This window comes from Nitratireductor sp. StC3, assembly GCF_003015025.1.
Classification (GTDB): Bacteria; Pseudomonadota; Alphaproteobacteria; order Rhizobiales; family Rhizobiaceae; genus Mangrovimarina; species Mangrovimarina alexandrii.
In genome coordinates this window covers 1-42394 of sequence record NZ_PYBP01000019.1, presented here as the reverse complement: position 1 = coordinate 42394, position 42394 = coordinate 1, and the positions used below count along the sequence as shown (strand labels likewise).

Annotated in this window: 35 protein-coding genes and 1 tRNA gene; 22 read left to right on the top strand and 14 right to left on the bottom strand. The window is 67.4% G+C overall.

The window, feature by feature from the left end; translation table 11 throughout:
• Positions 1 to 569: 569 nt before the first annotated feature.
• Positions 570 to 809 carry a hypothetical protein gene (locus C7T96_RS23970; protein WP_127599097.1) on the bottom strand — a complete coding sequence of 80 codons (240 nt, stop codon included), beginning with the start codon at positions 807 to 809 and terminating at the stop codon, positions 570 to 572.
• Between the two features lie 294 nt (positions 810 to 1103).
• Entirely contained in the window at positions 1104 to 4598 is a 3495-nt protein-coding gene (carB, locus tag C7T96_RS22845; RefSeq protein WP_106573565.1) for a carbamoyl-phosphate synthase large subunit, read from the bottom strand.
• A 644-nt stretch (positions 4599 to 5242) separates the two neighbouring features.
• Between carB and C7T96_RS22840 the strand changes: the two genes are divergently transcribed.
• A complete protein-coding gene (locus C7T96_RS22840) occupies positions 5243 to 5650 on the top strand; it encodes a GFA family protein (RefSeq protein WP_106573564.1) in 408 nt (135 codons plus the stop codon).
• A 22-nt stretch (positions 5651 to 5672) separates the two neighbouring features.
• On the opposite strand, the gene C7T96_RS22835 is transcribed toward C7T96_RS22840, so the two are convergent.
• Entirely contained in the window at positions 5673 to 8843 is a 3171-nt protein-coding gene (locus tag C7T96_RS22835) for a caspase family protein (RefSeq protein ID WP_106573563.1), read from the bottom strand.
• Between the two features lie 140 nt (positions 8844 to 8983).
• Positions 8984 to 9544: a cytochrome b/b6 domain-containing protein gene (locus tag C7T96_RS22830; protein ID WP_106573562.1), complete on the bottom strand. Its 561-nt coding sequence runs from the start codon at positions 9542 to 9544 to the stop codon at positions 8984 to 8986.
• Between the two features lie 110 nt (positions 9545 to 9654).
• On the opposite strand from C7T96_RS22830, the gene C7T96_RS22825 reads away from it, so the two are divergent.
• The 5 genes from C7T96_RS22825 to C7T96_RS22805 all read left to right on the top strand — a co-directional run bounded on the left by C7T96_RS22825 (position 9655) and on the right by C7T96_RS22805 (position 14269).
• Positions 9655 to 10053, top strand: coding sequence for a MarR family transcriptional regulator (locus tag C7T96_RS22825; RefSeq protein WP_238719868.1), 399 nt, complete (start codon positions 9655 to 9657; stop codon positions 10051 to 10053).
• A gap of 145 nt (positions 10054 to 10198) precedes the next feature.
• Complete coding sequence (locus C7T96_RS22820) at positions 10199 to 10588, top strand: hypothetical protein (RefSeq protein ID WP_106573560.1); 390 nt, start codon at positions 10199 to 10201, stop codon at positions 10586 to 10588.
• A 31-nt stretch (positions 10589 to 10619) separates the two neighbouring features.
• A complete protein-coding gene (locus C7T96_RS22815; protein WP_146149227.1) occupies positions 10620 to 11540 on the top strand; it encodes a hypothetical protein in 921 nt (306 codons plus the stop codon).
• A 111-nt stretch (positions 11541 to 11651) separates the two neighbouring features.
• Positions 11652 to 12542, top strand: a complete 891-nt coding sequence (locus C7T96_RS22810) for a neutral zinc metallopeptidase (protein ID WP_106573558.1) — start codon at positions 11652 to 11654, stop codon at positions 12540 to 12542.
• A gap of 155 nt (positions 12543 to 12697) precedes the next feature.
• Positions 12698 to 14269, top strand: a complete 1572-nt coding sequence (locus C7T96_RS22805) for a pilus assembly protein (RefSeq protein ID WP_245414228.1) — start codon at positions 12698 to 12700, stop codon at positions 14267 to 14269.
• 63 nt (positions 14270 to 14332) lie between these two features.
• Here the strand turns inward: C7T96_RS22805 and C7T96_RS22800 are convergent, their stop codons facing one another.
• Together C7T96_RS22800 and carA are read right to left on the bottom strand one after the other, a co-directional pair.
• Entirely contained in the window at positions 14333 to 14740 is a 408-nt protein-coding gene (locus C7T96_RS22800) for a RidA family protein (RefSeq protein ID WP_106573557.1), read from the bottom strand.
• A gap of 69 nt (positions 14741 to 14809) precedes the next feature.
• On the bottom strand, positions 14810 to 16012 hold the full coding sequence (gene carA, locus C7T96_RS22795) for a glutamine-hydrolyzing carbamoyl-phosphate synthase small subunit (RefSeq protein WP_106573556.1): 1203 nt from the start codon (positions 16010 to 16012) through the stop codon (positions 14810 to 14812).
• 289 nt (positions 16013 to 16301) lie between these two features.
• Between carA and C7T96_RS22790 the strand changes: the two genes are divergently transcribed.
• Entirely contained in the window at positions 16302 to 16751 is a 450-nt protein-coding gene (locus C7T96_RS22790; protein WP_106573570.1) for a GatB/YqeY domain-containing protein, read from the top strand.
• 16 nt (positions 16752 to 16767) lie between these two features.
• Here C7T96_RS22790 and C7T96_RS22785 read toward each other — a convergent pair whose 3' ends face one another.
• Positions 16768 to 18429 (bottom strand): Na/Pi cotransporter family protein, encoded by a 1662-nt coding sequence (locus tag C7T96_RS22785; protein ID WP_106573555.1) that lies wholly within the window; start codon positions 18427 to 18429, stop codon positions 16768 to 16770.
• Between the two features lie 193 nt (positions 18430 to 18622).
• Entirely contained in the window at positions 18623 to 21007 is a 2385-nt protein-coding gene (locus tag C7T96_RS22780; RefSeq protein ID WP_106573554.1) for an EAL domain-containing protein, read from the bottom strand.
• Between the two features lie 197 nt (positions 21008 to 21204).
• Between C7T96_RS22780 and dnaG the strand changes: the two genes are divergently transcribed.
• Both dnaG and rpoD read left to right on the top strand, forming a co-directional pair.
• Positions 21205 to 23127, top strand: a complete 1923-nt coding sequence (gene dnaG / locus C7T96_RS22775) for a DNA primase (RefSeq protein ID WP_106573569.1) — start codon at positions 21205 to 21207, stop codon at positions 23125 to 23127.
• 250 nt (positions 23128 to 23377) lie between these two features.
• Positions 23378 to 25402 carry an RNA polymerase sigma factor RpoD gene (gene rpoD / locus C7T96_RS22770; RefSeq protein ID WP_106573553.1) on the top strand — a complete coding sequence of 675 codons (2025 nt, stop codon included), beginning with the start codon at positions 23378 to 23380 and terminating at the stop codon, positions 25400 to 25402.
• 128 nt (positions 25403 to 25530) lie between these two features.
• Here rpoD and C7T96_RS22765 read toward each other — a convergent pair whose 3' ends face one another.
• Complete coding sequence (locus C7T96_RS22765) at positions 25531 to 25854, bottom strand: TraR/DksA family transcriptional regulator (RefSeq protein ID WP_106573568.1); 324 nt, start codon at positions 25852 to 25854, stop codon at positions 25531 to 25533.
• Between the two features lie 173 nt (positions 25855 to 26027).
• Here C7T96_RS22765 and C7T96_RS22760 point away from each other — a divergent pair, with 173 nt between their 5' ends.
• The 4 genes from C7T96_RS22760 (at position 26028) to C7T96_RS22745 (ending at position 30149) form a co-directional block, all read left to right on the top strand.
• Positions 26028 to 26453: a secondary thiamine-phosphate synthase enzyme YjbQ gene (locus C7T96_RS22760; RefSeq protein WP_106573552.1), complete on the top strand. Its 426-nt coding sequence runs from the start codon at positions 26028 to 26030 to the stop codon at positions 26451 to 26453.
• Positions 26454 to 26512: 59 nt separating this feature from the next.
• Positions 26513 to 26806: an HlyU family transcriptional regulator gene (locus C7T96_RS22755; RefSeq protein WP_106573551.1), complete on the top strand. Its 294-nt coding sequence runs from the start codon at positions 26513 to 26515 to the stop codon at positions 26804 to 26806.
• Positions 26807 to 26911: 105 nt separating this feature from the next.
• Positions 26912 to 29707 (top strand): ABC transporter transmembrane domain-containing protein, encoded by a 2796-nt coding sequence (locus C7T96_RS22750; protein WP_106573550.1) that lies wholly within the window; start codon positions 26912 to 26914, stop codon positions 29705 to 29707.
• Positions 29691 to 30149 (top strand): cyclic nucleotide-binding domain-containing protein, encoded by a 459-nt coding sequence (locus C7T96_RS22745; RefSeq protein WP_106573549.1) that lies wholly within the window; start codon positions 29691 to 29693, stop codon positions 30147 to 30149. The genes C7T96_RS22750 and C7T96_RS22745 overlap by 17 nt, the downstream gene beginning before the upstream one ends.
• Positions 30150 to 30156: 7 nt before the next feature.
• On the opposite strand, the gene C7T96_RS22740 is transcribed toward C7T96_RS22745, so the two are convergent.
• Positions 30157 to 30771, bottom strand: coding sequence for a TetR/AcrR family transcriptional regulator (locus C7T96_RS22740; protein ID WP_106573548.1), 615 nt, complete (start codon positions 30769 to 30771; stop codon positions 30157 to 30159).
• A 71-nt stretch (positions 30772 to 30842) separates the two neighbouring features.
• Here C7T96_RS22740 and C7T96_RS22735 point away from each other — a divergent pair, with 71 nt between their 5' ends.
• Positions 30843 to 31268 (top strand): VOC family protein, encoded by a 426-nt coding sequence (locus C7T96_RS22735; RefSeq protein ID WP_106573547.1) that lies wholly within the window; start codon positions 30843 to 30845, stop codon positions 31266 to 31268.
• A 97-nt stretch (positions 31269 to 31365) separates the two neighbouring features.
• A complete protein-coding gene (locus C7T96_RS22730) occupies positions 31366 to 31773 on the top strand; it encodes a hypothetical protein (RefSeq protein ID WP_106573546.1) in 408 nt (135 codons plus the stop codon).
• A gap of 10 nt (positions 31774 to 31783) precedes the next feature.
• Here the strand turns inward: C7T96_RS22730 and C7T96_RS22725 are convergent, their stop codons facing one another.
• Positions 31784 to 32218 (bottom strand): peptidylprolyl isomerase, encoded by a 435-nt coding sequence (locus C7T96_RS22725; RefSeq protein ID WP_106573545.1) that lies wholly within the window; start codon positions 32216 to 32218, stop codon positions 31784 to 31786.
• Between the two features lie 217 nt (positions 32219 to 32435).
• On the opposite strand from C7T96_RS22725, the gene C7T96_RS22720 reads away from it, so the two are divergent.
• Positions 32436 to 33302 carry an NAD(P)-dependent oxidoreductase gene (locus tag C7T96_RS22720; protein WP_106573567.1) on the top strand — a complete coding sequence of 289 codons (867 nt, stop codon included), beginning with the start codon at positions 32436 to 32438 and terminating at the stop codon, positions 33300 to 33302.
• Positions 33303 to 33460: 158 nt separating this feature from the next.
• Here C7T96_RS22720 and C7T96_RS22715 read toward each other — a convergent pair whose 3' ends face one another.
• Together C7T96_RS22715 and C7T96_RS22710 are read right to left on the bottom strand one after the other, a co-directional pair.
• The gene (locus C7T96_RS22715) at positions 33461 to 35587 is read right to left on the bottom strand and encodes a DUF294 nucleotidyltransferase-like domain-containing protein (protein WP_106573544.1); all 2127 of its coding nucleotides are present in this window, start codon (positions 35585 to 35587) and stop codon (positions 33461 to 33463) included.
• Positions 35588 to 35728: 141 nt separating this feature from the next.
• Positions 35729 to 37678 carry an OmpA family protein gene (locus tag C7T96_RS22710; protein ID WP_106573543.1) on the bottom strand — a complete coding sequence of 650 codons (1950 nt, stop codon included), beginning with the start codon at positions 37676 to 37678 and terminating at the stop codon, positions 35729 to 35731.
• 121 nt (positions 37679 to 37799) lie between these two features.
• On the opposite strand from C7T96_RS22710, the gene C7T96_RS22705 reads away from it, so the two are divergent.
• The 4 genes from C7T96_RS22705 (at position 37800) to C7T96_RS22690 (ending at position 40077) form a co-directional block, all read left to right on the top strand.
• Complete coding sequence (locus tag C7T96_RS22705) at positions 37800 to 38246, top strand: YcgN family cysteine cluster protein (protein WP_106573542.1); 447 nt, start codon at positions 37800 to 37802, stop codon at positions 38244 to 38246.
• Between the two features lie 70 nt (positions 38247 to 38316).
• On the top strand, positions 38317 to 38730 hold the full coding sequence (locus tag C7T96_RS22700) for a ketosteroid isomerase-related protein (RefSeq protein ID WP_106573541.1): 414 nt from the start codon (positions 38317 to 38319) through the stop codon (positions 38728 to 38730).
• Positions 38727 to 39314, top strand: coding sequence for a GNAT family N-acetyltransferase (locus tag C7T96_RS22695; protein ID WP_106573540.1), 588 nt, complete (start codon positions 38727 to 38729; stop codon positions 39312 to 39314). Before C7T96_RS22700 ends, C7T96_RS22695 begins: the two co-directional genes overlap by 4 nt.
• 388 nt (positions 39315 to 39702) lie before the next feature.
• Positions 39703 to 40077 (top strand): hypothetical protein, encoded by a 375-nt coding sequence (locus tag C7T96_RS22690; RefSeq protein WP_106573539.1) that lies wholly within the window; start codon positions 39703 to 39705, stop codon positions 40075 to 40077.
• A gap of 78 nt (positions 40078 to 40155) precedes the next feature.
• On the opposite strand, the gene C7T96_RS22685 is transcribed toward C7T96_RS22690, so the two are convergent.
• The gene (locus C7T96_RS22685; protein WP_106573538.1) at positions 40156 to 40866 is read right to left on the bottom strand and encodes an SIMPL domain-containing protein; all 711 of its coding nucleotides are present in this window, start codon (positions 40864 to 40866) and stop codon (positions 40156 to 40158) included.
• 111 nt (positions 40867 to 40977) lie between these two features.
• Here C7T96_RS22685 and C7T96_RS22680 point away from each other — a divergent pair.
• Both C7T96_RS22680 and C7T96_RS22675 read left to right on the top strand, forming a co-directional pair.
• Positions 40978 to 41053: transfer RNA gene (locus C7T96_RS22680), tRNA-Ile, on the top strand.
• A gap of 298 nt (positions 41054 to 41351) precedes the next feature.
• The gene (locus C7T96_RS22675; RefSeq protein WP_106573537.1) at positions 41352 to 42248 is read left to right on the top strand and encodes a hypothetical protein; all 897 of its coding nucleotides are present in this window, start codon (positions 41352 to 41354) and stop codon (positions 42246 to 42248) included.
• The last annotated feature ends 146 nt before the right edge of the window (positions 42249 to 42394 follow it).

Genomic DNA, 42394 nt, shown 5'->3' with positions numbered 1-42394 from the left:
CTGCATCGACCGCACACGAGCCTTGAGGGCCTCACACCGAACGAATTTGCAACCCGGTCACGAATGGACCACAACGTGAACAGCGCTAGCCTATGAATGGGTACATTCAGGGGAGCACGTCATAGGGTATGAAATTTTCTTCCTAACAAGAGGAGAAAGCATTTTTATTGGCTGAATATTTTCTCTGCTAAGGTATGTAATTCCTTGTTGATGCCATGTATGCATCATCGTTTCTCGAGAAAACGCCTTTTTTATATGCCTAATATGAATCAGAGCGTCCTTTTTGTAATCTTCGTCAATTTCTAGGTTATTTATAATTTCTCCTAATTGATCTGCTCGCTCGGAAAGGCAGAAGATAATCTGGAAAAATTCGGTAGACCATGTTGGTACAGAAAAGTGCTCTGCTAGATGGTCGTCACCACGTTTGTTGGAAGGTTTTGAGAGGCGTTCGCATGCGTCCGCAAGCTCACGCGCAGGGTCAGTCACTGATAGCATCAAAGCACCAATTTAGCATGTGTCATGTGTCGGTATCTTTGGCGAATTAACTTAGCGTGGATTACAGCACAAATTCAGCAGTTGGATAAGTACTTTGCGCTCTGCAGATTTGAAATAGCAGAGGAAAATTCTTCCGAAGTGGGAGTACCGGTCTTCGCCGCCGCTTGCCGCGAGCGGAACTCATTGGTGACCTGCCAAAATTTGGGGATGCTAAGCCTCGGCGAGCCTAGGAAGGCGTCGGCCTTAAACACGGCGATCACCTCGGCGGCGGCTCTCGTGGTGGCCAAGGTGATGGAAGAGGGCGCTTTCTGCACCAGCCTCGCCGCTGCCCATAGCGCCGTCGTCCTGCGGCCCTTCGACAGGCTCAAGGCTCGGGAGGCGGGCTCCGGCGTCGCTGGCCATGTTGCTGGCGGGTGCGACGGCGGCACCCCTTCGCACCCCTCTCTTGCGTTTTCCAGGCACGTGCTCGGGGGCAAGCCCCTCGCACATGCGGGAAAACGCTTTCTCTCCCGCAAGGGGAGAGATAGGGCGCCGGCGCGCGACCTTTTGGCAGCCCGCTTGGCCGGTCGACGCCGGCGGTTGGTTATCCTGCCCGCAAGGGGAGAGGCCTAAAAATAATCCTGCAGCTTGCGGACCTCGAGCGAGCCGGCCTTCAAGGCGGCGATGGCTTCGGCGACGGCTTCGGCGCCGGCCATGGTGGTGTAATAGGGCACTTTCTGCATCAGCGTGGCGCGGCGCAGCGACTTGGAATCCGACACCGCCTTCTGGCCGTCGGTGGTGTTGAAGACCAGCTGCACCTGGCGGTTGCGGATGGCGTCCTCGATATGGGGGCGGCCTTCCAGCACCTTGTTGATCTTTTCGGCCTCGATGCCGTTTTCGCGCAGGAAGCGGGCGGTGCCGCCGGTGGCCAGCACCTTGAAGCCGATATCGGCAAGCCGCCTGACGGCCGGCAGCACGCCGGGCTTGTCGGCGTCGCGCACCGACACGAACACGGTGCCCGAGCGCGGCAGGTCGACGCCGGCGCCGAGCTGGGCCTTGGCGAAGGCGAGCGCGAATTCGCGGTCGAGGCCCATCACCTCGCCGGTCGACTTCATTTCCGGGCCCAAGAGGATGTCGACGCCGGGGAAGCGGGCGAACGGGAACACGGCCTCCTTGACGGCGATGTGGGCGAGCTTTTCGGGATCGGGCCTTCCGCCATAGGCGGCGAAGGTGGCCTCCAGGCTCTCGCCGGCCATGACGCGGGCGGCGATCTTGGCGATCGGCCGGCCGATGGTCTTGGCCACGAACGGCACGGTGCGCGAGGCGCGCGGATTGACCTCGAGCACAAAAATCTCGCCGTCCTTGACGGCGTATTGCACGTTCATCAGCCCGCCGACCCCGAGCGCGCCGGCCAGGGCCGCCGTCTGGCGCTCGAGCTCGGCGACGGTGTCTGGACCCAGCGTGTGGACCGGCAGCGAGCAGGCCGAATCGCCGGAATGGATGCCGGCCTCCTCGATATGCTCCATGATGCCGGCGACATAGGTCGCGGCGCCGTCGGACAGGCAGTCGACGTCGACCTCGATCGCGCCGGCCAGATAGGTGTCGAACAAAAGCGGGTTCTTGCCGAGCAGGGTGTTGATCTGGCCGGTCTTGTCGTTGGGATATTTCTGCTTGATGTCCTCCGGCACCAGGCCGGGTACGGTGTCGAGCAGATAGGTCTGGAGCTGGCCTTCCTCGTGGATGATCTGCATGGCGCGGCCGCCGAGCACGTAGGAGGGGCGCACGACCAGCGGAAAGCCGAGCTCGCCGGCAACGAGGCGGGCCTGCTCGACGGAAAAGGCGATGCCGTTCTTCGGTTGCTTGAGGCCGAGCCGGGTCAGAAGCTTCTGGAAGCGGTCGCGGTCCTCGGCCAGGTCGATCATGTCGGGCGCGGTGCCCAGGATCGGGATGCCGGCCCGTTCCAGCGCCTCGGCGAGTTTCAGGGGCGTCTGGCCGCCGAACTGGACGATGACGCCGACCAGCCGGCCGGCGGCCTGTTCGGCGCGCAGGATTTCCAGCACGTCCTCGTCGGTCAGCGGCTCGAAATAGAGCCGGTCGGAGGTGTCGTAATCGGTCGACACCGTCTCGGGATTGCAGTTGACCATGATCGATTCGTAGCCGGCGTCGGCGAGCGCGAAGGCGGCGTGACAGCAGCAATAGTCGAACTCGATGCCCTGGCCGATGCGGTTCGGGCCGCCGCCGAGAATGACGACCTTGTCGCGGTCCGACACCTTGGCCTCGTCGGCGGGCGCGCCGGCGAACGGCACCTCGTAGGTGGAATACATATAGGCCGTCGGCGAGGCGAACTCGGCCGCGCAGGTGTCGATGCGCTTGTAGACGGGGTGGACGGCGAGCGCGTGGCGCGCCTTCCTGACCGCCTCGGCGTCGAGGCCGGCGAGCGAGGCGAGGCGGGCGTCGGAAAAGCCCATCGCCTTCAACATGCGCAGGTTCTGCGCGTCGGCCGGCAGGCCGTGCTCGCGCACGCGCTGCTCCATCGCCACGATCGCGGCGATCTGTTCCAGAAACCAGGGGTCGATGGCGCACATGGCGTGGATGTCGGCGAGCGAGGTGCCCATGCGCATGGCCTGGGCGACTTGGCGCAGCCGGTCGGGCGTCGGCGTGCCGAGGGCGGCGCGGATGGCGTTGCGGTCGTCGTCGCTGTCGCTGCCGGGGCCGACGCCCGGAATCTCGATCTCGTCGAGACCGGTCAGGCCGTTTTCGAGCCCGCGCAGCGCCTTTTGCAGGCTTTCGGCAAAGGTGCGGCCGATCGCCATCACCTCGCCGACCGACTTCATCGCCGTCGACAGGACCGGCTCGGCGCCGGGGAATTTTTCGAAGGTGAAGCGCGGGATCTTGGTGACCACATAGTCGATCGACGGCTCGAAGGAGGCCGGGGTGGCGCCGCCGGTGATGTCGTTTTCCAGTTCGTCGAGCGTGTAGCCGACCGCCAGCTTGGCGGCGACCTTGGCGATCGGGAAGCCGGTCGCCTTGGAGGCGAGCGCGGAGGAGCGCGACACGCGCGGGTTCATCTCGATGACGACCATGCGCCCGCTCGCCGGGTCGATGGCGAACTGGACGTTGGAGCCGCCGGTCTCCACCCCGATCTCGCGCAGCACCGCGATCGAGGCGTTGCGCATCACCTGGTATTCCTTGTCGGTGAGGGTGAGCGCCGGCGCCACCGTGATCGAATCGCCGGTGTGAACGCCCATCGGGTCGATGTTCTCGATCGAGCAGATGATGATGCAGTTGTCGGCGCGGTCGCGCACGACCTCCATCTCGTATTCCTTCCAGCCGAGCACCGATTCCTCGATCAGCACCTCGGTCGTCGGCGAGGCGTCGAGGCCGCGCTCGACGATCTCGAAGAACTCGGAGCGGTTGAAGGCGATGCCGCCGCCGGTGCCGCCGAGCGTGAAGGAGGGGCGGATGATCGCCGGCAGGCCGACATGGTCGAGCGCGGTCGCGGCGACGGCCATGGCGTGGGCCATGTAACGCTGCTTGCGGTCGCCCTCGCCGAGATTCCAGCGATTCTCGAGCTCGTCGAGCGCGGCGTCGAGCGCGTCGCCCGACAGCGTGTCGCGCAGGCCGGCGCGCTCGGCCTCGTGGGTCTTGCGGTCGGCGTCCTTGACCTCGGTGGCGTTGGCGAGCACCGATTTCGGCGTTTCCAGCCCGATCCTGGCCATCGCCTCGCGAAACAGCGCCCGGTCCTCGGCCATGTCGATCGCCGCGGCGTCGGCGCCGATCATCTCCACGCCGTAGCGTTCCAGCACGCCCATGCGCCGCAGCGACAGGGCGGTGTTGAGCGCGGTCTGGCCGCCCATGGTCGGCAACAGCGCGTCGGGACGCTCCTTGGCGATGATCTTGGCCACCACCTCCGGCGTGATCGGCTCGATATAGGTGGCGTCGGCCAGCTCCGGGTCGGTCATGATGGTGGCCGGATTGGAGTTGACCAGCACGACGCGGTAGCCCTCGTCCTTCAGCGCCTTGACCGCCTGGGTGCCGGAATAGTCGAACTCGCAGGCCTGGCCGATGACGATCGGCCCCGCTCCGATGATGAGAATGGAGGCGATGTCGGTGCGTTTGGGCATGGCGGTCTGTCCGTTCGAACGTTCTTGCGCGAGGACCCGGCGCGGGGCGTCTCCGGGGTGCGCGTGTGGCGCATCGCGGAGCCCGGTCGGTGCGCAAGAGAAAATCTTGTCAGGCTAGGCGGGCCTTATAGGGGAGAGAAAACCGCGAGGGAAGAGCCGAAAGCGGCCGCAACGACGCAATCCAACACACAAACCGGCCGCGCGGCCATGCACGCCTAGTCGGTTTCGCCGGCGCTGCGCCGCGTGGCCGCGTTTTCGTGGACGCGGAAGCGGGGAGTTGGCGTGTTTCTTGGCGCCGCGCACGGAGCGCGCCATGCCGCGGCGGCCATTGGAAAGGTCGAATTCGGCGGCCGCATGGATGCGCCTGTCGGCGAGCACGCCGTGTTTGGAAAAACCCCGTGCCGCCCTTTTTAACGATGCGTGCCGGCGCTGACGCCGCATCGATGATTGGTTCTTATGAAAAAACCATGGCACGACAAGATGGCGATTGCCGGGCAGGCTGCGCCATGGCAGCGGTCGTGCGGGGGCAGCCGGCGCGGTTCGTCGACCCGGCAATCGGACGGGTCGCGAATCGGGGGCGCGGTCTTTAGGACAAGGCTGTCGGCCGGCGTACCCGGCCCTTTCAGACGAGAGCGAGGTGGGTCGTGACCCAAAAAACCGCAGGCGCGTGTTTGTGCGGCGCCGTCGCATTCGAGATCAGCGGCGCGTTCGAGGCGTTTTTCCTGTGCCATTGCCGGCGGTGCCGCAAGGATACCGGCTCCGCGCACGCGGCCAATCTGTTTTCCTCCACCGCGACGATCGCCTGGCTGTCGGGGCAAGACAAGATCAGGACCTACCGGGTGCCCGGGACCCGGCACGAAAAGAGTTTTTGCACCGAATGCGGCTCGGCCGTTCCAACGCTACAGGCAGACGGCGCCCTGCTGGCGGTGCCGGCCGGAAGCCTCGACAGCCCGGTGGAGATACGGCCGACCGCGCATATTTGCTGCGCGAGCCGGGCGGACTGGGATACGGAGCTCGGGGCGGTTCCGACACTTGACGGGCTGCCGGGATAGGGCTTTCGAGCCGGCCGGACGCCTATTGCGCGGCGAGCGTTGCGACCAGCGCCTTGGCCCGGGCGACGGCTTTTTGCGCGGTCGCGGCCGCTTCCGCGTCGTCCAGAGATCGCAGCTTCGCCAGACCGCTTTCGCACAGCGCCAGGGCCTGGCGCGCGGCCGCCAGGTCGGCGTGGTGGCGGGCCTTTTCGGTGCGCACCTCGCAGGCGGTGTTTTCGAAATAGCCGGCGAAGGCGGGCAAAGCGGGCGCCCGCGCCAGGGCGGTGGCGGCCATCTCCTCGGCCAGCGCCAGGCGGCCTGCGTCGAAATCGGCGCGCAGGCCCTGGACGATGACGAAGGCCAGCGTGTTGGCGGTGAGCGCGATGCCCTGCTGGTTGTCGACATCTTGCATATGGCGGTTGATCCGGATTCCGGCCGCGACCGCGCGGTCGATGTCGCCGGGGCTGCCGGTCGCGAGCGCCAGCCTCGCGGCCGCGTCGGCGTAGTGCGCGAAAAGCTCGACGAACGGGACCGGGTTGGTCGCCGGCGCCTGCCACGCCTCGTAGTGCCCGATCGCGGTTTGCAGCAGGTCGACGCCCTGGCGCAATCCCTCGGCATCGTCATTAAGGGCGGCCAGCGCCTGCACCGCCTTGCCGAGCTCGGCCTGCGCGAAGGTCGCCAGTTGCGGCTCGGCGGCCGGGTCGAAGCCCTCATGGGCGGCCCTGAGCCCGGCGACGGCCTCGCGCAGCATGGCGGCATCGCCGCGGCGCTGGCCGATGCCGGCGCGGACCCGCGCCTTTTGCAGGCGGACCAGCCGGAGCTGTCGCGGATTGGAGCCGGCGAGGGGGGCGCTTTCGACGGCGTCGAGCGCGTCCAGCGCCGCGGCGAGGTGCCGCGTGCCGTCCTCGCGCAGGCCGATCGCCACCAGGGTCAGCGCGCGTTGCCACGCTGCGTCGAGGGCGGCGGCCCGCGCGCCGGCCTGGCGGAAAATCGCCAACGCGGCCTCGTGCGCCTCCAGCGCGGCGGAAAGCCCGGAGAGGTCGCCGAAACGGTCGGCCCATTCCAGGCCGATCCGCCCGCCGGTGGTGGCGATCTCGGCCCAGAGCAGGGGAAAACGCTCGCGGTCGAACAGGCCGGCGGTCATGGCGTTCATCTCGGTTGCCGTCGACAGGGCCTCGGTCGTGTTCAGGCGCATGGCGAGATCGAGCGCGATCTGCGGCGCGCGCACCGCGTAGCGCGCCGACACCGGATCGATGTCGCCGTCGGTGTCGAGCATGGCGACAAGCGTGCCGAGCTCGCCCTGCAAGGCGGCGAAAAGCATCGAAGAGGGCGCGGCCGCCCAGCGATAATAAAGCGCCTGCACGTGCCGGAAACGCGCCTCGGCCTCCGTCGCCCGATCCCCGGCCTGGCGGGCGAGGGCGGCGGCCGCGGCGAATTTCGTCCCGACGTCGGCCAAGGCGGCGGCGTCGCCGGCCGTCAACGCGATTTGCCCGCCGGCGCGCCCCGTATCGAGCAAAAGCCTGGCGCGCTCGCCGGCCGGCAGCGCCTCGGCGTCGGCGCCGGCCGTTTCGAGCACGTCCAGCGCTTCGTGTATGGCGGCGTCGTCGCCGGTTTTGGCGCCGCGCAGCATCAGGGCGCGGGCCAGGCCATGCGCGAAACGGGCCCGCTCGCCGGCGGGCAGGCCATCGCCATCGAGCAGCGTCTCGCGCGCCAGGCGTTCGGCGGCGGCGAGCGAGGATCGCGATCCCTTCAACTCGGCATCGGTCAGGCGCGCGGCGATTTCCGCGCGGCGGTAGTCCAGCGCTTTCTTGTCGTCCCAATCGGCGAGGATGGCGCGGGCCTCGGCATAGTCGTCGGCGGCCTCGGCGTGGCGGAAGAGCAGTTTTTTGGTCTCCGCGCTGCGGGCAAAGACCGCCGCATCCTCGGCAATGCGGTCGCGCAGGGCGGCGATCTGCCGGTCGCGGGTCGAGCGCAGCGCCGCGACGCGCTGCTTGGCGCCGTCGCGCAGCCGATCGGCGGTTTCGAGCGCGCCTTCCAGTTCGGCCTCGTCGGCCAGGCGCGACAGGCGCTCGATCTCCGGATCGGGATTGGCGAGGGTCGCGTTTGCCCGGCGGTTTTCGGCGAAGCGGCCGATTTCGGCGCGCAGCCGCGCCTCGACGGCGGCGGGGTCGCCGGTCGCCTCGACGCCGAGCGCCTGCATCATGGCGAAGACGACGCTCATCGGCACCTCGCCGCCGCGGGCGAGGTTCTCGGCCTGGGTGCGCCGGACCGCCGGCAGGTCGGCGATGGTCAGGAGCAGGCGCCGGCGCTCGGCGAGGATCTCGCCCGGCGGCCCCTCGACCGGCGCGGGCGCCTCGCCGAAATAAAGCAGGCGGCGCAGGCTGGCATTCGTCCACGGAAGCTGTCGGCCGTCGGTCTTCAGATAGACCTCCTCGGCCACCATGCGCATGACGGTGCCGAATTCGGTGCCCGCCATGGCGGAGACGTGGCGCAGCAGCGCGGCCGCGTAGGGGCTGTTGTCGCCGGCGCCGTCGAGCGCCGGGCGGCCCGGCTCGGCGGCGAAGCCGATCACCATGCCGAGCGGGCCCGTGCTCGTCCCGGCCGGCGTGTCGGCAAGGGCGCGGGCGCCGCGCGTCTCGGCCAGGCCGCCGGCCGAGACCGGCACCGGCTGGGCGCCGGCGGTGCGTTTCAGCGTCGCGCCGGGCGGGAACGGATTGTCGCGGCAGGCGTCGAGCAGCAGGATGGTGACGGCCACGCTCTCGCGCAGCCGGGCGAGAATGTCGTTGAGCGGCACGAGGCGCTCGGACGCCGCGCCAAGGGCCGACAGGTCGGCGTCGACGGGGATCAGGAAATTCTCGCCGCCGGCCTCGATGCCGTGGCCGGCATAATAAAACACCGCCACATCGGCCTCGGCGGCGTCTTCCACGAAGCGGTCGAGATCGCGGGCGAGGTCTTTTGCGTCGCGGTCGGTGCGGCGCACGGACTCAAAACCGAGATCGGCGAGCAGCTCCTCGATCGCGTCGGCATCGTTTTCGGGATTGGCGAGCCTTGGCAGATGGGCATAGTCGCCATTGCCGATCACCAGCGCCACGCCGCGCAGGGCGCGCGCGTCGTTCTGGGCGGCGGCGACCGCCGGCAGGGTGAAAAGGGCACACACCAGCGCCAGGCCCGCACAAAGGAGCCGCAGCCGCATGCCCGAGACAGAACCGCCCATCAAGGACCCCGGTTTGCGTTCACAGGCACTGTGCCGGGCGGCTGCGGCAAGAGCAAGGCGGCGGGCGGGACCGGCGCGGGCGGGCGCACCCACACGCGCCCCGCGCCGGTCGTCGTCGGCCCGCCGCCGGTCGCGCCCGCTCAGGGGGCAGGCTGGCGCGCGCGGCCGAGGGCCGGCAGGATGCGGGCGAGGATGCGGTCGCGCTTGACCAGCTGGTGATAGAGCGCCGCGGCGACATGAAGGCCGGTGAGGACGATCAGCGCCCAGGCCAGAAATCCGTGCGCGCGGCGCGGGGCCAGGCCGGAAAAATCGGGCAGGGGAGCCGGGTCGCCGAAGAACAGCGGGCCGACCGCGCCCGACACGGCGATGGTGGCGATGCCGCTGGCGGCGGCGAGCAGGATCACCGGATAAAACAGCCAGTGGACGAGGCGCGCGGCCCTGGCCTGCCAGGCGGCGCCGCCGCCGACGGGCTCGGGATGGCGGTCGGCGAAGACCCACCACAGGATGCGCGCCAGGGTGAGCGCGAAGACGATCACCCCAAGGCTAAGATGAAGGCGCAAGAGAGCGGCCGTGCCGGAGGCGCCGGCCATCGCCTCGAGCCGCAGGCCGCTCGCCACGAGGGCGAAAAGCACGAACGCGGACAGCCAGTGCAGGCTGGCCGCGACGCTGCCGCAACGATGTTTGGTGCTGGTGAGAGCCATTGCGATCGTCTCCTTGATCGACGCGGGAACTGCATGTTATATAGCATACGATGTAATTAAATAGCAAGCTATGTAATATGGATTTTGTCCGCAACCGATCGGCCGGCTACATGACCAACTGGGCCGCGCGGCTTTTTGCCCGCGCCATCGACCGGCGGCTGAAGCCGCTCGGGCTCGCGTCCGGCCATTTGCCGGTGTTTTTTGCGCTCGGCCAAGGCGCGACCATGACCCAGAAGGCGCTGGCCGCGGCCGCCGGCATCGAGCAGCCGACCATGGCGGCCACGCTGGCGCGCATGCAGCGCGACGGGCTGATCCGCCGCGACCCCGACCCCGCCGACGGGCGCAGCGCGCTGGTGTCGCTGACGCCGGCCGCGCTCGACAAGGCGCCGGCGGTGCGCGCGGCGGTGGCCGCGGTCAACGGCGCGGCGCTGGCTGCGCTCGACGAGGCCGAGCAGGCGGCCTATCTGGCCGCGCTCGCCAAGATCGTGGCCGCGCTGGAGCGGGCATGACAATATGGGCCGCCTGTTGCCGTTGCGGCTTTCTTGCCGCCGCACGGCGTCGTAGGATCGGCGCGCGCTTCGACGGATTGACCCGGATCAAGGGCGAGCGGGCGCAAAGGGGGCATGAAACGGGCGCACGCACGGAGGGTTTGCGATGTTCTTGACACGACGTGTTCTTATGGCCGCGATCGGCGCGGTGTTGGTCGCGGCTTCGGCCTCGACGGCGTCGGCCGATACTTATCTCGGCTCCTACGTGGCGCGGCTTTCGCCCCATGATCACGAGGCGAGCGACGGCTATCCGCTCGACAACGCCGCGCAGGTCGTGCGCCAGGATCGGGCCAACTACCACAAATTCGGCTGGATCGATGCGGAGGACACCGGCGATTCGTGGTTCGCCTCCGCCAAGGCGCGGGAGCGTCTGCAAGCCATGCTCGAGCGGCGCGGGGCGATGGATGCGCGCACCCGCCGGGCGATCATGAACGGCACGCCGCTGATCGAGGTCGAGGTCTACCGGCGCAGCGTCAAGGTGTTCCTGCTGCGGTGATGCCGGCCCGTCCTGCCGCCGGAGGGGAGGCGTGACCAGCCGTCGACCGCTTGACCGGACGCGCTTGCGCCTCACGGCCCTGCTCGCCGTCGCCGCGCTGTTGGCGGCCTGCGCCCATGCGCCCCAAAACGCGCCCGGCGATGCCGGGACCGGGCCGGACAACCCGCTGGCCGGGTGCTGCGAGACGCCCGAGCGCTCGCCCGCCTGGCTGGTGGCGCTCGCCGAGCCGGCGGCGCCCTTGATCGGAAACGTGATCGGCCGGATTGCCTGGCGCGGCGGCTACCTGGCCGGCGACGACAAGGCGCTGCGCCTACTCGGCGAGCGGATGCGGCCGCTCGACGTCGTCGTTGTCAGTTCCAAGGGCCGGCTGTCCGGCAACACCCTGCCGGGCCTGTTCGTGCACGCGGTCACCTATCTGGGCACCGAGGCGGAGCTGCGCCGGCTCGGCGTGTGGGGCCACCCGGCGGTGCGGCCGCACCAGGCCGCGATCCGCGCCGGCGCGGTATTCGTCGAGGCCGACTATCGCGGCGTGCACCTGTCGCGGCCCGAGGCGGTGCTCAACACCGACCGGCTGGTGCTGCTGCGGCCGAACCGCACCGGCAAGGGCGGGCGCGCGGGCGCGGCGGCGCGGCTTGCCGGCCATGTCGGCGGGCCGTTCGATTTCAATTTCGACGGCGACGATCCCGACCGGCTGTTCTGCACCGAGCTCGTCGGCCACGTCATGCCGCAACTCGCGCTGGCGTCGCGCCACGCCTATGGGCGGCGCATCATCCTGGCCGACGAGATGATCGCCGACGCGCTGGCCGGGCGCAACGGCTTGCGGGTGGTGCTTTATCTGAAGGGCGATCGGCAAGGCGTGCTCAAGCCGGGCCGGGCCGCTTTGGCGCGCGATATCGGCGCGGCCTGGAGCGGGCAGCGCCCGACCGGGAGACGATGCGCCTTCGGGCGTTGAGCAGCGGACGGCACGCGAGGCGAGACGAACACGACTTGATGGGTTAAAACCGTCGCGAAAGCATGCGTTCCCCCTGGCGGCGGGCGCGGCGGACTGGCTGGGAGGGTCGACATGCGTTGGCGCGGCAGACGACAAAGTTCCAATGTGGAAGACCGGCGCGGCCGCTCCGGTGGCGGCGGGTTCGGACGCGGCGGCGGCGGCGTGCGCATCCCGGTCGGCCGGATCGGCGGCGGCGGCGGGATTTCGGGCATCATCGTCTTGGTGGTGCTGTTCTTCGCGCTCAGGGCCTGCGGCATCGACCCGCTGGAAATATTGTCGCAAGACACCGGCGGCGCGCCGACCGGCCAGCAGCAGACGCGGGCCAGCGACGAGGCGGCGCAGTTCGCCGGCGTGGTGCTGGCGGAGACGGAAGACGTGTGGAAAGGCATTTTCCAGGCCGAGGGCGCGACCTATGCCGAGCCGAAAATGGTGTTGTTTTCGGGCCAGGTGCGCTCGGCCTGCGGCTTCGCCTCGGCCGCGTCGGGACCGTTTTATTGTCCGGGCGACAAGAAACTCTATCTCGACCTGAATTTTTTCGACGAACTCGCCCGCCGTTTCGGCGCCTCCGGCGATTTCGCCCAGGCCTATGTGATCGCGCACGAGGTCGGCCACCATGTGCAGAACCTGATCGGCGTGCTGCCGAAATTCAACGCGATGCGCCAGACAATGAGCCAGGCCGAAGCCAACCAGATGTCGATCCGCGTCGAGCTGCAGGCCGACTGCTTCGCCGGCATGTGGGCTCACTACACCGCGCAGAAGGGGCTGCTGGAGGCCGGCGATATCGACGAGGCGCTCAACGCCGCCAACCAGATCGGCGACGACACGCTGCAACGGCGCACGCAAGGGTATGTCGTGCCCGAAAGCTTCAACCACGGCACGTCGGCGCAACGGCGCGCATGGTTCTCGCGCGGCCTGGAGAGCGGCCGGCTCGACGCCTGCGACACGTTTAACGGTCCGGTCTGAGGCCGAAGCCGGACGCCGCGCCCAAGGCCGGGAAACCACCCCGGTCCGGGGCCGTTCGCCAAAATTCGTTATGAAGCCGTTAAGCCTGCCGGTTATCCGCGCATTAATGCGGCTGTCCTACACTTGCCCCTTGCAAATTGCCGAGGGGGTTTGGCATGGCACGGTCTCTGCTTCAGCTTTTTTGCCGTGACGAAAGCGGCCATTACGGCATGATGATGGCGCTGGCGATGCTGCCTTTGCTGCTCGCCGGCGGCACGGCGCTCGACTTTGCCTCGATCAGCGCCAGACAGGCGCAGCTGCAGCAGGCGATGGATTCGGCCGCGCTGGCGATCGCGCGCGAGGGCGAATCGCTCTCCGACGCGGAAGCCAACACCATCGCCAATCAGTTCCTGACGACGAATTTCGACCCGCGCTTCGCGGAACTGGATATCAATCGCAGCGGCACCAAGGTCGACATCAAGGCGACGGCGCGCGCCAACCTGACCTTCGGCTCGCTGCTGGGCTACGAGAACTGGAAAGTGTCGGCGCGATCGGCGGCTGACCTTGCCTATACCAACTACGAAATCGCGCTGGTGCTCGACACCACCGGCTCCATGGCCGGCGGCAAGCTGACCGCGATGAAGGATGCGGTGCTGGGATTGGTCAACACCATGTCGGCCCAGGTCAAGGGCAAGGACAAGCTGAAATTCGCGGTGGTCCCGTTCGCCAATTTCGTCAATGTCGGCCCGCATTACGGCCCGCAATTCAAAAAGAACGGCAAGGTCAAGAACAAGACCGGCGCGAAGTGGCTCGATCTCAAGGGGGACGCGGAGCTTCCGCAGGTCGAGCTGCAGAACGGGCTGAGCCGGTTCGAGCTGTTCAACCATCTCGGCGAAACATGGGCAGGCTGCGTGGAGACGCGCTACGGCGGCGGCAAGGTGGCGCATGACGTCGAGGACAGCGCGCCGAACAAGAAGGACGCGGCAAGCCTGTTCGTGCCGGCCTTCTCGATCGACGAGCCCGACGAGAAGGGTTATTCCAACAGCTATATCAACTCGGATGCGGACCCGCTCGACAAGAGCGCTGCCGGCAAGGCCAAGAAGCTGTTGAAATACGGCGTGACCGCGCTCGCGCCGCTCGATCCCGGGCTCGAATGGCTGCCGGCGGATGCCGAGATGTCGGGCGGACGCGGGCCGAACCGCGATTGCGTCACCCAGCCGATCATGCCGCTGAACACCGATTTCAGGGCGATCGTCGACAAGGTCGAATCGCTGACGGCCAACGGCAACACCAATATCATGGAAGGGGTAGCCTGGGGCATGCGGGTGCTGTCGCCGCACGAACCGTTCACCGAAGGGCGCGATTCCAAGCAGATCGGCGTCGAGAAGATCATGATCGTCCTGACCGACGGCTCGAACGTGTTCGGCAACACAAGAAACGCGCTCGGGTCGCGCTATTCCAGCCAGGGCTATCTGGTCGACGGGCGGCTGGGCATCACCGCCGGTTCGTCCTCCGACACCAACCGGCTGATGAACGAAAAGACGCTGGCGGCGTGCGATAACGCCAAGGCGCAGAACATCATCGTCTACACGATCAGGCTCGAGGAGCCGGATGTGAAGACCGGCATGATGCTCAAGGATTGCGCCTCGAGCTCGGCGCATTTCTTCGACGCGCCGTCGCGCTCGCAGCTCGACGAGGTGTTCGAGGAAATCCGCGACCGAGTGGTGCGGCTGCGGTTGACATCGTAGCGCGAGGAGGCACGAACGGAGCGGGGCAGGGCGGCTTTCGGGCCGCCCTTTTCTTGTTTGCGGTTAAATTTCGCCCCAGCCCGCAATCACCGCATCGGCCTCGAATTCAACAAGCCATTCCGGGTTCACGAAACGGTCTATCGCCATGATCGTGTCGACGGGCCGCACATCCTTGAAATATTCCTTGCGGACGTCGATGGCCGCTTTCCAGTTGTCGATATCGGTGAGGATGACGCGCGTGCGCACGACGTCGTGCAGCCCCGATCCGGCGCGCTCGAGCGCGTCCTTGATGATTTCGATACACTGGCGGGTTTGCGCGGCAACATCTGCGATGCCGACGGTCTTGCCGTCGGCGCCGACGGGCGCGGTACCGCCGATCGAAATGAACGGGCCGACGCGCACCGCGCGCGAAAACCCGACGATCGCCTCCATCGGGTTGCCGTTGGAAATCAGTTCCCTGTCGAATTGCATGGCTCGGTCCTCCAACACCTGCCGAAACAGAATGCGGAGCCGGAGGCCGCGTTGCAATCGTCTTTGGCGTTAGCGCTCGGCCAGCGCCGGCTCGTTCTTGCGCGCGCGGATCAAATTGACGAAGCGGCGGAAGAGGTAATGCGAATCCTGCGGGCCGGGCGAGGCCTCGGGATGCTGCTGGACCGAAAATACCGGCCGGCCCTTGACGGCGATGCCGCAATTGGAGCCGTCGAACAGCGAGACATGGGTCTCTTCCACCGTGTCGGGCAGCGAGGCCGAATCGACGGCGAAGCCGTGATTCATCGACACGATCTCGACCTTGCCGGTGGTGTGGTCCTTGACCGGGTGATTGGCGCCGTGATGGCCCTGGTGCATCTTGACCGTGCGCGCGCCGAGCGCCAGCGCCAGCATCTGGTGGCCCAGGCAGATGCCGAACACCGGGATGTCGCTTTTCAGAAGTTCGCGAATGACGGGCACGGCATAGTCGCCGGTGGCGGCCGGATCGCCGGGGCCGTTCGACAGGAAAATGCCGTCGGGATGCATGGCCAGCACGTCCTCGGCGGTGGTCGTGGCCGGCACCACGGTCACCTCGGCGCCGAGACCGGCCAGAAGCCGCAATATGTTGCGTTTGACGCCATAGTCGATCGCCACGATATGCATGGTCGGCGCGTCCTGGCGGCCGTAGCCGTCGCCGAGCCGCCACGGCGTCTCGGTCCAGGTCGAGCTCTGGCCGGAGGTGACCTCCCTGGCCAGATCGAGCCCGACCAGGCCCGGCCACTCGGCCGCCCGCCGCTTCAACTCGGCGCGGTCGAACACACCGTCGCGCGCATGGGCGATCACGGCGTTGGGCATGCCCTTTTCGCGGATCAGCGCGGTCAGCGCGCGGGTGTCGATGCCGCACATGGCGACCATGCCGCGGCGTTTGAGCCAGGCGTCGAGATGCTCGCCGGCGCGATGGTTGGACGGGTCGGTGAGATCGGATTTGAACACGGCCCCGACGGCCCCGGCGCGCGCGGCCGGCGTCAGATCCTCGATATCCTCGTCATTGGCGCCGACATTGCCGATATGCGGAAAGGTGAAGGTGACGATCTGGCCGGCATAGGAGGGGTCGGTGAGGATTTCCTGATAGCCGGTCAAGGCGGTGTTGAAGCAGACCTCGCCGACCGCGATTCCCTCGGCGCCGAGGCCGGTCCCCTCGATCTCCGTCCCGTCGGCCAGAACGAGCAGGGCCGTGGCGGGCGTCACGGTCCAGGCCGCGGTCGATTGCGTCATCTCTACTCTCCGTCAGGTCGGCCGCCCGGGCTTGAAAGACGAGCGGCCAAAGGCCATATGGCGCGAAGAAACGCACGCGACCCACGGCAAGCCGTCGATCCGTGCGAACAGGTATACGTCCATGCAAGGCGCGGACAATAGGCGAAGCGCGGGCGCCGGTCAATCGGTGAAGATTGACGCAAGGGTAAAAGTTTTATCCAATAAAACCAATAACTTAAACTTTCACAAACGGTTTGCCTCAGCCGAGTCGGGGCGCTATGGTGCATGGCCGCGAATGGAGATGGATCCGATGCGCGAAAAACTCGCGTGCGCACTCAGGGACGCGCAAAAGACCCAAGACAAACGCCGGCTGTCGACGATCCGGCTGATCCAGGCGGCCGTGAAGGATCGCGACGTCGCGAACCGCGCGGCCGGCAAGGATCCGGTCAGCGACGAGGACATCACGGCGATCCTGGCCAAGATGCTCAAGCAGCGCGTGGAATCGGCGCGCACTTTCGAAGAGGCCGGCCAGCTCGAACTGGCCGAGCAGGAGCGCCAGGAGATCGCGGTGATTCGCGGCTTCCTGCCGCGGCCGCTGGAGGACGAGGCGGTCAAGCAGGCCTGCAAGCAGGTCATCAACGAGGTCGGCGCCGGCGGCCTGCGCGACATGGGCAAATGCATGAACGCGCTGAAGCAGAAATTTCCCGACCGGATGGATTTCGGCAAGGCGAGCGGCATCGTCAAGGGCATGCTGCGCTGAGTTCTCGGCGCGGGGCCTATCCCGCCTTCAGGCGCGTGTCGCTGAGCATGCCGTGTTCTTCCAGAACCGGGTAGGCGATCGAGGCGAGCAGCGAATTGATCTGCTTCAGGTCGCGCAGCGTGTCGAGATGGATCGAACTCGTTTCGAGGCTTTTCACCGTGCCTTCGCGCAGCCGGTCGAAATGGCTCTGGTTGGACGCTTTTTCCTCGTCGCGCAGCCGGTCCTTCTCGGCGACGAGCTGGCGCGCGGTCTCGCTGTCGCGCGACACCAGCACGTTGAAGGCCAGCCTGGCATTGGCGGCGACGGCGGCGTGGAAGCCGGTCAGTTCGCGCCAGCCCTCATCGGTGAATTCCAGGCCGCGCTCCATCTTCTTGCGCACGTGGACGAGCATGTTGCGCACGATGATGTCGCCGACCTGCTCGAGTTTCACGCAGGCGCCGATGAGTTCCTGGCAGCGTAGCGCCTCGTCCTCGGTCAGCGGGTGGACGGTGGTCTTGGCCAGATAGAGCTTGATGGCGGCGTGGCGTCTGTCGACCCGGTCGTCGAGGGCGGCGAGCGCGTCGATGCCGTCCTTGTCGGCATGGGCGTAGAGCTCGATGATGCGCTGGAGCATGATCTCGACGATCTCGCATACGCGCACCACTTCGCGCGTGGCGTTGGCGAGCGCCTGGGCCGGTTTGTCGAGCGCGCTCTCGTTGAGCGCGCTGAGTTCGGTGGCGGCCATGAGGTCCGCGGCGGGGGCGGCGCGCGCCGACATCAGCGCCGTCGCGGCACGCACGACCAGGCCCGCGACCGGAACGCCGAGCACGGCCAAAAGCCCGTTGAACAGCAGATGGGCGTGGATGAGCTGCTCGGGCGCCGTCGCGCCCAGCCGCTGCAGCGGCGCGCCGAGGAGCGTGACCGCGACCAGGGCCAGGATCGCGCCGGTGGCGCGCACGACGAGATTGCCGACAGGCACGATGCGCGACAGCGGCGGCATGGTGCGCGCCAGCATGGCCGCGATGACGCCGCCGCCGAGATTGGCGCCGAGCACGAAGACCAGCCCGAGCTCGGCCGGAACCAGGCCGCGGCCCGCCAGCGCCACCACGAGCAGGATCGCGGCGACGGAGGAGTGAAACAGCCAGGTGGTGAGGGCGGCGACGATGAAGGCGGTGACGGGGTCGCCGGCGAGATAGTCGACGACGACCGGCAGCAGGCGGCTGTCGCGCAACGGTTCCGACGCCTCGCCGATCATGCGCAGCGACAGGATCAGCAGGCCGATCCCGATCAGGATGCGGCCGAACTGGCGCCAGCTGCGCGCCTGGGTGGCCAGAAACATGGTCGTGCCGGCGACCAGGCACACCGGCACCAGAAGCGCGAGATCGAAGGACAACAGCTTGACGACCAGCGCCGAGCCGATATCGGCGCCCAGAACGGCGATCAGTCCGGCGGTCGGCGACACGATGCCGGCGCCGGCGAACGAGCCGACCAGAAGGCTGACCGCCGTCGCGCTCTGCAGCGCCACGGCCAGGCCGGCGCCGGCCAGAACCGCCAGGAGCGGATTGCGCAGGGTGGCGCGCAGCCGGTGGCGCAGAATGTTGCCGTAGGCGCGCTCGACGCCGGTGCGCACCATGCGGGTTGCCCACAACAGCAGCGCCACGGCGCCGGCCAGATGCAGCAGCACCAGCGAGCCGCTCATCGCGCCGCGTCAGAAGATGCGCTGTCGCTCGGGACCGGGAAAAACGGCGAGCTCATGGATTTCCACTCCGTGCCGGCGCGCCGCCCGGGGGCCGATCGTTTAGCCGGAGAACGGACGGGCGGGCGCACGATACGCCGCGCGGCGGCGTCGCGCAACGCTGCCGCGAGGGGCGTTTTTCGGCGGTTTTGCGCGCTCAGGCGGCGTCGGATTCGCGCCGGTCTTCGACATCGGGCCTGTCGTCGAGCGCGGCGACGGCGTCGGGACGACCGAGCAGGTAACCCTGGCCGATCTGGCAGAACTCGCCGGCCAGGAACTGCAGCTCCTCCGACGTCTCCACGCCTTCGGCCAGCACCGGCAGGCCGAGGCCGCGGCCGATGCCGAGCACCGCCTTGACGATGGTGGCGGCCTGTTCGTTGGTGTCGACCTGCTTGATGAAGGAACCGTCGATCTTGATCTTGTCGAACGGGAAGGCGCGCAGGTTGGACAGCGAGGAATAGCCGGTGCCGAAATCGTCCATGGCGATGTGGACGCCGAGCGCCTTGAGCTGGCGCAGCGTCGTCAGGGCGCGGGTCATGTCGCGCACGAGCGCGGTCTCGGTGATCTCGATCTCGAGCCGGCTCGGCGCGAGACCCGTCTGCAGCAGGATCTCGTGCACGGTCTGCACGAAGCTCGGGCTGTGAAGCTGGATCGGCGACACGTTGACGGCGATCGTCACCGGCTTCTGCCAGGTGACGGCCTCCTTGCAGGCGGTGCGCAGAACCCATTCGCCAATCGGCACGATGATGCCGCTTTCCTCGGCGATCGGGACGAAAAGCGCCGGCGAGACGTTGCCGCGGGCCGGATTGGACCAGCGTAGCAGCGCCTCGAAACCGATCGTCTCGCCGGTGTCGAGCCGTTTTTGCGGCTGGTAGACCAGGCGGAATTCGTTGCGGGCGACGGCATGGCGCAGCTCGTGCTCCATCAGCCGGCGGGCGCGCGCCTCCATGCCCATCGCCTCCTCGTAGAAGCGCCAGGTGTCGCGGCCTTCCGACTTGGCCCGGTAGAGCGCGGCGTCGGCGTTGCTCAACAGCGTCTCGCGGTCGCCGGCATCGTCGGGAAACAGCGCGATGCCGATGCTGGTCGACATCAGACCCTCATTGCTGGCGTCCTCGTTTTCCTCGCGGAACGCGCCCAAGACCGCCTCGGCGATGCGCGCGGCGTCCTCGGGGCGCGCCAGGCGCGGGGCGATGACGGCGAATTCGTCGCCGCCGAGGCGGGCCAGCATCTGTCCCTCGCCGAGCGCGCCCGACACGCAGCGCGCGACCTTCTTCAGCATCACGTCGCCGGCGGCGTGGCCGAACAGATCGTTGACCTCCTTGAAGCGGTCGAGGTCCAGGCACAGCAGCGCCAGATGGCCGCCCGTGTCGCCGATGGCGAGGATTTCCTCGTCGAGCCGGGCGGAAAAGGCGCGCCGGTTGGGCAGGCCCGTCAGCGCGTCGTGCAAAGCGAGCCGGCGAATGTCGGCCTCGGCCGCCTTGCGCTCGCGGATGTCGCGCACGGCGACCACGAGATGCGGCTTGCCGCCATAGTCGACGAAGCGCGACAACAATTCGACGGGCACGCTGTTGCCCTCGTTGATGACCAGCTCGGTCTCGAAGATTTCCTGCGAGCCGTCGAGCAGGGAACTGCACACGTCTTCGTCGGGAAACAGATCGGTGAGATGGCGGCCGGCCAGACTGTCCGGCGTCCAGTCCGTCAGCGCCATGAAGCTGGCATTGGCCGTGACCAGACGGGTGCCGCGGCACAGCAAAAGCCCCTCGATCGCCGCGTCGGCGAGATTGTGCATGCGCGCGGCTTCGCGCTCGGCATAACGATAGTCGCGCACGTCGATCCACAGCGCGGTGCAGACCAGAAGCAGGATGATGAAGCTTGCGGCCGCGATCGCACCGGCAAGCAGCGGCGCGGGGATGGCGCTTGCCGGCACGGCGACCGCGGCGTCGGGCAGGATCGACACCGCGCCCATGCCGGTGAAATGCATGCCGCAGATGGCCAGCGTGAGCACCAGCGCGCCGGCGACACGGGCAAGAATGGTCCGCGAGCGCAGCGCCACGAACACCGCGAGCGCGCCAAGACCGACGCCGGCCACGAGCGAGGCGGCGACGAAAAGCTGGTTCCAGGCGACCACGCCCTGGACCTGGAAGGCGGCCATGCCGACATAGTGCATGGCGGCGATGCCCGCGCCGATGATCGCGCCGCCGACCAGGCGGTTGTCGATGCCGGGGCGCGCGACGGCAACCGCGATGCCGGCGCCGGTGACCAGGATGGCGACCAGCAGCGACACCAGGGTCAGGCCGAGATGATAGCCGTTGGGCACGCCGGGCTGGAAGGCGAGCATGCCGATGAAATGGGTGGCCCAGACGCCCGAGCCGGTGGCGGTCGCCGCCACGGCCGTCCACACGTGGCGCATGACGCCGCGGGCCCGGCCGACATGGTGAAGAAGATTGACCGCGGTGAGCGACGCGATCAGGCAGGTCACGGCGGCAAGCAGCACAAGCCGCAGATCGTGCTCGGTGAGGATGCAGTTATAGACCGTCAACATATCGTGCCCCCGCGTCGATATCGGCGCATGGTCTAGCAGGTCGGGCTTGAAAAAGGATGAATCGCGCCGTTTTCGCCGCGATCAAGGCCTGGCGGCCGAACCCGCGACCGGGCCGAAGCTGTGAAAACCGGGTATGGCGGGCGATTGCGCTCGCGCGCGTCGCGGGGCGCGCCTATATGGGGGACGGAGACAGGTTTATGCGCTTTTCACCCTCCTTCCTCGACGAGATACGCGACCGGGTGTCGATTTCGGCCGTCATCGGCCAGCGCGTGACGTGGGACCGCAAGAAGACCAACGCCTCGCGCGGCGACTACTGGGCGTGCTGCCCGTTCCACGGCGAAAACACGCCGAGCTTTCACTGCGAGGACCGCAAGGGCCGCTACCATTGCTTCGGCTGCGGGGTGTCGGGCGACCATTTCCGGTTTCTGACCGAGCTCGACGGCCTGTCCTTCCCCGAAGCGGTCGAGCGGGTCGCCGACATGGCCGGCGTGCCGATGCCGGCGCGCGACCCCGAGGCCGAGCGCCGCGAGAAGAAGCGCGCCAGCCTGAGCGAGGTGATGGACCTGGCGGCGGTGTTTTTCCAGGAACAACTGCAGTCGGCCGCCGGGGCGGCCGCGCGCGCCTATCTGCGCGAGCGCGGCGTCAGTTCGGCCACCCAGCAGAATTTCCGGCTGGGCTATGCGCCCGACAGCCGCAATGCGCTGAAGAGCTATCTCGCGGCCAAGGGCGTGGGCAAGGATCAGATCGAGGCCTGCGGCCTGGTCGTGCACGGCGACGACATCGCGGTCTCCTACGACCGGTTCCGCGACCGCATCATGTTTCCGATCGAGGATGCCCGCGAACGGGTGATCGCCTTCGGCGGCCGGGCCATGTCGCCGGCGATCGCTGCCAAATATCTCAATTCCAACGACACCGAGCTCTTCCACAAGGGCAACGTGCTCTACAATCTCGCCCGCGCCCGCAAGGGGCAGGGGCGCGAGGGCACCGTGATCGCGGTCGAAGGCTATATGGACGTGATCGCGCTCGCCCAGGCCGGTTTCGCCAATGTGGTGGCGCCGCTGGGCACGGCGCTGACGGAAAACCAGCTCGCCTTGTTGTGGCGGATGTCGCCGGAGCCGATCCTGTGTTTCGACGGCGACCAGGCCGGTCTGAAGGCGGCGTGGCGGGCGGCGGACCTGACGCTGCCGGAAATCGGGCCCGGCCGCAGCCTGCGTTTCGCCCTGCTTCCCGAAGGCCAGGACCCCGACGACCTGGTCAAGGCGGGCGGTAAGGAGGCGTTTTCGGCGGTTCTCGCCGATGCGCGTCCGCTCGCCGACATGCTGTGGCAGCGCGAAACGGCCGGCGGCGTGTTCGACACGCCCGAACGGCGCGCCGAGCTGGAAAAGCGCCTGCGCGACCTCGTCGGGCGCATTCGCGACGAAAGCGTGCGCCGACATTACGGCCAGGAGATGCGCGAGCGCGTGCAGGGCTTTTTCGGCACGCCCGAGCGCGGTCGCCACCGTGGCGACGCGCCGGGCGGGTCCGGCCAGGCCGGGCGCGGCCGGGGGGGGCAGGCGGCCGGCCGTCTCGCCGTCTCGCAAAGCCTGGCACGCTCGGCGCTGGTGCGCCAGTCGGCCGGCATCATGTCGCTGCGCGAAACCGTTCTGGTCGTGTCGCTGATCAATCACCCGGCGCTGTTCGACGGCCATTTCGATGTCGCCGAACGGCTGGACCTGACCCATCCGGACCTGAAACACCTGCACGCGGCGCTTCTCGACGCCGTCGCCCACGGCGTGGCGGCCGATCGCGACGCGGTGGTCGGCTGGCTGGAAAAGGCCGGTCTGGGCGAAGCCTGGAAGCGGGCCGAGACGCTGGTGCGGCGGGCGCGGCAATGGCCGGCGCTCGCCGACGCAGCGCTCGACGACGCGCGCGACGCCTTCGAGCAGGCGCTGCACTTGCACCTTTCGGCGGGCACCCTACATAAGGAACTCAAGGTGGCCGAGGCGGCGCTCGCCTCCGACCCGACCGACGAGAATTACCGGCAACTGCTCGAAATCCAGGCCCAGTTGCGCAATGCTCAGGCGACGGAAGCGCTCATTGAAGGATTTGGTCTCTTGTCCGGCAAAACAGCCCGAAGCTGACGCTTGCGGGCTTTTTTCGCGCGAAGTTGCGCCGCACGGCTTGACCTCGCCGGGAAATGACGGAATCAGGGCGGGTTGAATTCGTTAACGATGGCCCCGCCCTCCCGGCCGGGGACCCCGACAGGGCGATGTCAGGGTTAAGCGGGCTTTAACGCGAGACGGTTACTCGCTGACGGGATAACGGACGGGCGCATCCGATCCCCCGAACGGAAGGCGGCAGACGACCTTCCGTGCAGTTGGAGACACACGCATGGCGACAAAAGAAAAGGAAGAGGCCGAGACCGAGCGCGAAGGCGGTCCGGACGGCCCGCTGCTCGATCTCTCCGACGACGCGGTCAAGAAGATGATCAAGGTCGCCAAGAAGCGCGGCTACGTGACCATGGACGAACTCAACGCCGTCCTGCCGTCGGAAGAGGTGACGTCCGAGCAGATCGAGGACACGATGGCGATGCTGTCCGACATGGGCATCAACGTCGTCGAGGACGACGAGTCGAGCGAGGACGGCGAGGGCGAGCGCGCCAATGCCGGCGGCGAGGAGGAATCGACCGAACTCACCGAACAGGCCGGCACCGCGGTCGCGGCCACCACGACCAAGAAGGAACCGACCGACCGTACCGACGATCCGGTGCGCATGTATCTGCGCGAGATGGGCTCGGTCGAGCTTCTGTCGCGCGAGGGCGAGATCGCGATCGCCAAGCGCATCGAGGCCGGCCGCGAAACGATGATCGCGGGGCTGTGCGAAAGCCCGCTGACCTTCCAGGCGATCATCATCTGGCGCGACGAGCTCAACGAAGCCAAGATCCTGCTGCGCGAGATCATCGATCTGGAAACCACCTATGCCGGCCCGGAAGCCAAGCAGGCTCCGGCGATCGAGCGCAAGGACGAGGACGACGCGGCCAAGAAGGAAGACCCGAAGGCCGCGCGCCGGGGCCGCGACGACGACATCACCAATGTCGGCGGCGAGGGCCAGCCCGAGGAAGAGGACGACGAGGAAGACGAGGCCAATCTGTCGCTGGCCGCGATGGAGGCGGAACTGCGTCCCCAGGTGATGGAAACGCTCGATTTCATCGCCGACACCTACAAGAAACTCAGGAAGCTGCAGGACCAGCAGGTCGAAAACCGGCTGGCGGCGTCCGGCTCGCTGTCGCCGAGCCAGGAGCGCTCCTACAAGAAGCTCAAGGAAGAGCTGATCAAGGCGGTCAAGTCGCTGTCGCTCAACCAGAACCGCATCGAGGCGCTGGTCGAGCAGCTTTACGACATCAACAAGCGGCTGGTGCAGAACGAGGGCCGCCTCCTGCGTCTGGCCGAGAGCTACGGCGTGCGCCGCGAGGAGTTCATCAAGGAATATCAGGGCTCGGAGCTCGATCCGAACTGGATGAAGCGGATCGCCAATCTGTCCAGCCGCGGCTGGAAGGAATTCACCAAAGGCGAGGGCCAGGGCATTCGCGCCCTGCGCACCGAGATCCAGAATCTGGCCCAGGAAACCGCGATCTCGATCTCCGAGTTTCGCCGCATCGTCAACCAGGTGCAAAAGGGCGAGCGCGAGGCGGCGATCGCCAAGAAGGAGATGGTTGAGGCCAATCTGCGGCTGGTGATCTCGATCGCGAAGAAATACACCAATCGCGGCCTGCAGTTCCTGGACCTGATCCAGGAGGGCAATATCGGGCTGATGAAGGCGGTCGACAAATTCGAATATCGGCGCGGCTACAAGTTCTCCACCTATGCGACGTGGTGGATCCGGCAGGCGATCACCCGCTCGATCGCCGACCAGGCGCGCACCATCCGCATTCCGGTCCACATGATCGAGACGATCAACAAGATCGTGCGCACCTCGCGCCAGATGCTGCACGAGATCGGTCGCGAGCCGACGCCGGAGGAACTGGCCGAAAAGCTCGCCATGCCGCTGGAGAAGGTGCGCAAGGTGCTGAAGATCGCCAAGGAGCCGATCTCGCTCGAAACGCCGGTCGGCGACGAGGAGGATTCGCATCTCGGCGATTTCATCGAGGACAAGAACGCGGTTCTGCCGATCGACGCGGCGATCCAGGCCAATCTGCGCGAGACGACGACGCGCGTGCTCGCCTCGCTGACGCCGCGCGAGGAGCGCGTGCTCAGGATGCGCTTCGGCATCGGCATGAACACCGACCACACGCTGGAAGAGGTCGGCCAGCAGTTCTCGGTGACGCGCGAGCGTATCCGCCAGATCGAGGCCAAGGCGCTCAGGAAACTGAAGCACCCGTCGAGAAGCCGCAAGCTGCGCAGCTTCCTCGACAGCTGACGTCCGACCCTGCGTCGAAAAAAGCCCGGCCACGCAAGGCCGGGTTTTTTGTTGGGAAAAGGGGAAAACCGCGCAGCCGGGTTTTCAAACCCGGCCGGCGATAAGGGCTGGCAGTTGCAAAGGTTCCGCTACATCGCCCGCGCGCATTCGCGGCAGAACGGCGTGTGCGGCAGGGCGTCGAGCCTTTCCTCGGAAATCTCAGCGCCGCATTTGACGCATTCGCCATAGGTGCCGGCCTCGATGCGCTTGAGCGCGGCCTCGATGGCGCGCTGCTCGTCCTGGCCGCTGGTGCCGAGCTGTTCGAGCACCTCGTCGCCCTCGCTCTCCACGGCGCTGTCTTCCCAGTCGGGATTGGGGGCGTCGTCGAGTTCGTCCTCGATGCGGGTGAGGCGGTCGTCGAGCTCGGCCAGCCGGCTGAGGAGCTGTTTCTTGCGCGTGTCGATATCGGTCATGGTCGCGTCCTTTTGCAGGTTCCAGGCACTGTACCGGCCAGATTGCGGCAACAGCTTGATTTCGGTCAAGAAACGGTCGAAGACGGTCGCGATTTCCGTCGCTCGGCGCCTGTCCACCATATCCGGCCTGCCCGCCCCTTGACAGGGCGTATCGCCGCCGCGCACGAAAACGCATGGCGCTGACTTTGATCACCATCGAGACCGCCGGGTCCGGCCTTTACGAATTCACCGACCGCGCGGCCGCGTTCGTCGGCAAGACCGGCGTCGGCGAAGGGCTTTTGACCGTATTCGTGCGGCATACGTCGTGCTCGCTGGTCGTCCAGGAAAACGCCGATCCGGACGTGCGGCGCGACCTCGACGGGTTTTTCCGCCGGCTGGTGCCGCCGGCGGACGACCCCGCCATGGACTGGATCGCGCACACGGCCGAGGGAGCCGACGACATGCCCGCCCATATCAAGGCGGCGCTCACCCAGACCTCGCTCGGCATTCCGGTGGCCGAGGGGCGGATGCTGCTGGGGACCTGGCAGGGGCTCTACCTGTTCGAACACCGGGCGCGGGCGCACCGGCGCGAAATCGTGCTACATGTGGCCTCAGGCTGACTTTCGAACCATGCCGCGCCGGCCCCGCGCCGCGCGGCTTTCACAAGGCGGAGACGACGATGTCCTTTTTCAAACGGCTTTTCGGGCTCGGCGGCGGCGAGGATGCGCAGCCGGCCGCGGCCAAGGTGGCCGCCGAAATCGAGCACAACGGCTACGTGATCAAGGCGATGCCCTTCAAGGAGGGCGGCCAGTTTCAGACCTGCGCGCTGATCGCCAAGGAGATCGACGGCGTTGTGAAGGAACACAGGCTGATCCGCGCCGACCGTTTCGCGGCCGAGGAGGACGCGGTCGCGGTGTCGCTGCGCAAGGCCAAGCAGATGATCGACGAGCAGGGCGAGCGGCTGTTCGGGTGAACGGCGGCGCGACCGGCCGGTTGAACTTCGCGGGCCGGCATGTACATCTGACCCCCGACAGGCGGGCGGGGCGTCCGCAGGCGGGTGAACGGGGATAGGCCGGTCTTGGAACGCAATCTGCTCAAATTCATCTGGCAGAACTCCCGGCTCAAGCAGGTCTGGCTCCTGATCGTCATCGTCGCCTCGATGCCGCTCTATTTCCTGACGCTGGAACTGCCCAAGCAGATCGTCAACGGGCCGATCCAGGGCGAGGGGTTTTCGGCCGCCGGCGCCGAGCAGCCCTTCCTGCGCCTGCCCCTGCCGTTTGCCGAACAGGTTTTCGGCCGCGAGATCGTGCTGTTCGAGGGGTTTTCCCTCGACCGGCTGGCGATGCTTTTCGCGCTCGGCCTGCTTTTCTTGGCCGCGGTCGTCGCCAACGGCGCCTTCAAGCTCTACGTCAACACCTACAAGGGCAAGCTCGGCGAGACGCTGCTCAGGCAATTGCGCTACACGCTGCTCGACCGGGTGCTGCGCTACCGGGTGGTGCGGTTTCGCAACTTGAAGGGGGCGGAGGCGGCCTCGGTGATCAAGGACGAGGTCGAGCCGCTGGGCGAGTTCGTCGGCGACGCGTTCTCGCTGCCGCTGTTTCTGGGCGGGCAGGCGATCACCGGCCTGTTGTTCCTGTTTCTGCAGAATTTCTATTTCGGCATCCTGACGATCGCGATCGTCGGCTTCCAGGTCTGGATCATTCCGCGCCTGCGGCGCAAGCTGATCCAGCTCGGCCGGCAGCGGCAATTGCAGGCGCGCCGGCTGTCGGGCCAGGTGGCGGAGACGGTGGAGATGGCGCCCGACATCCACGTCAACGACATCTCCAACTACACGCGGGCGCGCCATTACGGGCTTTTGTCCACGATCCTCGATATCCGCTTCGAGCTCTATCAGCGCAAATTCGCGGTCAAATACATCAACAATCTCTTGATGCAGTTCCTGTCGTTCCTGTTCTACGTGCTCGGCGGTTATTTCGTCATCACCGGCCGGCTCGACATCGGACAGCTCGTGGCGGTGATCGCCGCCTACAAGGATCTTCCCGGGCCGATCAAGGGCCTGATCGACTACGATCAGATCCGGCTGATCAACGAGGCCCGCTACGAGCAGACGATCGACAGTTTTCGCGATGACGGGCTGTTGCCGGCCGCGATCCAGCAAATGCCGGGGCAGGCCGTGCCGCGGCTGCGCGAGGGGTTCCGGGCCGAGCGCGCCAGGCTGGAGGACGAGACCGGCCGCGTGGTGCTGGAAAATCTCCATGCCGCCATCGCGCCGGGCGAACGGGTGGCGATCGCGACCGGCGGCAACGACGCCGCGCGGATCGCGGCGGGTGTGTTGTGCACGGCGCTGGCGCGGCTGACGACGCCGGTTTCCGGCACGATCACGCTCGACGGCAAGCCGCTCGACGATCTGCCCGAAAGCCTGACCGGACGGCGCGTCGCCTATGTCGATGCCGGCACGTTTTTTCCCGCCGGCACGATCCGCGACAATCTGACCATGGTTTTGAAGAACCAGCCTGTCGGGTTTGCCGAGAAGACGACGCCGCCGACCCCGCCCAAGGGCAGCGGCGGGCTGTTGCACGATGCGCCGCCGGACGAGACGCTGGACTGGATCGACCTTGCGGCGCTGGGTCTTGCCGACAAGCGGGCCTTCGACCGGCACGTGGCGGCCGTGCTCGACCTGGCGGGCCTGTCGCGGCAAATCCAGGATCTGGGCCTGCGCGGCACCGTCGATCCCGAACACAATCCCGCTTTTTGCGACAAGATCGTCGAGGTGCGGCGCGAATTCCGCGACAATGCGGCCGGGTTCGGCGTCGCCGGCATCGTCGAGCCGTTCGACCCCAAGCGCTACAACGCCCAGGCCGCGATCGGCGAAAACCTTCTGTTCGGCACCGCGCGCGTCCCCGGCTGGGAGCTGGACGCGCTGGCCACCAATCCGGTGCTCTTGGCGATCCTCGACCGGCACGGGCTGCGCGAGCGGTTTTTGGAGATGGGCCGGCGCATCGCGGAAGCGCGCATCGAACTGTTCGGCGACCTGGCGCCCGACAGCAAGATCTTCGAGACGGTGGCCGATGTCAGCTACGAGGAAGTGGCGCGGCTGAAGGAGATGATGGCCAGGCTGCGCATGGGCCGTCAGGCCAAGCAACAGCCCGCGCAACGCCGCGCCAAGGCGGGGGCGAAGGCGCTTTCCGACCGCGAGGAGCTGCTGCGCATCACCTTCAATTATTGCGAGGCGCGCAGCCGTTTCGGCGTGCTCGACGCCGAAACCGAAAGCGACATTCTGGCCGCGCGGGCGGATGTGCGCGAGACCGTTTCGGAGATGGAGGCCGCGCCGGTGTTCTTCCACGATCCGGACCTCTACAATCCGACCGCAACCGTGCTCGACAACATCCTGCTGGGGCGTGTCAGTTCCAGCGCGGTCGATGGCCGCGAGAAGGTGCTGGCGGCGGTCCAGGAGCTGATCGCGCGCACCGGGCTTTCGGACGGCCTGCTCGATGTCGGGCTCGATTTCGAGATGGGCAATGGCGGGCGGCGGCTGTCGGAAACGCAGCGCCAGAAGCTGCATCTGGCGCGGGCGCTGATCAAAAAACCTGATATCATCATCTTCAACGAAGTGCTGGGCGCGCTGGACGTGGCCAGCCGGCAGGCGACCATGCGGCGGGTTCTCGCGCTCCCGCTTCTGGGCGACGAAGACTGGAAGCCGGGGATCCTGGCGGTGCTTCTCGACGACGAGCTTGCCGGCCTTTTCGACCGCGTCCTGGTGTACGGCAACGGCACGCTGGTGGAAGACGAGCCGGACGAGATCGCCGCGCGCGCGGGCGATGGCGAGGCCACGGCAGACGAGAAAGGGGCGGAAGACGATGCGCACGCTGAATGACGAGGTCGAGGTTCTGCGACGGATTCCGCTGTTCGCCTCGATCGAGCCGTCGAAACTGAAACTGGTCGCCTACGCCGCCGATCGGGTCGAGCTGAACGACGGCGAGGTGCTGTTTCGGCAGGGCGACGCCGGCGACAGCGCGTTCATCCTGGTCAGCGGCGTCGCCGACATCGTTTCCGAAACCGAGGGCGCGCAGGTTGTGGTGGCGCAGTTGCGCGACCATGCGCTGGTCGGCGAGATGTCGGTGTTTTGCGACGTGCCGCGCTCGGCCACGGTGCGGGCCAACGGCAAGCTGATCGCGCTCAAGATCGGCAAGGATTATTTTCTCGAGCTGATCAAGGAGTTTCCGGAACTGGCCGGACGCATCATCCGCGAACTCGCCTTCCGGCTGGCCAAGACCACCGCCGATCTGGCCGCGAGCGAGCGTGCGGTGCGCAAATAGGCGCAGATCACGGGCCGCGTTCACGATCGGGCGCGGCCAGGCCGTCGACAAAGGCGGTAAGCACCGTCATGAAATCCCCGGGATCGGCGCCGGCCTCCACGGCCAGGGCGGCCCTGTCATAGGCCGACGACAGCAGCAGCGTGACGGCGCCGAGCGGCATGGGGCGCAGGGCGCGGGCGGCCATCGCCGCGGCCAGACCCTCGCGCAGGGAGCGCATGGCGCCGATCTCGGCGTCGATGGCATCCATCCCGGCGCGCCCGAGCACGGCCGGGCCGTCGAGCAGCAGGAGACGGGTGCGTCCGGGTTCGCGCATGGCGCCCAGAAACGCCCGGCCGCCGGCGATCAGCGCCTCGCGCACCGGCATGTCGCCCGATGACGCGGTTTCGATCTCGGCCGCGACCCGACTGGATTCCAGCTCCACAACGGCCCGGAACAGCGCCTGCTTGTCGGCGAAGTGGTGATAAAGCGCGCCGCGCGTGACGCCGGCAGCCGCCACGATCTCCGGCGTGCCGGTCTCCGCATAGCCCTTGTCGACGAACAGCCGGCGCGCGGCCGCGATCAGCTGCGCGCGCATGGTCCGCGAGCGTTCGCGATTGGAGCGTCGTTTCGTTTCCTGTTGCATACATTCAGCCTGTATGTTAATTCAAAGATACATACAGACTGTATGTGTGGTGCTGCGAAAAGGAAAGCCCGATGAAAACCACCTCCTATTATCCCGTGCTGATGAGCGACGACGTGGCCGCAACCGCAGCCTTTTACGTCGAGCATTTCCGCTTCCAGGCGCTGTTCGAGAGCGACTGGTACGTGCATCTGCAGTCGCGCGAGGACAAGCGGGTCAATCTCGGCATCGTTCGGGGCGACCACGAGACGGTGCCGCCGCAGGGACGGGGCACGACGTCGAACCTGCTGCTCAATTTCGAGGTTGCCGATCCGGACGCCGTCTACGAGCGGGTGCGGGCGGCGGGGCTGACAATCCTGCGCAGCTTGCGAGACGAGCCGTTCGGCCAGCGCCATTTCATCACCGTCGATCCGAACGGGGTGATGATCGATGTCATCAAGCCGATCCCGCCGAGCGCTGAGTTCGCCGCGCAATATCTGGGCGGGGGCGACGCGGGCTGAGCGTTATCGCCGTGGCGCCGCGTGCGGTTGACCTCGAGGGCGTGCGCCTCCATCTACGCAAAGCCGGACCAGGGTGCCGGCTTTGCGGAGGAAAAAAATGGCGCGGCGCGGATCGTCGATCGGTTTCATGGGACGGTTCGGACGCTCCGCCGACCTGCGTCAGCTCGACGGGGCGCTGCGCACCCTCGACCTGCATCCGGCGCTGGTGCCCGAAGGCGTGAAGCTGACCATCGCCAATCTCCTAAAAGACCATTTCGACGCCGACGAACCGCCCGCGCACGCCTATGCGCCGGCCGCCGCGCTGGTGGCCTATTGCGCGCTCGGGGCAGAGGCGTTTGCGGCCGCCAACGGCGCCGAACCGGCGGCCGGGGTCGAAAGGCGCATCGAGGCCGCGATCGCGGCCGGCGCGGGCCACGACGCCGACCTGGTGCTGCTTTGCCTGCATGCCGGCCTGATCCAGCCGGCGGTGGTCGCCCGCTTCGATCTGTCGGTCGAGGAAGGCTGACGGCCTGCCGTCAGCCGCCGACGATTTCCACAACCTCGATGTCGAAGACCAGGTCCTGACCGGCGAGCGGATGGTTGGCGTCGACCGTGACGGTGTCCTCGGTCAGCTCGACCACGGTAAGCGCCACCGGGTGGCCCTCCGGCGTGCTGGCCTGCAGCCGCACGCCGACCTCCAGTTCGATCGTGTCGGGGATCTGGGTGCGCGGCAGCGCCTGGATCTGGTTCTGGTCGCGCGGGCCGTAGGCCTCCGCCGCCGGAATGGTGACGCTGGACTTGTCGCCGACGTTCATGCCGTTGACGTGATTGTCGAGGCCGGGAATGATCTGGCCCGAGCCGACCTCGAATTCGAGCGGCTCGCGGCCGGCCGAGGAATCGAATTCCGTGCCGTCGGTGAGCTTGCCGGTATAGTGAATGCGAACGACATCGCCGCTCTTGACTTCGGCCATTGATTTGTCTCGATCTTGCTTGAGGAGATTTGCGGCGGCGAACCGGTGCTTGCGGTTGCGCGGCCGGACGGGAGGCGGACGCCGCGCGCCCAGCCTCAAGGACATCTGCAAACTTAGCGACCGGAGCGCGAATGTAAACCGCGCGCGGGGCCGCGCGGGCGATTTTACCGTGCGCGAACATCGGCTACAGTCCGGCCGCAATCATCAGGAGGTCTCGATGTCGCTCAAGGGCAAAACCATTTTCGTTTCGGGCGGGTCACGCGGCATCGGGCTGGCGATCGCGCTCAGGGCGGCGCGCGACGGCGCCAATGTGACCATCGCGGCCAAGACCGCCGAGCCGCATCCCAGGCTGCCCGGCACCATCCATACCGCGGCCCAGCAGATCGAGGCGGCCGGCGGCAAGGCGCTGCCGGTCCTGTGCGACATCCGCAACGACGAGCAGGTGGCCGAAGCCATCGAGGCGACGGCGAGCGCCTGCGGCGGCATCGACATCTGCATCAACAATGCCAGCGCGATCCAGCTCACCGGCACGCTGGAGACCGACATGAAGCGGTTCGACCTGATGCACCAGATCAACATGCGCGGCACCTATATGGTCTCCAAACTGTGCATTCCGCATCTGAAGAAGGCCGCGAACCCGCATATCCTGACCCTGTCGCCGCCGCTCGACATGCAGGCGAAATGGTTCAAGAACCACGTCGCCTACACGATGGCGAAATACGGCATGTCGATGTGCACGCTCGGCATGAGCGCGGAATTCGCCAAGGACGGCATCGCGGTCAATTCGCTGTGGCCGCTGACGGCGATCGACACGGCGGCGGTGCGCAACCTGCTCGGCGGCGAGGCGGTGGCCTCGATCAGCCGCACGCCGGAAATCATGGCGGATGCGGCCTATGCGATCTTGAACCGGCCGGCGCGCGAGTGCACCGGTAATTTCTTCATCGACGAGATGGTGCTGCGCGAAGAGGGCGTGACCGATTTTTCGCCCTATGCCCCCGGCGCGAAAGGCGCGCTGGCGGCCGATTTCTTCGTGCCGGACGCGGTGTTCGACCAGACCGACACCAAGGTGACCGGAAGGCTGTGAGACCGGGCTGGCGAGGCGAACGGGGGAGCGCATCGACGCCCATGCCGCGCGCAGGCTGACAAAAGGCCCGCATGGGCGCCTTGAGCCCGACCGGCAACGGCGGTTGCGCCGCCAGCCGCCGCGGCCCGGCTTGCCGCCTGCCTCGGCCGGCGGCCGCCCTAGGCGAACATCAGCGTGCGCGCGATTTCCGGCACGAGCCTGGCCCGCTTCAGCGCCGTCTTCAGCGCGGCGCGCTCGTGGCGGGTCAGGGCGGCGATCTCGACCCGGTTCGAGACCGCCACGCCGGCCAGGAGATCGCGTGCCTGCTGGGCGAGCATCAGCCGCACGACAAGCGCGTGGGCCTCGATCAGCGCCCGCAGATCGGCCTCGCCGCCGATCTTCTTTGCGATCAGCCCTTCCAGCCGCTCGCGCGTGCCGCGCAGGCGCAGGTCGTGGCGGATCGCCAGCGTGCGCGCCAGCGAGACGACCGGAAACAGCCCGTGCATCTTCAAGTCGATACGTCCGGCCACGGTGGCGAAACCGCCGAGCAGGGTGAAGGGGTCCGGTCCGCCGAGCAGGCGTTCGCCCAAAAGCTTGGCGAAGCCGATATTCGCGCTTGCCAGCCGAAAGGCGTGGTCGAACAGCGCGGTTGCCAGGTGCGCCGCGCCGTGCACCGGCACCATGTCGAAAAAAATGTCGACGTTGAGCAGATCCTGCGGCCGCGAGTGCGCCACCCAGCCGGCGACGCGTTCGCGCCAGACCGCCTCGGAGCCGCGCCATGGCGGGTTTTTGGCCATCACGCCGCCGCTGCACAGCGGCACGCCGGCGGCATCCAGCAGCGGGGCGATCTTTTCGCCGAGTGCCGAAAACCAGGCGTCCTCGGGCCCATCGGGCGCGCCGTGCGCGAAGACGATCGCATTGTCCTGGTCGGGCGCGAGCAGGCTTTCGCCGCGCCCGGCCGAGCCGAGCACGATCAGCGCGTAGGGACAGGGCGGCGGCCCCCGGCCCTCGGCCAGCATCGCGGCCTCGGCGATCTGGGCGGCGCGGCGGGTCAGCGCGCGCAGTTCCTCGCTGACGATCGCCGCGACCAGCCGGGCGTCGATCTCCTCGCCGATCAGGGCCTGGGCGACGGCAGGCAGGCCCGACCAGGCGGCCGCCATCGCCGTCGCGTCGCCGGCGGCCTCGATCGCGTCGTCGAGGCCGATCGCCGCGCCGGCCCGCAGGCGCAGCAGGTCGCGCGCCGAAACGATGCCGGCAAGCCGCCCGTCCTCGTCGCGCACCGCCAGATGGCGTATGCCGAGCCGGTCCATGCGCCCGACGGCGCGATAGGCGAAGGCGCCGGTTCGCACGCTGTGCAGCGGCCGGCTGGCGATCGCGCCGACCGGCACGGCGAAGGCGGCCGCGCCGCCGCCGGCGATCCGGCGCATGACGTCGCGCTCGGTGAGGATGGCGTAGTCGTCGAGCGGGCCGCCGCCTACGCCGTCGTCGGAGACGAACAGCGCGCCGATGCCGTTTTCGACCATCAGCGCGATCGCCGCCTCAAGCGTCTGATCCGTGCGCATGACGACCGGCGGCGCGCTCATCAGGGCCGAGACCCGGTGGCGATAGGCGAAGGGGTCGAGCGCGCCGAGGGCGCCGGGCCCGGCAAACCGTTCGGGCCGCGACACCGGCGCGGCCCAGCCGGCGCGCTGGTGGCGCTCCAACTGGCCGGTGAGCGCCAGGCAGGCGCGCTCGGCCTCGGCCAGCGTCCTGACGCCGCGTTCGGCAAGCCGCGGCACGAGACGGACGAAGATCGCGCCGGCCGCGCGCGCGTCGCCGAGGGCGGAATGGCGGTCGGCGATCGGCACCTCGAGCCATTCGGCGAGCATGTCGAGCGACTGATCGGGAAGCTGCGGCGCCACGAGGGCGGCCAGGAGCCGGACGCACAGCGTGCGCGGCCTTGCCCAGGCGAGCCCGGTCCGCTCCGCCTCGGCCGCGATCACGGCCAGGTCGAAACCGACCGCGTAGCCGATCACCACCCGCCCGGCGGCGAAGTCGTCGAACGCCCGCAGCGCGGCGTCGGCTGCGGGCGCGCCGGCGACCATGGCGTCGGTGATGTTGTGGATGGCGGTCGTTTCGGCGGGGATCGGCACACCGGGATCGACCAGGGTCTCGAAGGTCGCGTCGTCGCTCACGCGTCCCGCCGCAAGCGCGACGGCGCCGATCTGCACGAGGCGGGCGCTCGTCGTGTCCAGGCCCGTCGTTTCCGTATCGAGCGCCACCGCGTCGAGCGATACGAGCGGTGTCGCGCCGCTGGCCTTGCGCATGAAACCCTCCACGCCCGCTTCTTATCATGCCGATGTCGGCCCCGTCATTGATCCGGATCAGGCAGGTGCGGGCGCGTCGGCGGCAAAGAAAAGGCCCGGCCGGAAAACCGGGCCGGGCCTCGACAGGCGCGCGGGCCGCCGTCAGTTCGCCCGCGCGACCGGCGTCACCAGCGGCGTGATGCGGCGGATGGCGACACGCCGGTTCTCGCGTTCGCGCTCCTCGGTGGCGACCTTCAGGTAGCGCTCGCCGTAACCCTGGGTGACGAGGTTTTCCGGCGGGATGGCGAACACTCGGGTCAGGGCGCTGGCGACCGCTTCGGCACGTTCGTCCGACAGGGCCAGATTGGCGAGGTCGGAGCCGACCGCGTCGGTGTGGCCCTCGATCAGGAAGGTCTCGCCGGGATTGTCCGCCAGCAGACGGTCGATAGCCGTCGCGACGCCTTCGAGCCTGGCGATCTCGCTTTCGGGGATCGAGGCGGAGCCGAACGCGAAGGTGATCGTGTCCAGGTCGACGCGGCGCACCGTGTCGCGAATGCGGGCGGAACGCTTGACCTCGTCGATCGAATAGAGCCGGCGGACCTTTTCGACCGGGGGCTTGTCGAGGAACTCGTAATAGATTTCCGGCCCCTCGGCCCGGCGCGCGTCGAGAATATAGTCGCGGGCCGGGATCGTCAGCCGCAGCGGCGGCAGGTCGGCGCCGGGATCGCGCCAGTCGCGCACACGCTCGTAATCGCGTTCGTCGACATAGGCCAGCACGATCTCGTGCCCGTCCGGCGTGATGCGCGAGCGCCGCACCACATCGCCGTAGCGGTTGCGGATGGTGACGATCTGCGAGCCGTTCGGCCGCACGATGGTCTCGCGTTCGCGGCCGCGCGGCAGGGTCTCGTAATAGACCTCGCGCGCGTCGCGGCGCAGCCGCGGGCGATCGGAACTCTCCACGAAGGTCTGGTTGTTGAACTGGATCACGAAGCGGTCGCCGAACTCCTTGACCACCTCGGCGCCTTCGGGACGCGCGCGCCGGGCGCGACGCTCTTCGCTGCGTTCGACCTGTTCGCCCTTTTCGGCGATGGCGGATTCGAGCGTTCGCGGTCGCGCTTCGGCATCCTGGGCAGCCGCGTCGGTCTCGGGCGGCGGCGCCGCCTCGCCGGCCGCGTCGGCGGGCTGTTCGATCGCCTGATCGTCCGTCCCTTCGCCGGCCGGCCGTTCGGCGCCGCCGGTATCCGGCGCCTGCTTGGCGCTGTCGAGAACCGGCGCGGTCTCCTCCGGCGGGGTTTCGGTCTGCCCGCCGATCGCCTGGTCGGCCGCCTCGTTCTCGGCTTGCGGCTTATCGGCCTCGGTGTCCGGTTTCGGCTCGGGAACCGGCGCGGCCTCCTCCGTCACGGCCTCGGGAGCGGGATCCGGCGCGGCCGCGTCGGGGGCCTGGTCGGCGGTCTCGGTGTCCGGTTTCGGCTCCGGTACCGGTGCGGCCTCCTCCGTCACGGGCTCGGGCACAGGCGCGGGCTCGGGCGCGACGGCCTCGGGTTTCGGCTCGGGTTTCGGCTCGGGTTCCGGGGCGGCTTCGGGCGTCTTCTGCTCGGCTTGCGGTTCCGGCTTGGGTTCCGGCTCGGGGGCAACCTCCGGCGTCTTCTGCTCGGCCGCTTCCGGCTCCGGCGCGGCGTCCGCCGCGGCCGGTGTTTCCGGCTCGGGTGCCGGCTGTTCCGCCTTGGGCGCAGGCTCAGGCGCAGGTTCGGGCTTGGGCGCAGGCTCGGCCTCCGGCGCCGGTGGTTCGGCGGCCTCGGGCTTTGGCGCGGGTTGCGCCTCGGGCTCGGCCGCGGGGGCTTCCGCCTCGGGGGCGGGCGCGGCCTCGGGTTCGGGTTTCGGGGCCGGCTCCATCGCGGCCGGCTCCTCGGTCGCCGCGCCGTCCTTTGTCGGCTTGGGCTCTTCCTCGGTTTGCTCCGCGTCCGCGGGCTTGTCCTGCACGAGCCGCAACAGGGGCGCGGCTTCGCGATCGGGCTTGGCGCCGACCGCTGCGGGGCCGGCGGCGTGGCTCGGCGCGGCACCGAGCAGCAGGCCGAGCGCGGTGCCGGCGAGAATGCGTGCGTGAAGCTTCATCGGATCTGAATCCTCTTGTGACGCCCCTTCACGGGCTAAAACCCCCGGCGCGGCTTATGGTTCCGCGACGCGCCGGCGCGCGGCGCTTGACGGGGCGCGCGCAAACGGCGAAACCGGCGCGATGACGAGCCGGTTCTGGAAAGACAAGACCCTGGAGCAGATGAGCGCGGCGGAGTGGGAATCGCTCTGCGACGGCTGCGGCAAATGCTGCCTGGCCAAGCTCGAGGACGAGGACACGGGCGAGATCTACTGGACCAGCGTGGCGTGCCGGCTGTTCGATGCCGGACGCTGCCGCTGCCGGAACTACGACAACCGCCTGGAACGGGTGCCGGACTGCGTGCGGCTGACACCGGACAATGTGCGCACGCTGTCCTGGCTGCCGGAGACCTGCGCCTATCGACTGGTCGCGGAGGGGCGTGACCTTTACGATTGGCATCCGCTCGTGTCGGGCCGGGCCGACAGCGTGCACGAGGCGGGCGTGTCGATGCGCGGGCGGGTAAGCGCGTCGGAGGACGAGCTTGCCGAGGTCGAGGCCTATTTCAATCACATGCTGGAACACGAGCCGTGACGACGCGCGCGATACGCGAGGCGGCGCGGCAGGCCGGCGGGACAGACTGCAAACCGAGACGGGAAAGACCATGAGCGAACACCAGAGCCGGGCGCTTATCGAGCGCTATTTCGACGCCTTCAACGCCGCCGACGACGAGGCGATGCTGGCGCTGCTTGCCGAGGATGTCGCGCACGACATCAACCAGGGCGGGCGCGAGATCGGCCTGGAAAAATTCCGCTGGTTTTTGGGCATGATGGCGCGCCATTATCGCGAGCACTTGTCGGACATCGCCATCATGGTCGCCGAGGGCGGCGGCCGGGCGGCGGCCGAGTTCACCGTGCGCGGCACCTATCTGGCGACGGCCGAAGGGCTGCCGGAAGCCAAGGGCCAAACCTATACGCTGCCGGCCGGGATCTTTTTCGACATCGACGACGGCCGCATCTCGCGCGTGACCACCTATTACAATCTCGAGGACTGGATCGCGCAGGTGTCGGCCGGATGACGCTCGTCGTGCGCCGGCTGGATATCGCGGAGGCGCGCGCGCGCTTCGACGAGCTCGCCCGGCTGCGCATTACCGTTTTTCGCGACTATCCCTATCTCTACGAGGGCGACGCCGCCTATGAGCGGCGCTATCTGGCGACCTATTTTGCGGCCGACAAGGCGGCGGTGATCGGCGCGTTCGACGGCGACAGGCTGGTGGGCGCGGCGACCGCCGCCCCGCTCGCCCAGCATTTCGAGGCCTTCGCGCAGCCTTTCGCCGAGCGCGGGCTGGACGTTGCCACGTTTTATTATTTCGGCGAATCCGTGCTTTTGAAACCCTATCGCGGGCAGGGGGCGGGGGTGCGCTTCTTTGCCGAACGCGAGGCGGCGGCGCGCGAGTTCGGTTTCCGGGCCTGCGTGTTTTCCGCCGTCATGCGGCCGGAAGACCATCCGCGCCGCCCGCCCGACTATCAACCGCTCGACGGTTTCTGGCGCAAGCGCGGCTACCGGCCGATCGACGGCCTGGTGACGGAATTTTCCTGGCGCGAGATCGGCGCGGCGGCCGAAACCCCGAAGCCGATGGCATACTGGATGCGCCGGCTGTAACGCCGTTCCGCTTTTCACACCATCGCGGACCGGCTCCACCTTAGTGTTTTAACGCGTTTTTGAACGGCGAACCGGCGTTCCTCTCGCCTGCAAACGCCCGTTGCCTTTGGCGATTTTTGGCGATGACGGGCCCGCCTCCCGGCGGGCGGACGCCGCATCGCATCCCCTCGTCGGCCACCGCGTCACGCGGGCCCGGCGTGCCGACCCCGGCGCGTTCGGGGCGGGCAGTCGGCGCGGCCCCGCGCGATCTTCTGCGTTTTGCCGGCCGGTGGGGTGCCATGAACGCGGCATGAACGGACGGTTCTCATCCGGTTCAGGCAGGGGCGGCCAGTATCCGGGCATCGCTTCGGCGAGCAGACATCCGAACCCCGCTCACAGGAGACATCCCATGTTCACCTTCCTCAAAACCGCCGCTCTTGCATCCCTGATCGGCTTCGGCGCCATCGGCGCGACCTCCACCAGCGCGCTGGCCGACGGCATTTCGATCGGCATTGGCGGTTCCGGCGGCCATGTGTCGATGCGCTTCGGCGATGGCGGCCGCCACTGGCGCGGTGGGCGCGACTGGCGCGGCGGCCGCGATTTCCGCCGGCCGGCCTGCACCACCCAGCGCGCCGTGCGCAAGGCACGCGGCATGGGCGTGCGCCGGGCGCATGTCGTGCGCGCCAATCATCGCGTCATCAAGGTGCGCGGCCGCAAGTTCGGCCAGCGCGTCGCGGTTACCTTTGCCCGGGCGCCGCGTTGCCCGATCGTCGCGATGCGCTGACGCCGCGATGCACTGAGATGGGAACCAAAAAGGCCCGCGAACCGGTTTCGCGGGCCTTTTGCATGCGATCCGGCGGGCCTAGTCTTGCGGGCCGATGCCGAAGGTGACGTTGACCTGGACGCGATAGCTGTTTTCGCCGGCTTCGACCGGCGCCGCGCCGGAGGCCATCTCGGCGCGCGCCATATAGGGCATCGGGCGCGGGGTGTAGGCCTGTTCGGAAATCTCGATGATCTGGCCGAGTTCCACGCCGGCGGCCGCGGCCAGGGTTCCGGCCTTGGCGATCGCGTCCTTGACGGCGGCCGTGCGCGCCTGCGTCAGGGCGGAGGAGGGGTCCTCGTTGCCGAACAGGATGCCGCCGCCCTGGTTGACGCCGAGCGTGACGGCCTGGTCGAGAACGGCGCCGACGGCGGCGATGTCGCGCACGCGCACCGACAGCGTGTTGGCGACCTGATAGGCGGCGATCTCGGAGGTCTGGCTGCCGTCGGCGTGTTTTTTGGCCTCGTAGCGCGGGTTGATCTGCAGGCCGGCGGTCTGCAGGTCGCGGGCGGCGATGCCGGCCTCCTTCATCGCCGCGATCACGGCCTCCATCGCCTGGTTGGCGGCGCTCATCGCCTCGCGCGCGCTGTCGGCCTCGCGCATCACCGACAGGGTCAGGACCGCGAGATCGGGCTTCAGCGTCGCCTCGCCCTCGCCGGACACCTGGATGCGCGGCGAGGGCTGGTCGGCGGCGATTGCGGGCACGGCGCAAAGCGACAGGGCGGCGGCCAGCGGCAGGACGGTGCGGATCATTCAGTTCACTCCGAGTTTGTCTCCCGCCGCAAGCGCTAGGGGGCGAATGTGGGTGGATTGCGGCGCCTGCTTGTGCAGGCGTCAAAAAGCCACTAAGTCACGCAGCCGGTGGGGCCTGTAGCTCAATGGTTAGAGCCGGCGGCTCATAACCGCTTGGTTGGGGGTTCGAGTCCCTCCAGGCCCACCAATCCCATTAAGGTCTTGATTTTCTTTGATTATTTCTCCCACACCCTGCGCATGGTGGTTTGGGATGAGCCCTGTGAAGCTTTTATTCGCCCTGAGTGGGAACGGTGACAGGGTCTCGCAGTGATGATTGCACCTGACTTCTGCACCGCGCAAGTTATTGAGATGCAAGGCTACCAGAACGGTGCATAAATCTTGGATTATGCGCTTCCCGAAAGCAGCTGAACGAAAAGTCGAGACGTTTGCATTGGCTCGCTTGATCACTATATGTTCTTCTGATGCTATTGTGGCAGAGAAGAGCAATGGGTGGGCTGATTGAAGAGATCCAGCGTGACGCGCTGGACAGCAAGGTTCCGATTGAAGCGTTATTGCGACGGGTCAAGCTCGCTGCCGCCAAGCTCCAATTAGGTGACCTACAAAGTTGGGTCGAGCAGGAGCTAAACGGGTATCCTGGTGAGCTACCAGCCTACCGCAAGGTGGTGGGCCAGCCTGCGGCGTGGAACCCTTATAACGGATGGATACCCGTCCATGACGATGAGCGCCTAATGGAAATCATCAGTGATGCGCGAGTAGGGCAGTCCGCAGCAAGTCTTCGAGATTTGTTGGATAAGAATTCTGATGGACCACTTCATTTGCAAGTTCCAGCAGGGCTAGTTTCCCAGCTTAATCAGATGATGAAATTTCAGACGCCGAGAATGGTGCTGCAAATCAGTCGCGGTCATATAGTGTCTATCCTAGATACCGTTCGAAACATGGTCTTAGATTGGGCGATTGAAATGGAGAAGAAAGGCGTTCTCGGACACGGAATGAGCTTCGATGCGGGTGAGACGAAAATGGCTCAAGCGGCGATGCAGACCATTAACATTGGTCAGATTGGCAGCATGGTCGGAAACCTTGGAACTGGGAATTCGACCGGCGACATCACGGTTTCACAGGCTAGCGTCAGTCGCGTCTCGGAAACTGTTGCAAAGATCAAGCAAAGTGTGCCTCAGCTCGTTGAGGAGGGTGCGGACGGGGCAAAGCTCGGAAAGGTGATCGAGCATCTTGAGGCTGAACTCGCGACGCAGCAACCAAAGCCCTCTCGCCTCAAGGGCCTCCTTGAAGATGCCAGGTCAGCCCTCGCCGGTGCGGCGGGCAATCTGACATCCGAAGGTGCGCTTGCGATGATCGCCGCTGCGATGAAGGCATTGGGAAGTTAGCTGACTCCCAGCTGTAGCTCCGATGACCTGCTCCCCTGAGATGTTCCCGATTTTGGGTTAGCCTGTTCCTCGACAAAGGAGACAGGCAATGAAGCGATCACGGTTCTCGGAAGAACAGATCATCGGGGTTTTGAAGGAGCATCAGG

What these genes read in the sequence shown, in the direction of transcription:
- carB (WP_106573565.1), bottom strand. Translation starts at nt 4,598, where the DNA reads ATGCCCAAACGCACCGACATCGCCTCCATTCTCATCATCGGAGCGGGG.
- C7T96_RS22835 (WP_106573563.1), bottom strand. Translation starts at nt 8,843, where the DNA reads ATGGGCGGTTCTGTCTCGGGCATGCGGCTGCGGCTCCTTTGTGCGGGC.
- C7T96_RS22830 (WP_106573562.1), bottom strand. Translation starts at nt 9,544, where the DNA reads ATGGCTCTCACCAGCACCAAACATCGTTGCGGCAGCGTCGCGGCCAGC.
- C7T96_RS22825 (WP_238719868.1), top strand. Translation starts at nt 9,655, where the DNA reads ATGACCAACTGGGCCGCGCGGCTTTTTGCCCGCGCCATCGACCGGCGG.
- C7T96_RS22820 (WP_106573560.1), top strand. Translation starts at nt 10,199, where the DNA reads ATGTTCTTGACACGACGTGTTCTTATGGCCGCGATCGGCGCGGTGTTG.
- C7T96_RS22810 (WP_106573558.1), top strand. Translation starts at nt 11,652, where the DNA reads ATGCGTTGGCGCGGCAGACGACAAAGTTCCAATGTGGAAGACCGGCGC.
- C7T96_RS22805 (WP_245414228.1), top strand. Translation starts at nt 12,698, where the DNA reads ATGGCACGGTCTCTGCTTCAGCTTTTTTGCCGTGACGAAAGCGGCCAT.
- C7T96_RS22800 (WP_106573557.1), bottom strand. Translation starts at nt 14,740, where the DNA reads ATGCAATTCGACAGGGAACTGATTTCCAACGGCAACCCGATGGAGGCG.
- carA (WP_106573556.1), bottom strand. Translation starts at nt 16,012, where the DNA reads ATGACGCAATCGACCGCGGCCTGGACCGTGACGCCCGCCACGGCCCTG.
- C7T96_RS22790 (WP_106573570.1), top strand. Translation starts at nt 16,302, where the DNA reads ATGCGCGAAAAACTCGCGTGCGCACTCAGGGACGCGCAAAAGACCCAA.
- C7T96_RS22785 (WP_106573555.1), bottom strand. Translation starts at nt 18,429, where the DNA reads ATGAGCGGCTCGCTGGTGCTGCTGCATCTGGCCGGCGCCGTGGCGCTG.
- C7T96_RS22780 (WP_106573554.1), bottom strand. Translation starts at nt 21,007, where the DNA reads ATGTTGACGGTCTATAACTGCATCCTCACCGAGCACGATCTGCGGCTT.
- dnaG (WP_106573569.1), top strand. Translation starts at nt 21,205, where the DNA reads ATGCGCTTTTCACCCTCCTTCCTCGACGAGATACGCGACCGGGTGTCG.
- rpoD (WP_106573553.1), top strand. Translation starts at nt 23,378, where the DNA reads ATGGCGACAAAAGAAAAGGAAGAGGCCGAGACCGAGCGCGAAGGCGGT.
- C7T96_RS22765 (WP_106573568.1), bottom strand. Translation starts at nt 25,854, where the DNA reads ATGACCGATATCGACACGCGCAAGAAACAGCTCCTCAGCCGGCTGGCC.
- C7T96_RS22760 (WP_106573552.1), top strand. Translation starts at nt 26,028, where the DNA reads ATGGCGCTGACTTTGATCACCATCGAGACCGCCGGGTCCGGCCTTTAC.
- C7T96_RS22755 (WP_106573551.1), top strand. Translation starts at nt 26,513, where the DNA reads ATGTCCTTTTTCAAACGGCTTTTCGGGCTCGGCGGCGGCGAGGATGCG.
- C7T96_RS22745 (WP_106573549.1), top strand. Translation starts at nt 29,691, where the DNA reads ATGCGCACGCTGAATGACGAGGTCGAGGTTCTGCGACGGATTCCGCTG.
- C7T96_RS22740 (WP_106573548.1), bottom strand. Translation starts at nt 30,771, where the DNA reads ATGCAACAGGAAACGAAACGACGCTCCAATCGCGAACGCTCGCGGACC.
- C7T96_RS22735 (WP_106573547.1), top strand. Translation starts at nt 30,843, where the DNA reads ATGAAAACCACCTCCTATTATCCCGTGCTGATGAGCGACGACGTGGCC.
- C7T96_RS22730 (WP_106573546.1), top strand. Translation starts at nt 31,366, where the DNA reads ATGGCGCGGCGCGGATCGTCGATCGGTTTCATGGGACGGTTCGGACGC.
- C7T96_RS22725 (WP_106573545.1), bottom strand. Translation starts at nt 32,218, where the DNA reads ATGGCCGAAGTCAAGAGCGGCGATGTCGTTCGCATTCACTATACCGGC.
- C7T96_RS22720 (WP_106573567.1), top strand. Translation starts at nt 32,436, where the DNA reads ATGTCGCTCAAGGGCAAAACCATTTTCGTTTCGGGCGGGTCACGCGGC.
- C7T96_RS22715 (WP_106573544.1), bottom strand. Translation starts at nt 35,587, where the DNA reads ATGCGCAAGGCCAGCGGCGCGACACCGCTCGTATCGCTCGACGCGGTG.
- C7T96_RS22710 (WP_106573543.1), bottom strand. Translation starts at nt 37,678, where the DNA reads ATGAAGCTTCACGCACGCATTCTCGCCGGCACCGCGCTCGGCCTGCTG.
- C7T96_RS22705 (WP_106573542.1), top strand. Translation starts at nt 37,800, where the DNA reads ATGACGAGCCGGTTCTGGAAAGACAAGACCCTGGAGCAGATGAGCGCG.
- C7T96_RS22700 (WP_106573541.1), top strand. Translation starts at nt 38,317, where the DNA reads ATGAGCGAACACCAGAGCCGGGCGCTTATCGAGCGCTATTTCGACGCC.
- C7T96_RS22695 (WP_106573540.1), top strand. Translation starts at nt 38,727, where the DNA reads ATGACGCTCGTCGTGCGCCGGCTGGATATCGCGGAGGCGCGCGCGCGC.
- C7T96_RS22690 (WP_106573539.1), top strand. Translation starts at nt 39,703, where the DNA reads ATGTTCACCTTCCTCAAAACCGCCGCTCTTGCATCCCTGATCGGCTTC.
- C7T96_RS22685 (WP_106573538.1), bottom strand. Translation starts at nt 40,866, where the DNA reads ATGATCCGCACCGTCCTGCCGCTGGCCGCCGCCCTGTCGCTTTGCGCC.
- C7T96_RS22675 (WP_106573537.1), top strand. Translation starts at nt 41,352, where the DNA reads ATGGGTGGGCTGATTGAAGAGATCCAGCGTGACGCGCTGGACAGCAAG.